The sequence below is a fragment of the Rhizobium sp. BR 314 genome (assembly GCF_047445805.1).
GTDB lineage: Bacteria > Pseudomonadota > Alphaproteobacteria > Rhizobiales > Rhizobiaceae > Rhizobium > Rhizobium lusitanum_B.
On record NZ_JARWLA010000005.1, the window covers coordinates 57,672 to 115,342 of the forward strand.

Below are 57,671 nucleotides of genomic sequence, written 5' to 3' on the forward strand. Positions count from 1 at the left end.
ATCACGCGAATTTCCAAGGTTTTGTCGCGTCCGAAATCGGCAGAAAATACCGGCGAGCGCAGCGATGTGAGAGCGGCGAACTGCATCATTACCATTGCCCGCGACGCGCCCTTGGCGATCGGGCAGCGCGTCGTTGTCCGCGTGCTCAAATAGATGCCATCCGACAATAGAGCCTGTTCGCAGACGGGTTTCTGAGCGCCTCCATTTTGGGAGAGGCGCTCCAGTGCTTCTCGGACAAGTAAGATACTGGCTCCGATCTAAATGGACCTCAGAGCGCTCGACTTGTCGGCCGCTCTCTCGCCAGCGCCGTCTCCATTTGCTGACGCCCGACGCCCCGAATCGCGGGCGACCATATTTGCTCGACGGCTGCGTGATCGCCGCCTGCCGGTGGCGTCGGTGGACGCCTGGGTGCCTTGGGTTTTTCGTCTCATTGCAATGAGGCTCCTCTCTCTCTCTCTCTCTCTCTCTCCGATATCCCATCATCCCCCATCCTTCGGCACAAAGTTAGCCGGCTGGGTTTCACAGCCGATTCCGTCTTGACAAGGCAACGCTTCCTAATAATGTAAATAGTATGAATAATAGCATTAATAAAAACAGATCGGTCGCATCGAGGCTTCCCTCGCCGACATCCATTGGCTTCCAGAACCTCAACAGCAGCATGCACGCGGCTGCTGTTGAGCAGATCGGAAGCTGGATCCTGCAGGGGCGCTTGCTCCCCGGCGAGGCGCTTCCCAATGCCGATGGATCCAAGGATACGCTCGGAATCAGCCGATCCGTGCTGCGCGAGGCAATCAAGGTTCTGGCGGGCAAGGGGCTTGTCGAATCCCGGCCGAAGACCGGCACACGCGTCCGCGCGCGCTCAGAATGGAATTTCCTCGATCCCGACGTGCTGTCCTGGCGCTATTCCGGTGCGGTGAACCATGAAGACGTCAAGGCACTGTTCGAGCTGCGTCGCGCCATCGAGCCGATGTCTGCGGCATTGGCCGCGCAGCGCGCAACGCCGGGCCAACTCGCGGAACTCAACAATGCCCTTGCCGAGATGGAAGCCTTTGGCGACGACGGCGAGCGCTTTGCCGAGCCCGATCTCATCTTCCATCAGACGATCCTGCGAATGACCGGTAACGAGCTGATCGGCTCGCTCGCCGCCCTCATACAGACCGCCCTGGTGATGAGTTTCCGCCTGTCGAACGACAATCCGACGGGACAGCGCCCCTCGCTGCCCTTGCATCGCGAAGTTGCCGAACGGATCGCGGCGGGGGACGGACAAGGCGCGCAGCAGGCGCTTCTGGTTCTCCTCGACCATGCCGAGGACGATGTAAGACGCGCCGTAGAAAACCGCAATCAACGCCGCAAATCACAGGAGCAGAAGACATGAGCCAGCCCAAGCGCAGGTTGCGCTCGTCCGCATGGTTTGGCGGGGACGGAAAAAACGCCTTCATGCATCGCAGCTGGATGAAGAACCAGGGGCTGCCGGATCATGTTTTCGACGGTCGCCCTGTCATCGGCATCTGCAATACATGGTCGGAGCTTACCCCCTGCAATGCGCATCTTCGCGGCATAGCGGAACATGTGAAGCGCGGCGTCTACGAGGCCGGCGGCTTTCCGCTGGAATTCCCCGTCATGTCGCTCGGCGAAAGCAATATGCGCCCGACGGCGATGCTATTTCGCAATCTGGCCAGCATGGATGTCGAGGAATCGATCCGCAGCAATCCCATTGACGGCGTCATCCTTCTCGCCGGCTGCGACAAGACCACACCGGCGCTGCTGATGGGGGCCGCGTCGGCCAATCTACCCGCGATCGTCGTATCCGGCGGGCCGATGCTGAACGGCAAATTCCGGGGTCAGGACATTGGTTCCGGCACGCATGTGTGGAAATTCGCTGAAGATGTTAAAGCCGGCCGCATGGCCGTCAGTGATTTCCTGTCCGCCGAACAGGGCCAGAGCCGTTCCGCCGGAAGCTGCATGACGATGGGCACGGCCTCTACCATGGCCAGCATGGTCGAAGCGCTCGGAATCGGCATGCCCGACAATGCCACCATCCCGGCCGTCGATGCGCGCCGAGGCGTTCTCGCTCACATGGCTGGCCGGCGCGTCGTCGAACTGGTCAATCAGGATATCAAGGTCTCTGACATCCTCACGAAGACCGCGTTCGAAAACGCGATCCGCGTCAATGGTGCGATCGGCGGCTCCACCAACGCGGTCCTTCATCTGATCGCCATTGCCCGCCGCGTTGGCGTCGAGCTTAACCTCGACGATTGGGACAGGCTCGGACGCGGTGTGCCGACGATCGTCGACCTGATGCCGTCGGGGCGCTTCCTGATGGAAGACTTCTATTATGCCGGCGGTCTTTCGACCGTGATGGCGGCGCTTAATGAGGCCGGCCTTCTGCATCGCGACGCAGTGACCGTGAGCGGCAGGACGATGGGTGACATCATCGCGAATGCACCGAACTACAACGAAGAGGTTATTCGGCCGGTCGACAATCCGCTCACCAAGGAAGGCGGCATTGCCGTGTTGCGGGGCAATCTTGCGCCGAGCGGCGCCGTGATCAAGCCGTCCGCCGCGACGCCGGAGCTAATGCAGCATCGCGGCAGGGCAGTCGTCTTCGAGAATATCGAGCATTACTACGAGCGCATCGACGATCCCGATCTCACTATCGATGCGACCTCGGTCATGGTGCTGAAGAATTGTGGTCCGCGCGGCTATCCGGGCATGGCCGAAGTCGGTAACATGCCGCTGCCGGCGAAACTCCTGAAGCAGGGCGTCTCCGACATGGTGCGCATCTCCGATGCTCGCATGAGCGGCACCGCCTATGGCACTGTCGTCCTCCACGTCGCGCCGGAAGCAGCCGCAGGCGGCGTTCTGGCTCTGGTTCGGGACGGCGACATGATCGAACTCGACGTGGCCGGGCGCAGGCTGGAGCTGATGGTTTCGGAGGACGAACTGGCGCAAAGACGCGCCGAATGGCAGCCACCGCAACCGCCGCAAGGCGGCTATCAAAGCCTCTATGTCGAGCGCGTCACGCAGGCCGATGCCGGTTGCGACTTCGATTTTCTCGTGGGACGCCGCGATGCCGGCATCCCCCGCCACTCCCACTAGACGGTTTACGTGATGACCAGCCAACCAGACAATTTCGCTGTATACCCCAGCCTCAAGGAACGAAGCGTCTTCATAACAGGCGGCGGCAGCGGTATCGGCGAAAGCCTTGTCCGGCACTTTTGCGCCCAGGGCAGCCGCGTCGCTTTCGTCGATATTGCCGAGGAGCCGTCTCGCCAGCTCGTGGCCGCCATCGCCGCAGAGGGCATCGAGCCGCCGCTTTTCATTCGCTGCGACCTGCGCGACATCGAGGCGCTGCGCACTGCGCTCGAGGGGACTGCCGCCCGAAACGGGCCGATCCAGGTTCTCTGCAACAATGCCGGCAGCGACGATCGCCATCAGACCGAAGATGTGACGGTCGCCTATTGGGATGACCGTATGGCGGTCAATCTCCGCCACCAGTTCTTCGCCGCACAGGCTGCTAGACCTTATATGAAGGCACTTGGCGGCGGCTCCATCATCAATTTCGGCTCGATCACCTGGATGGTCGGCGACCCCGACTGTCCAGCCTATGTCACGAGCAAGGCGGCGGTCTACGGCATGACGCGGGCGCTCGCTCGCGAACTCGGGCCGGAGCGTATCCGCGTTAACTGCATGGTCCCTGGCTGGGTGATGACAGAGCGGCAGATGCGTCTCTGGCTCACGCCCGCCGGCGAAAAGCAGATCGAGGAGCGACAATGCCTCCCGGATCGGCTTCAGCCATCCGACATCGCCCGCATGGCGCTTTTCCTCGCGGCCGACGACAGCGCCATGTGCACAAGCCAGCAGTTCATCGTCGACGGTGGCTGGGTATGACAAATCAACTTACGACAGGGGAAGGTGCAGCTATGCGTCTCGTTCAATTCAAAACGCCTGAGGGCGAGCGCAAGGTCGGCCGCGTCTCGACCGATGGCAATCACCTTCATCCGCTCAAGAACACGCGCTCCGTCCGCGAACTTGCCGAAGCGGCAATCGCACGCGGCGTTCCAATCGCAACGCTGGTCGAAGAGCGCGCGACGGCGGAATTGGTGGATTACGATCGCCTGCTGCGCGAACATCTGGTGCTGGCACCGCTCGATCATGAGGAGCCCAGCCGTTTCCTCGTAACCGGTACGGGGCTCACGCACACCGGAAGCGCCAATGCACGCGATAAGATGCATGTGCTTACCCATGGCGAAGGCGCGGCGGAGTCCGACTCGCTGAAGATTTTCCGCATGGGTCTTGAGGGCGGCAAGCCGGCCGGCGGTCCGCCGGGCGTGCAGCCGGAATGGTTCTTCAAAGGTGTCGGCACATGCGTCGTCGCGCCAGGTGCTCCCCTGCCGATGCCCGCCTTCGCCCTTGCCGGCGCCGAAGAGGCTGAGATCGTCGGTCTCTATGTCGTCGGACCGGACGGCAGCCCCTTCCGGATCGGCTATGCGCTCGGAAACGAGTATTCGGATCACGTCACCGAAGCCGAAAACTACCTTTATCTCGCTCACTCCAAGCTGCGTTCCTGCTCTATCGGACCGGAACTGCTGGTGGGCGACCTGCCCGACGAGGTCCGCGGTCGTTCCCGCATTCGTCGTGATGGAAAGGTGATCTGGGAAGAAGAGTTCCTGTCCGGCGAGACGCATATGTCTCACTCGATCGCCAATCTAGAACACTATCACTTCCGCTACCCCATGCATCGCAGGCCGGGAGATCTGCATGCCTATTTCTTCGGTGCGGCGGTGATGAGCTATGCCTTCGGCGTCCAGACAGGCCCGGGGGATGAATACGAAATCGAAGCGGATGTATTCGGCAAGCCGCTGCGCAATCGGGTGGAGCTTTCTCCGGACGAAGGACTCGTGACCGTCACACAGCTCTAGCTGACATCCGCACCGATCACATTGACAACACCAACAATAAAGGGAACGGAAATGGGATTGAAAAAACTTCTGACAGCCATGGCAACCGCCGGCTTCATAGTGTCGATGATGGCATCATCGACACTTGCTGAAAATCTTCGCGTGCTGGCCTGGGACGGCTACGCGGACAAGGACTGGGTTAAGGACTTCACCGCATCGACCGGCATCGGCGTCGATGTGGTCTTCATCGGCAGCGATGACGAAGCCTGGGCAAAGATCAAGGGTAGCGAAGGCAAGGATTTTGACGTGTTCGCGGTCAATACGGCCCAGCTGCAACGCTACATCGCCGCTGATCTCGTTACGCCCATCGATACCGCCAACCTGCCGAACCAGAAGAACGTGCTGCCTCGGTTCCGCGATCTGACCGCCATCCGCGGCGATACCAAGGATGGTAAGGTCTACGGCATTCCGTTCTGCTTCGATTCGATCGGGCTGATCTACGACACCGACAAGGTCAAGTCAGCGCCGACCTCCATGTCGGTTCTTTGGGATCCGGCATACCGCGGCAAAGTGCTCGCCTACGACAACGGCGAACACAACGTCTCCTTCACTGCGCTGACGCTCGGCTACAAGGACCCGTTCCACCTGAGCGATGACCAGATCGCCGCGGTGAAGGCCAAGCTGATCGACTTCAAGCACAATGTGTTGAGCTTCTACACGACGGCCGATGAAGCCCAGCAGATCTACAAGAACAACGATGTCGCCCTTATCTGGGCGAACTATGGCCAGCAACAGATGAAAGCGCTCAAGGATGCAGGCGCGCATGTAGCCTATGTCAACCCAAGCGAAGGCGCGCTTGCCTGGCTCGACAACTGGGTGATCTCCAAAGGCGTGCATGACAAGGCGGCCGCGGAGAAATGGATCAACTTCATGATCTCCAAAACCGTAAGTTCTCAGCTCTCCGAACGGACGGGCTTCGGCAATACGGTCACGGAAAGCGCGAGCGCCCATGGCGACGACAAGCTGATCTGGCTCGACAATGTCGAAGATCCGCTGAAGCGTTCGGATCTCTGGAACGAGATCAAGGCTACGCCCTGATCGCAAGCCGGATTGTCTTCATGCGGCGGCCCGATCGCTTTCGGGCCGCGTCCGAACCATATCGAGTGACACAATGACCCAATCGCTGGACCTGCTTAGCCTGCAGTCCGTCTCGAAGTCGTATGGAGCGGTGCCCGTCCTTCACGACATCGATCTTTCGATCCGAGATGGAGAATTTTTGACCGTGCTCGGCCCTTCCGGCTCCGGCAAGACGACGGTGCTGCGCCTCATCGGCGGGCTTGAAGCCGTAACCTCGGGAAAGATCGTTCTTGACGGCGACGACATCAGCCGCATGCCGATCAATCGCCGTCCGTTCAATACCGTCTTCCAGGACTACGCACTTTTTCCGCATATGTCGGTCGCGGCCAATGTCGGCTACGGCCTTTCCATTCGCCATAGGCCCCGCCAGGAAATCAGGCAACGCGTCGGCGAAGCTCTTGATCTCGTGCAGCTCGGCAAATTTGCCGATCGTTACCCCGCACAATTGTCGGGTGGTCAGCGCCAGCGTGTGGCGCTTGCCCGCGCCCTGATCTGCCAGCCGCGCCTTGTCCTGCTGGACGAGCCGCTGGCAGCGCTCGACCTCGAACTTCGCCGCCAGATGCAGGAATTCCTGAAATCGATCCAGCGCGAGGTCAAGACGACCTTCCTGTTCGTCACGCACGACCAGGAAGAGGCCATCGGCATGGCCGACCGTATCTGCGTCATGCAATCGGGCCGCATTCGCCAACTGGGAACGCCGCATGACCTCTACTACCGGCCGAGCTGCAAGTTCGTCGCCAAGTTCTTTGGCGAAAACAATCTGGTGTCCGGTAGGCTGGCCGAGAGCGACGGAACCATGCGCGCCATCGATACCGATCTTGGGCGCCTCCATTGCTCGATCGAGGGTCAGCCGGACTTGCGGACCGCACCGAACGGAACTGCCGCCTTTGCTGTTTTCCGGCCGGAAGCGCTGCGCGCCGCCGAAGCAGGGGATGATCTCAATCGCTTCTCCGGCTCCGTCGAAGAACTCGCCTTCGCTGGATCCTCGACAGTTGCCCATATCAATTCGAGCGGAGAGCGCCTGCGTCTTCGCCAGCCGAGCCGCATAACAGGAAGCACGCTGCGACCGGGTGAAGCAATGGACCTATCCTTTGCGCCTACCGATTCCTATCTGGTGCTATCATGAACCAACGTGGCGCCGGCTATTCCGTCCTCGTGACGCTGTTCGCATTTGCGATACCAGTCCTCTTCATTCTATTGCCGCTGATCCTTTTCCTTGGTTACAGCTTCCTGAGCGTCGATCACGGCACCATCAACTACACTGTTACCCTCACCAATTACATACGCTTCCTCACAGATCCAGTATTCCTACCGGTCTTCTGGAGTACCTGTATCCTCTGTCTGTCGGTGGCGGTCATCTGCGTAGCTCTCGGCTATCCGGCGGCTTATTTCCTCACCACGCTTCAGGGAAGATGGCGCTACATCATGCTGATGCTGATGCTGGTGCCGCTGCTGATGAGCTATGTGATCAAGATATATGCCATCCGCAGCATCCTCGGCCAAAACGGCGTTCTAAATTCGATGCTGGTCGGTTTGGGCATCCTCGATCAACCTTCCACACTTTTCGTCTTCAACATGAATGCGATTCTGCTGACGTTGACGCTTCTGCTCATTCCCTTCGCCATCCTGCCGATCTTCCTCACACTCGAGCGCATTCCGCAGGTGCTGCTGCGTGCCTCCGATGATCTCGGCGCCAGCCGGTCCCAAACATTCCTGCGCATCACGCTGCCGCTGAGCCTTCCGGGAGTCACCTCTGCGGCGAGCTTCGTCTTCGTTTTGGCGATCGGCGACTTTCTGACGCCACAGATGGTCGGCGGAGTCAGCGGCTTCACATTCGGCCGCATCCTCTACAGCCAGTTCGGCACGGCTTACAACTGGCCCTTCGGCGCCGCACTTTCCGTGGTGCTGGCGGTGGTCGTGATCGCGGCGATCCTTTTTGGGGAACAAGCCGGCCGGCAGCGGGGGCTATCACGATGATTGGCCGCAGCCACCTTCCGACGATCTTGCTGGCAACCGTCACGGCCCTAGTCGCGCTACTGCTCTACAGCCCGCTTTTCGTTCCCATCCTGTCCTCGTTTTTCGACCTCAACCATGGCCAGGTCGACTGGTCTCAACCGACGCTATCGGCCTACAAGGCGCTGGCTGAAAATGGCGATGTGCTGGCCGCTTTGAGGGCGACGCTGATCGTGGGCATCTGCACCGTGGTTCTATCCGTCGTGTCAGGCACGCTTCTGGCACTCTACTATCATGGCCGGCATGCCGGCCGGGGAGCACTCCAATTCATCATTTTCCTCCCCTTCCTGATGCCACCCGTCATCAGCGGTCTTGCACTGTTGATTTTCTTCCGGGAGATCAACTTCGATCGTTCTCTGGTGACAGTGATCATCGGGCATACAGTCTTCGTGCTCGCGATCGTCTATCGAACAATCCTGACCCGACTGCAGTCGATGAGCAGCACGCTCGTCGAGGCCTCCTATGACCTGGGAGCAAATGGCTGGCAGACCTTCTGGCGGGTGATCCTTCCGAACCTGTCGAGCGCCATGGCCGGCGGCGCCGTACTTGCATTTGCCCTGTCCTTTGACGAGACGATGATCACGATCCTCGTCACAGGAACAGAAAGCACGCTGCCGGTGCGCCTCTGGGCAATGATGCGATTGGGCTTTTCTCCCGATATCAACGCTCTGGTCGCGCTCATTTTGCTGTTCGCAGTGCTCCTATGCACCCTGACGGCAAGGCTTCTGATCCCGCGGCAGATGGCACGCTATCACGCCTAAACCAGCGGCTTCGATTATCCGCTATCAGACTGAAGCCTGCCTTGGAAAATGCCGCGACATCAGTATCGCGGCATTCATCGATGTACAGCACGGCCTATTTCATGGTCGTATCGAGCAGATCCAACGCAAGGTCGGTATCGAGACCATCGGGATCCTTCAGATCGAATTCGTCGTACCAGCTCTGATCCGCCTCGGGATGCGGACCTACGAGGCCGACGCGCCCCTTGCCGAAACTGTAGACCGCAGCCGCAATATCGTGATTGGGGTAGACTGCAAGAACCGTCGCGCCCTTCTTAGGTAGAATGTTGCCATCCTGATAGTAGACCCAACGCTTCTTGTCCCGCCAAATGACGGGCGTAACCGTATCCTTATCATCCTTCACCAAAGAGCCCGGACGCCCAACATAAGAGCCGGGCGAGCCTTCTATCAGCTCAAACCCCGGAGATCCCGCAAGATAGGCACCCATGCAGATGCCGAGGTAGCGGCCACCCTTTTGCACGAAACTCCGAACAGCCGCTACGGAGTCCTGGCCGATATCCTTGGCGGCGGCCTCAACATCGTCGCCCCCGCCGGGCTGAATATAAAGTGTTGCCCGGGAAAGAGTGTCCGCGTTGATCGGCTTATCCTTCGGGCCGACATACTCTATACGAAAATCGTAGCGAGATCCCTTCAGAACCTCGGCCACCGTTTCCGAGCAACCGTCACAACCGGCCGGTCCCCGATAAATCAGAGCAAGCGGACGTTGCTTGGTCGCATCCGGCTCGGCCTGCTGCGACCAGCTAGGCTGCGAGCCAAGCAGCAGAGATGTCGCAGAGATAAAGATCGTTGCCAAAAGGCGTAAATGGCGCATTTCAATATTACCTCGTTGTTGCAATTTGGACGCCGACGCGCTGGTTCGACACGCGTCGCTCTGTTCGTCTGCGGAGCAGGAACAGCAGTATGATCGCCTGGCTGCGGGGTATCCGACGCTGAAATGTGAGAGCCACCTTACCCGTCTACGCGATCGGTTCGATGCCCAGCGATTCATGCCGAGGTGATACGGATTGCTGTTCCGAACTGGCGCCGCGACAGCGCGCAGCGGAGCTGTTCAACAGGCAGCTGACGGAAAGAGCCCGCCCGAGCCGTCGATTGGCTAGAGCCAGCTTCTACAAGCAAAAAGATCTATAGGGAGATGGTTGACTGCCGGTGCGCTGAACACGCGCCTGAACTCGACTATGCCGGGCATGGCCGACATCGCTTTGCCAATATGAAGGTCGCTCATATGTCGCCCTCCTTTTGGGCTTGGATATACCAGCAGCAGGCCGCCGGAGATCAAGGAAACATCAGCTATCCGCTCGCAGTCCAATTGCTAGAATGGAATAATGGTCAATATGTGTTCGGGTTATTGAGGTTGTTAGGTCTATTTGGCCTGTACGGCGAGTTTGGTCTGTTGGGGCGGTTCCAACCATCCCATACGTCTGTGTCATAATAGGGTCGATGCCACCGTGGCTTATAGCCGTCATCGTCATGCCAGTGTCTGCTATGGCCGCCGGTGTCGTCACACGAACTGATCGATATCGTTGTGAACGCGACTGCGGCGACGACTTTCCAATTTACCGTTATCATCAAGCCCCATTACTTGTGTTGTATGCTGAGAGCCTGACGACGGCACGTTACGTGGGCATTACCGTTAGAATAACTTGGAATGAATCCATCAGAGAGCGGCGGTGACTGTGTCATCGCGGCAGTTCTGCGTTTTTTCTGGTGCAGTTGCTCATCCGGCAGCGTCGATCAGCGCCCATTTGAATGGGCGCAATGTGCTGCGATTGCAATAAGTCGAGGCCCTACGTGCCGGCGCGTGATAGGGCGCATGAAGGGCAGCATATGGATGACGGGCAAGCTCGTCATAAGCGCCCGTCATCCCAATTCCTGTCTTTTGCCGGCTGGCGGATTATTTCTGCGCCGCGCTCAACTGTTGATCGACCACGGCCAGCCAATAGTTGACGCCATGGATGATGGCGTCGTCATTGAAGTCATAAGCTGGGTTGTGCAGATCGGCGCTGTCGCCATTGCCGAGCCAGATGAAGGCGCCGGGCCGCTTTTCCAACATATAGGAGAAATCTTCCGAACCCATGGTCGGCGGGTAGTTGTCATTGACGCGCTCGTCGCCCGCAACGCACCGGGCGGCAGCAACCGCGACCTTGGTCTTTTCCGCATCGTTCACGGTGACCGGATAGCCGGGACGCCAGTCGATTTCGGCTTCAGCGGAAAACGCCTTGGCAGTCATGGTGACCACCTCGCGGAAACGAGCTTCCACCGCCTTGCGCGTTTTCGATTGCATGGTGCGGATCGTACCGCCGATCTGGACTGCGGCCGGGATTACGTTCAGCGCCTTGTCGTTGCCGCCGTTGACATAGGTGATCGAGACCACGACCGGGTCGAAGGGATCGATGAAGCGCGAGGCGATCGACTGCAGCGCCGTGATCATGTGGGCCATGACAACGACGGGATCATGGCTCAGATGCGGCGATGCCGCGTGCCCACCCTTGCCGTTGATCGTGATGACGAACCGGTCGCCGCCTGCCATGATCGGACCGCTGCGGATCGCAAAGGAGCCCACGGCAAGACCGGGCTCGTTATGCATGCCGTAGACTTCTTCAATGCCGAACCGCTCCAGCACGCCTTCCTCGATCATGACGCGGCCACCGCCGCCACCCTCTTCGGCCGGCTGGAAGATCAGCGCGACCTTGCCGGTAAAATCGCGGTTGGCGGCAAGGTGCTTGGCAGTGGCAAGCAGCATGGCGGTGTGGCCGTCATGCCCGCAGGCATGCATCATGTTCGGCACCTTCGAAGCATGTGGCAGATTGGTCTGCTCAGACATCGGCAATGCGTCCATATCGCAACGAAGCGCGATCGTCTTGCCGCTGCCGAGTTTGCCGTTGATCACGGCAACGACGCCCGACTTGGCAAGGCCGGTGACCACTTCATCACAGCCGAAGGCCTTGAGCTTCTCGATGACCAGGGCCGATGTCTTCGGGAGATCGAAGAGAAGCTCGGGATGCTGGTGAATAGTCCGGCGCCAGCCTTTTGCCTCTTCGGCAAGGTCGGCAAGGGTGGGATCGAAGGTCATGAGAATTACTCTTGCGGCATCCGATGGAGCGGCGAGCGATCCGGATCGGACAGGTTTCAGGAAGCGTAGGCTATAGTCGCTTTGCGGCCGTTCGGAAATATCGACAACGGCACCGGTCCGCACCAAGCTGCTGCGATAGATAACGAAAGCATCATCGCAGATGTCGTGGATAAGGCCAAGATCGCGGTCGTTGGAGCACACCAGAAAATCCGCGCAGAGAACAATGCTTCAAATGATTGAACCCACTCGCGAGAGCCGCGAGTGGGTCCATGGTCGATAGGAGCGCTCAAATATCGGATTACGGGCTGCGCTTAGAATTCTTCCCACTCGTTCTTCGCATCAAGGGCGGCATTGCCGTTGAAGGCGGTGGCAAGTTTCCGGTTGAGCGCCCGCGCAGGGGACGTGCGAGCGGCATCGCTCGGTCTCGCCGCCCGTGCGGAGCCGGTCGCACCTGCGCCTTCAAGCCGGAACTGGGTGACGAGTTCACGCAGTCGCACGGCTTCGCTCGCAAGCGTATTGGACGCCGCGTTGGACTGCTCGACCATGGCGGCGTTCTGCTGGGTCGTCTGATCCATCGCATTGACGGCGGTGTTGACTTCGGCAAGGCCGACCGATTGCTCCTTGGCGGAGGTGGCGATCGATTCCATATGCTTGTTGATCTCGACAATAAAGCCGCTGATGGTCTTCAACGCCGAACCGGCATCCCGCACCAGCTTGACGCCGCTTTCGACTTCCGTGGACGAATTCTGGATCAGTCCCTTGATTTCCTTGGCAGCCTGAGCCGAGCGCTGCGCGAGTTCGCGAACTTCCTGCGCCACGACGGCAAAGCCCTTGCCAGCCTCCCCGGCGCGAGCGGCCTCAACGCCGGCGTTGAGCGCCAGCAGATTCGTCTGGAACGCGATCTCATCGATGACACCGATGATGTTGGAAATCTGCTGCGAGCTTTCCTCGATCTTGCGCATGGCCTCTTCAGCATGGGAGACGACTTCGGCGGATTCGGCAGCGGCGCGATTGGCACGACCGGCGACATCCTTGGCTTCTTCAGTGCGCTTGCTCGAGTTGGCGACGTTTACGGTGATCTCGTCGAGCGCTGCTGCCGTTTCTTCCAACGAGGCTGCCTGCTGCTCGGTACGTTTGGACAGATTGTCCGTGCCCGACGCAATTTCGCGTGTACCGGTGTCCATGGTCGAAATCGAGTTCGAGATTTCGGAAAGCGTGGAGCCGAGCTGGGCTACGGAACGGTTGAAGTCATGACGCAGTGCTTCGAAGTCCTGGGCGAAGGCCTCGTTGAGTTGGACGGCAAGATCGCCGCCGGCAAGGCGCTTCAGGCCGGCAGCAAGGCCGGAGGTTGCGATGCGCAGCCGCTCCGCGGCATCCGCCTCTGCCTTCTCCTGCATGGCGATACGCTCGACTTCCGCACGCTTGCGACCTTCCTCAGCCTCGCGCTCCAGCCGGCGGTTAGCGATGGCACCCTGGCGGAAGACTTCGAGCGCTTTGCCCATGTCGCCGATCTCGTCATTATTCCTGGCAAGGCCGATGTCGAGATCAAGCTGGCCTTCGGCCACCTGCTTCATGGAATCGCCGAGCTTGTTCATGCCCCCGATGATGCGCTTGAATGTCACGAAGCCGATGATCATCAGCATCAAGGCCAGCGCCGACATCGCAACAAGAGTCAGCGTCCAATAGAAGGAGGCGCTGGCATTCGCCCGATCGACAGCTCCCTGGGTTCGGTCTTCGAGCTTCACGAAGAAGGCATCGACCGGCTTCATGATCTCGGCTTTGAACTTATGGTAATCGGGGGAATTAAGCATGGCGGCAGCTTTTGCCTTGGCCTGCGGCCCCAAGGTAGCTGCATTGTCCACCAGGCTCATCGCCTCGGTTTCCATCTTCACCAGCGCGTCCGAGCGTTTGCCCGCTTCGGCGAGAAGCGCGAACTCGTCATCGGTAAAGCCGGTCTGTCTCATCAAGTCCTGAAGCGAAACGGCTGGCCCGTCCGGACGGGGCTTGGGATCGCCGCCAGCGACGAAATCCCAGTAGATGCGGTTATAGTCCTGCGGACGCGGGCGCGTCCCGTTGCGAATTTCGATGACGGCATTGTACTGGCTTTTGAAGGACGGATCGCCGGTCTCGGCATAGGTTCGCGCCATCCGGGTCAGCTCGTCCGAGGAGCGGCGGAAGTTCTCAGCCAGCAGATAGGATTTGTATTTCTGATCATAGGCGCTGGCGACTTCGCCGACGGCACCGGCATAACCCCACAGGCTGCCGACAAGCCCTGCAATCGCGACACCCGCGGCTGCCGCGAGGACGATGAACTGCGTCTTTATTTTCATGGTCGAAATGTCCTGGGTGTGCATCTCTCTGTTGCCGCGCCGAAGTCATTTCTGACGTCAAGAAGTCATGCCACACGTCTATGTCTATTTGGCCCGACGGCATCGTCGGAATGTTTTCGAGAGTTGCTTAGTTTGGTTAGCGAATTGATAATTTTAAAGTTTTTCTCTGAATCAAAACGTCTTTTACTCGCGTAAATTGAAGATCAGCTTCATCAGCCAAAGAGAGTATCCTGTTACGCGATTTACGTTGCATCATTGTTCGGCAATGTATTTTGTGCGATACAATTTTTGCTTGTCAGACGGCATAAGACCCGAGCATCTGGTGTACATCGTGCACAGGCATTCCAAGCCTGTCGCCGGCCGCGATCATCATCCCTCGGCCGTTCCTGCCGCCACCTTCCCGAAGATCCTCATCGCATCGATGTCCCTTTCGAGGTCACCGCCATCTTCCGGACAGGAAGAAAGTCAAAACCGCGAGACCGGCGCACGCGATAAGGACAAGATCCAGACTCTGGACGAGACCTGCCAGTACGAGCCCTCCTCCCAGCAAATTGTAATAGAACAGGCTCAAGATTGCGCCGGCAGTGCCAAGGCGATCGGTATAGGCTCTCAGCGCCTGGGACAGGATGTTCGGTATCGCGATCGCGTAAGCGGCGGCAATCACGGCCATGCCGAGCAGAAGGGCTGGGCTGCGCACAAAAAGCCCACCGAAGCCGGCGCCGAGAACCAGCAGAACAATACCCAGACGGGTGAGTTTTTGCGAGCTCCATCCTTGCCGCAGCAGTTGGGAGTTCGCGATGGCTGCGGCTAGCGACGCGACTGCCAGCACGATACCGCTATGACCGAAATCGATCCACACGTTCTCCAACCGCGCAAAGAGAAATGGGCCTAGCTGATAATAGCCGAAGATCGCCAAATTGAAGCAGCAGATCAGCATGGCGCTCCGCCAGATAGCCTTGTCGAACAACATTTGCCAGAGCGTCAGTCGGAATGACACGACCGGGATGGAAGCCGCCAACGTTTCCGGCCAGCGAATAAGGCTGATGACGAGAAGCGCTACAGCCAATAGACCGAGCGCTGCAAAGATGCCTTCATGACCGGCTATGGCTGCGATCTCTTCGCCGGTGAACATGCCGACTGCGGGGCTTATCGCCAACGCCATGCCGAGAAGCGAGAATACGCGCCCCAGGCTTGGGCCGCTGTAACTGTCGCGCAAGGCCGTCTGCGTGACGATCGACCCGACTGCCGCACCGAATGCCGACAGAAGTCTCGCTGCGAGCAAATCGCTGAAATCCGGCGCGATCAGAGCCCAACCCGCACCGATCGCATAAAGGAGCAAGCCGGCAAGCAAGGACGGCCGGCGCCCCCAAACATCGCAAAGCCTTCCCCAGACGACGACACCAAGCGCAAAGCCCAGGAACCAGAGTGACAGGGTCTGGGCAACCTCCTCCGGAGCAACCCGATAGCGGCTCGCGATCAGCGGAAGGGCCGGACTGTAGATCGTTTCGACGACCTGGGGAAAGCTGAGCAACACAATGACAAGCGCAAGCGGTGGACGAGAAGACATGGGGGTTCCGACGATGAAAGACAGTTTTCCGCCTTCTAGCCATAAGCCGCAATGCTGGTTACAAACAAAAAGACAAAAAACATTGGAAATCGGACAATGGCTTGGATCGCTCCGGACGCAATCTTTGATCCCGATGTGATGGCAGAGCCGATCATCGGTATCGCATCGCGGCTTGTGCAGCACGATTCCCTCTTTCACCGGCACGCTCGGGGACAGTTGCTGTTTGCCTATGCGGGATCGATCAGGATCACCATGCCGAAGCTGATCTCGATGCTACCGCCGATCCGGCTGATGTGGATCCCGCCCGGGATCGAGCATCGCGTGCAAATTCAAGGGGAGGTCGAATATCGCTCGATCTATCTCGATCCCGCGCGCGTGGCGCCAATCGCGCAAGAGCCCGTCATTCTGTCCATGACACCGCTTCTGCGCGAGGTGTTCGAGCGGATCAGCCACGAGCCCTTCGATACCGACTGGTCGCAAGGTGCGGCGCATAATCTGTTTGCGGTCTGCTTGGATGAACTGCGCAGCGCCCGGCGTGAGCCTATGCTTTTGCCGATGCCGACCGATCCTCGGCTGACCCGGCTCGATCTCGAAGAACTGCCCCCCGAACTCGAGGAGCTCTCCCGGCGGCTCGCGGTCAGCGCCCGTACGCTCACGCGCATTTTCCGCCGCGAGACTGGCATGGGCTATCAGGCCTGGCGGCAGAACTGGCGCCTGCTGCGTGCGGTAGACCTTCTGGCATCAGGCCAAAGCGTCACATCCGTCGCCTTCGAGCTCGACTTTGCAAGCGACAGCGCATTCATCGCATTCTTTCGTCAGATGACCGGACAGACGCCCCGGCGCTACATCCTGCAGCAATAGGAGGCTCTGCGCCTTCAGAGAGCAGTTCCTTCAGGCCAAGCCTTCCGCGACCGCATAGGTCGCAAGAACATCCTGGATGCTGTTTTCCGTTGGAAGCAGCGCACGGGCCGTAATGGAATCGAGATGATGTGCCATGAGTGCAGCCGCCTCGTCGGTCTTGCCGGCGATCAGCTTATCCAGCAGTTCCCGATGCTCCGACACGGCGCACTCCGAAGAGTGGGGGCGGCCGTAAAGGGCCAGGATCAGCGAGCTTCTGGCGACCAGTTCATTCACGTAACGGATGAGGCTGGCATTGTTGGTCATCTGAGCGAGAAGTGTATGGAATTCGCCGGCCAGGCGGATCGAAGCGGCATGCTCGGTCCTGGCCGCCTCTTCGCCAGCAATATGCGCTGACAGAGTATCGATCTGCTCTCGCGTCAGGTTTCCCGAAAGCGTTTCGACGACAAGACGTTCCAATGCCATCCGCGTGAGAAAGAGGTTTCGTCCTTCCTCTAGGCTCGGGCGTGCAACCGCAGCCCCCTTGTTCGGGCGCAATTCCACCAGCCCTTCCTGGCTCAAACGAACCAGCGCTTCCCGAACCAGCGTCCGGCTGACGCCCAAACGCTCGCCAATCGAATCCTCCGGCAGTTTTGAGCCGGGCGGCAGTGCCTGGTCGATAATCGCTCGCTTCAATGCGCGATGAACAGCCTGAGAGCGACCACCGCCTGCATCGCTCATCTTCTTCGCCATTCCAGACTCCCAATGTTCAATCGATTTGACACATCGAATTGCATACGAAGTTCGTATGTGTCCAGCCATTTATTGCCCTGAAGAGCTGAACCCTGCGCCAAGACCTCGGATAGGCGAGATCACATTTTGCGTTATAGCAGCAAAAGGTGCTTTACGGAACTCAAAATGCATGCATTAATTATGCAAGATTGCATACAATAATAGAATTCAAAAATTGGGAACAATCACATGCTCGCCTTCGTCATCAAACGAATGCTCGGCCTTGTGCCAGTGATCCTGGTCGTCTCGATCGTCGTCTTTCTGCTGTTGCGACTGAGCCCGGGCGACCCAGCGGTCGTTATCGCCGGCGACAATGCGGATGCAGCAACGATCGAACGGATCCGCGCGACCCTCGGGCTCAATCAGCCCCTGACGAGCCAGTTCATCATATGGGCCGGTTCGCTCCTGCACGGCGATCTGGGCGTGTCGGTTTTCTCGAACATTCCTGTTACCCAGCTCATTCTGCAGCGCCTGGAACCAACGGCCTCGCTTGCTCTGACGACACTCATTTTCTCGATCGTGGTCGCGATCCCCCTCGGCACAATCGCCGGCGCCACCGCCGGAAGCTGGCTGGATCGGACACTGATGCTCGTCTCCGTTCTCGGCTTCTCCATCCCCGTCTTCGTGCTGGGATACTGCCTGATCTACGTCTTCTCGCTGCAGCTTCATCTTTTGCCAGTTCAGGGCTTTTCCAGCATCCGTAATGGCATCCTTCCTTTTCTGTCGAGCATCGCGTTGCCGACAATGACCTTGGGGCTTGCCTATCTGGTGCTGATCGCGCGCATCACCCGGGCAAGCGTTCTCGAAATGATGGGCGAGGACTTTATCCGGACAGCACGCGCCAAGGGCGTCAAGGAGCGCATCGTCGTCACAAGACACGCCTTGCGCAATTCCGCGATCCCGATCCTGACCGTTATCGGCATCGGCGTCGCGCTGCTGATCAGCGGCGTCGTAGTGATCGAGACGGTGTTCAACATTCCCGGCGTCGGGCGCCTCGTGGTGGATGCGATCCTGAAACGGGATTACCCGGTGATCCAAGGCGTCATCCTCATGTTTTCCGGGGTCTATGTCCTGATCAATCTGATCATCGACATCGCCTATGCGTTCCTCGATCCAAGGGTGCGGTACTGATGAACTCTACAGCTTCTCTCCCCACGGCGCCGGCAATGACAAAGCGCTCGCTACCGCCATTCCTGCTTCATCCGTCAGTTCTCGTCGGCGGGCTGCTCATCGCGACGATCGTTCTGGTGGCGATCTTCGCTCCCTATCTCGGCACGGTCGATCCGGGTCGCATCAACCCCGGCATGCGCCTGAAGCCGCCATCGGAGCTCGCCTGGTTCGGCACCGATCTGTTCGGCCGCGACGTCTATAGCCGCGCCATCTACGGCGCGCGCAGCTCCATGCTCATCGGGATCTGCGTCGCCACGGCAGCACTGGTCATCGGCGTCACGATCGGTCTGGTGGGCGGTTACTTCCGTTGGGTCGATGCCGTGGTCATGCGCGTCATGGACGGCCTGATGGCGATCCCGACATTCCTGCTCGCGATTGCACTTGTCTCGCTCACCCGTGCCAGCATCGCAACTGTTGTCGTCGCCCTCACCGTTCCCGAAATTCCCCGTGTCGTGCGGCTTGTGCGCAGCGTCGTGCTGACCGTGCGTGAGGAACCCTATGTCGAAGCGGCCATCTCCGTCGGAACATCGACACCGGCCATACTCTTCCGCCATCTGCTTCCCAGCACCTATGCGCCCCTCATGGTGCTTGGCACCTATATCTGCGCATCCGCCATCCTGATCGAAGCCGGCCTCAGCTTCCTTGGAACGGGCCTGCCGCCCGAAATCCCCAGCTGGGGCAACATGATTTCGGAAGGCCGGACCTTTTTCCAGGTCGCACCGCGCCTGGTCTTCTTGCCGAGCCTTTTCCTGGCTCTCACCGTGCTTGGGATCAATCTACTCGGCGACGGGTTGCGCGATGCGCTCGACCCTCGAATTGCAAAGAGGATGTGAGGAATGCTGATGAAAACGGCAACACCTGTCATTGAGGTCCAGGACCTCGCTATTCCTCTTCCGGGTGGCGGCGATCGCGGCTTTGCGGTCGATCACATCTCTCTTTCCGTCGCGCCGGGTGAAATCGTCTGCGTCGTGGGCGAGTCCGGCTCTGGCAAATCGGTCACCGCGCAATCCATCATGGGCTTGCTGCCGAAGGTATTTCCTAAGCCCGCCGGCCGGATTCTGTTCGAGGGCAAGAACATTACCGAGGCAACTCCCGCCGAGATGCGGGACCTGCGCGGCCGCGGCATCGGCATGATCTTCCAGGAGCCGATGACCGCATTGAACCCAGTGCAGGCGGTCGGCAAGCAAATCGACGAGGTATTGCGGACGCATCTGTGCCTGTCGCGCAGGGAGCGCTTCGACAAGGTTATCGCCGCCATGGCGGAAGTTCGCCTGCCCGATCCGGAAAAACTCTATCACGCCTTTCCGCACCAGCTCTCCGGCGGCCAGCGCCAGCGTGTTCTCATCGCGGCCGCGCTGATCCTCCAGCCGAAACTGCTGATCGCCGACGAACCGACGACGGCGCTCGATGTAACGACCCAGGCGCAGATCCTGTTGCAAATTCGCGAGCTGCAACGCGAGCGCGGCATGGGCGTGCTGTTCATCACCCATGATATCGGCGTCGTGCGCGAGATTGCCGACCGCGTCGTCGTGATGAAAGCCGGTAAGCTGCTCGAGCAAGGCGCCGCTGATCAGGTGCTCAATGCACCGGTCTCGGACTATACGCGCATGCTGATCGCCTCGGTTCCAACTCTGGAGCCGAAGCGAAGCGGCCATGTTGTCAACGGTGCGGTCGCGCTTGAGGTGACGACGGTGACAAAGACTTATCACAGCGGCGGTCTGTTCCGCGACCGCCGCACCGTTCAAGCCCTGCGGGAAGCCTCGCTTTCCGTAAGGCGCGGCGAGACACTCGGCATCATCGGCGAATCCGGCTCCGGCAAGTCGACGCTTGCGCGCTGCGTCATGCAGCTGATCGAACCGTCATCCGGCAGCATTGAGTTACCTGATGCCGGGGATGGCCGCACGCTGCGGCAGCGCATGCAAATGGTCTTCCAGGATCCCTACAGATCGCTCAATCCACGCCGCACCGTCGGGCAATCGATCATCGAAGGGCCGATGAATTTCGGCCAAAGCAAGAGCGAGGCTTTGGAACGGGCACGCGAGCTGATGCAACTCGTCGGACTTGAGCCCCATGCCGTCGATCGTTTCCCGCATCAGTTTTCCGGCGGCCAGCGGCAGCGCATCTCGATCGCGCGGGCGTTGGCGATGGAGCCTGACATTCTGGTCGCGGACGAGGCCGTGTCTGCTCTTGACGTCTCGGTCCAGGCTCAGGTTCTGCGTCTGATCGACGACATCCAGAAGCGCTTCGATCTGGCCATTCTTTTCATCACGCATGATCTGCGCGTCGCAGCGCAGATCTGCGACCGGCTGATCGTCATGCATCGCGGGGAAATCGTTGAGCAGGGAGCTGTATCGACCGTCTTCGCAGCGCCGTCCCACCGATACACGCGCGAACTGCTCGCATCGATACCTGGCCGGGCGGAACAAAAGGTTCCGGCCTGAGGAAATCTCTCGAATAATAAGGGGAATGACCATGTTTAATCCGATGAAAGCCACTCGCCAGGCCCTGTTCGCCTCGGCCGTCCTGCTAACGTGCTTCGGGACCGCCTGGGCGGAAAGCACCCTCAAGATCGTGCCGAGCGCCGATCTCCAGGTGCTCGATCCGATGGGCTCGACCGCCGACATCGTGAAGATGCACGGCTTCATGATCTACGACACGCTCTATGCGCTCGATGAGCATTTCAAGCCGCAGCCGGAAATGGTGCAGGACATGCAGCTTTCGGCCGACAAGACGACCTATCGCTTCACGCTGCGCGACGGGCTGAAATGGCATGACGGCCAGCCGGTCAAGGCGGAGGATTGCGTGGCCTCATTGAAGCGTTGGCAGGCTCGCGATGCCGCTGGACAGCTGATGGCGCGCGAGCTGAAGGAAATGCGTGTCATCGACGACAAGACCTTCGAGCTCGAATTCAAGGAGCCCTACGGCATAGTGCTGGAAAGTCTCAGCAAGGTCGCCTCGAACGTACCCTTCATGATGCCGAAGCGGATCGCCGAGACCGATCCCTACAAGGAAATCACCGATTATACAGGTTCTGGCCCCTACAAATTCGCCAAGGACAAGTGGATCCCAGGCAGCAAGGTAGTCTACGAGAAGTTCGCTAACTATATTCCGCGGAAGGAACCGGCAAGCGGCCTGGCCGGCGGAAAAGTAGCGCAGTTCGACGCTGTCGAATGGGATATCATCAAGGACCAGCAGACGGCGCTATCGGCGCTGATGAGCGGCGAGATCGATTTCTGGCAAAATCCGTCGCTCGACCTTCTTCCGGTCATCGAATCGGCGGGCAATCTGCAAACCAAGGTCATCAACCAGACCGGTACCCAAGGCACGCTTTTCTTCAATCACACCCAGCCGCCCTTCGACAATCCGAAGGCGCGTCAGGCCATGTTCTACCTGACCAACCAGCAGGCCTATCTGCAGGCGGTCAACGGCAACCCCGACTACTTCAAGACCTGCGCCTCCTTTTTCATCTGCGGCAGCCCGATGGAAACCGAAGCCGGACTGGACGCGCTGAAAGCGCCCGATCCGGTGAAAGCCAAGGCACTTTTCCAGGAGGCCGGCTGGGATTTCTCCCGGCCGATCGTCATTCTCGATCCGACCGATGAAAGCATCGTGCATCCGGAAACCGTCGTCACCGTTCAAGCGATGCGGGATATCGGTCTGACCGTCGATGTGCAGGCAATGGACTGGGCGACCGTCCTGAAGCGCCGCAATTCCAAGGAACCGGCCGGCAAGGGCGGCTGGAACCTGCTTCATTCCTATGTCGGCGGACAGGTGGTCGCCAATCCGGTCTGGAGCATCACCTTCTCGGCTGCATGCGAGAAAGGCATCTTCGGCTGGCCATGCGACAAGACGCTTGAGGATCTGCGCCTGAAGTGGGCGCTTGCCGATGGCCTTGACGCACAGAAGGCGGTCGCGGCCGAGTATTCGAAGCGCGCTTTCGAAACCGGCCATCATATCCCTCTCGGCCAATGGAACACCTTTGTCGCGTTCTCGAACAAGCTGTCGGGCGTGCTGACGACGCAGGACGTGCCGGTGTTCTGGAACATCAAGAAGAGCGATTGACAAGATCTCAAGGAAAGGCGCCTCGACGCGCCTTTCACCCGACTTCCCCAGAATAGTGAGCAGACAATATGTCGACCGATTACGACCGTTTACCCTTCGAACCTCACGAATATCTCGCACGCAGGGATGCTTTAAGAAAACTCATGGCCGAACGCGGCATCGATGCCTGCGTGTTCAATTCGGCCGAGAACATGTACTACCTGACCGGCTTCGGATCGCTCGCTTACGGCGCGACCTCCCTGATCGTTCGAGCAGACGGCAAGGCGACCTGGGTGATGCGGCTGACCGAACTCAGCAATATCCGTGCGCTGAAGGGCAAGATCTGGGCGGATGAAGGCGTCGGCGTCCGAGACGGACAGAACTATACGGCCATTCTCGAGCGCACACTTACCGATTTTGTCCCCGCAAAGGCCACGATCGCGGTCGAATACGCAACCGTTCAGCCGGCCTTGCGGGGCTTCGTTCGGCCGAAGGACGACGCTATTCTCAACGCGTCCGGCCTGGTCGAGCAATTGCGCCGTATCAAGAGTGCGGCGGAAATCGCTCTTCTGCGCAAGGCGGGTCGAATAGCGGCACAGTCATGCCGCGATGGCTTCGAGGCATTGCATGAGGGCATGACCGATACCGCGCTTGCCGCTGTCGTTACCAACAGCATGCTTGCCAACGGCAGCCACCGGCCGGTCAAGATGGCAAATGTCTGCGCCGGGCCTCGCTCCGCCCGGGCCCACGTTACCTGGTGCGGTGCGCCGATTTCCCGCGGAGAGTTGGTCAATATAGAACCTGCCGCATCGATCCACGACTACCACACGCCGATCTTCCGGTTCTATTCAATCGGAGAGCCGGTGGACCGAGTGCGGCGCATGTTCGAGGTATGCAAGGAAGCGCTCGACGACGGTTTTGCCCGCGTTCGCCCCGGCATGACTTCGCATGAGGCCGCACGCATATTCGAAGGCGTGATCGAGGGCCGCGGCTTTGCAGAATGGATGGTCACGCGGCCGGCCTACAGCATCGGTGCTTCCTTCCCGCCCGGCTGGGGCGAAGACGACGTCATGGCAATCCGCCGCCATCACGATGTCATTCTCGAAGAGGGCATGTGCTTCCACGTAACCCCCTGCCTTTACGAGGATGGGATCGGCTGCGTCGGCGCTAGCATGCCGGCAGTTTTGACCGCGAGCGGATTTGAATCCTTAAGCGGCGACGAAGCCATTTTTGGCGTGAAGTGAAGGAGGCACCATGGATATGAGCGCAAACAGCGACGCCTCGGACAGCAGGACCGCCTTCGATTTCACCAGGCTTGGCGCTCGCGAGCGCTACAAGCTGATGATCGGTACGATCATTCCTCGCCCGATCGCGCTGGTAACGACAGTCGACGAAAATGGCCGCTTCAACGCAGCCCCGTTCAGCTTCTTCAATTGTCTTTCGGCCGATCCGCCCATTGTCGCGATCGGCGTCGAGAACAATCCCGACGTTTCTTTCAAGGATACCGGCCACAACATCCGGATGACAGAAGTCTTTACCGTCAACATTGTCTCGCATGCCATTGCCGAAGCGATGCATGTCTGCGGCACGAAGTATCCGCGCGGGGTCGACGAAATGAAGGAGGCGGGCCTGACTGCCATGCCCGGCGAAAAGGTTGCCTCGCCCTGGATAAAAGAGGCCCCGGCCTCCTTCGAGTGCCGCCGACATCTGACGCTGGAGCTTGGCAAATCGCGTCAGATCATTATGGGCGAGATCATCTTTGCTCACTATCACCCAGGCGCCGTCGATGAAGGCCTGCATGTCGATCCGAACATCATCGATTCAATCGCTCGGCTCGGCGGCGACACCTGCTCCACGATCCGTGACAGGTTCGAAATGCTGACCCCGAAGCTGGCGTGACGGAGGCGAAAACAAGAGAGAACATCATGGACGATGAAACCCACTTCCTCTGCGAGGCCATCGAGCTTGCGCGTACCAATTCCCAAAATGGCGGCCGCCCTTTCGGTGCCGTGGTCGTCAAGGATGGCGACGTGATCGCAACCGGCGTGAATGAGATCCTCACCACGAACGATCCGACCGCCCACGCCGAGATGACGGCGCTCCGCCTTGCCAGCCAGAAGCTGAAGTCACCCAACCTGGAGGGCTGCACGGTCTATGCCAGCGGCCACCCCTGCCCCATGTGCATGGCGGCGATGCGTCTTGCCGGCGTGAAAGCAATCTCCTACGCCTATTCCAACGATGACGGTGCGCCATTCGGGCTGTCGACCGCGGCAATCTATGAGGATCTGGCGAAGCCCTTTGCCGAGCAGTCGATGACGATCCGCTATGTTCGCACGCGCCTCGAAAACCAACCCGATCTCTATGCCGATTGGAAGCGGCGTCAGGACAAGCGGTCCTGAATCATGAAGAATGCCGCTTCCCGTTCCTCGCTTCCGCTGTTGTTCGTCGTTGCCATCGTCGGGCTCAATCTGAGGCCATTCATTACCGCCGTCGGGCCGCTTGCGGGAGACATTCACACGCAAACCGGTCTCGGCCTTCAGGGCATGTCGCTTCTGACCATGGTGCCGATGGTCTTGATGGGGATCGTCGCATTTGTCGGACCGTCCCTTCAGAGCGCGCTCGGCGCGCGGAGATTGATCCTGGCCGCTTTGGCGATATTGGGCATCGGGTCGCTGCTGCGTTTCTTTTCCGCCACCGGCTGGCAACTTGTTGGGACTGCGGCGGTCATCGGGTTCGGGGTAGCCATTGTTCAGGCGGTATTTCCCGGCGTCATCAAACGGATATTCCCAGCGCGTGTCGCAGCGGTGATGGGCCTTTATTCTTCGATGCTGATGGGCGGCGGCGCGCTCGGCGCGAAGGCCGCGCCCGTCGTCGCGGGCACAGCGGGGGCATGGCAAGCGGGGCTGGCGTGGCTTTCCATACCGGCCGTCATCGCCCTCGTGCTTGCCTCGATCCACTTGCCGGCAGACGATCGACGGACATCGGGCGGCAATGTAACAACCCATTTGTTGAGACGGCCACGTGCCTGGTTGCTGATGGCCTGTTTCGGCCTCGTCAATGGCGGTTATTCTTCCGCGGTCGCCTGGTTATCACCCTATTATCAGGGACAGGGATGGAGCGGGGCGGCAACGGGGAACCTTCTCGCCGTCATGGCTATCTGTCAGGCGACATTCGCCCTTGTCCTGCCGCTGTTGATCGGTCGCGAGGGCGATCGCCGAGCCTGGCTATGGTTGACGCTGCTCTTTCAGGCAACCGGCTTTGCCGGTCTCGCCTTCTGGCCGCAGCTCGCTCCCTTTGCCTGGGCCGGGCTGGTAGGCGCCGGATTGGGCGGTTGCTTTGCCCTGTCGCTGGTGGTGGCGCTCGATCATCTGTCCGATGCCGGTCACGCCGGTGCGCTATCGGCACTAATGCAGGGCGGAGGCTTCCTGATCGCTGCCGTTCCGCCATGGATCGTCGCTGTCCTGCACGACCTGACGGGTGGTTTTCAGGCCGGCTGGCTGCTTCACCTGACATGCGTGGTCATTGTCGTAGCCCTGGTGCAGCGTCTCGCTTCCCACAACTACCACAAGGCGATGCCACCGATGCATCACGCACCGCTGGCAGATCAGGATGCCTCCGCGCGCTCCAGCGCTTGATGTCACGCAGCCTCGCGGTTGTGGATATATCCCGTGACGGCAGCTGACACATGAGGCGGCACAATTCTCGATCAACTGCACCAGACTGAAGGCGACGTCAGAAATCCTCGGGCGTCGTCAATTATATTGTCAGAGCCGGGATGAACTCCGAAGTTCGTTGCTCGCGCCCGCGCTGCTTCGCAGCAAGATCTCCGCGCGAATAAAGCGTTTCGGTCAGCTCATCCGCGGGAAATGCTCCACCCGCCGACGCGATCAAGGCTGGGCTAACGGCACTATCCTGCCCTCCGGGCCAATACAACCGGTGATATTCCGGAACCATTATCCCCAAATTGACCTTTCGTATGTCAAACGAGTTCACGGAAGTGTGCTGGTGCTCATTTTGAACAAAAAGCCGTCTCATGCTTTTCTGGAACGATCCAGTTGCCAAAGAACCATAATTGTTCCACGAACATCACACATCAAACACTTAACGTTGAGAATCGGATCAGAGCTTAATGCGTATACAACTTGGTTTCCTCGGCATCTTCCTGGCACTTGCCCCCTCGGCATATGCTCTGGAAGCAGCCGCACCGCCAGTTCTGGCGCCCCTGCAGCAGCAGGCGCAGGCAGCGCATTTGAGCGCGCAGTTTCTCGAGCGTTTCCACTATAGGCCGCTCCCGCTCGACGATGCCCTGTCGGTCAAGGTCATGGACCGGTTCATCAAATCGCTGGATCCGGATCGCGTGCTCTTCATGCAGTCGGATATCGACAAGTTCATGGCTGACAACACCAAGATCGACGACGCCATCAACAAGGAAGACTTGCGTATCCCGTTTTCGATTTTCAACGTGTATGAGCAGCGCGTTGTCGATCGCATGACCTATGCCCGGAGCCTGCTCAAGCAGAACTTCGATTTCAATGTGAAGGAAAGCTACTCCCTCCAGCGCGACAAGGCACCTTGGCCGCAAACCGACGCGGAAAGCAACGATCTGTGGCGCAAGCGCGTCAAGAGCGATTGGCTGCGGCTGAAGCTGGCGGGCAAGACCGACGACGCCATCCGCACGACGCTCGACAAGCGCTACCAGAATTCGCTGGAACGCGCCTACAAATACAAGAACGACGACGTGTTCGAGACCTTCATGGACGCCTACACGAAGTCGATCGACCCTCACACCGACTATTTCGGTACGCGCGCTTCAGCCGAATTCGATATTTCCATGAAGCTGTCACTCGTCGGTATCGGCGCGGTTCTGCAGGAAAGAGACGACTACACGACCATCCGCGAACTCGTGCCCGGCGGCCCGGCGCAGTCTTCCGGCAAGCTTGCCGTCGGCGACCGCATCACCGGCGTCGGCCAGGACGCTGAAGGCCCCATCAAGGAAGTTGTGGGAACCCGCCTCGATGAAGTCGTGCAGATGATACGAGGCACCAAAGGCTCCGTCGTGCGTCTCGACATTCTGCCGGCCGATGCCGGACCAGATGGCAAACACAAGATCATCAGCCTGGTGCGCGACAAGATCAGCCTCGACAAACAGGCCGCCAAGAAAACCCTCCTTTCCGTGAAGGACGGCGAGGCCACGCGCAAGATCGGCGTGATTACGCTGCCGGCCTTCTATGAAGACTTCGAGGGGCGGCGCAAGGGCGACAAGGATTATCGAAGCGCGAGCCGCGATGTCGCAAAGCTGCTGAGCGAGCTGAAGCAGGATAAGGTCGACGGCGTTCTCGTTGACCTGCGCAACAATGGCGGCGGTTCGCTCTCCGAAGCGATCGACATGACGGGTCTCTTTGTCGGCAAGGGCCCTGTCGTTCAGCAGCGCGATGCGGGCGGCAAGGTGGAAGTCGAAAGCGATGACCTTTCCACGCCTGCCTGGACTGGCCCGGTCGGCGTACTGATCAATCGCGGCTCCGCATCTGCCTCAGAGATTTTTGCCGCGGCGATCCAGGATTATGGCCGCGGCGTGATCATCGGTGAGCCGAGCTTTGGCAAAGGCAGCGTCCAGACCGTGGTTAATCTCGATCAGATCGCCCATAACAGCAAACCGAAGTTCGGTGAGCTGAAGTTGACGGTTGCCCAGTTTTTCCGCGTAAATGGCGGCACGACGCAGCTGCGTGGCGTGACCCCCGATATCAACCTGCCGGGCCTTTCGGATCCGAAGACTTTCGGGGAAGCAAGCTTCGACAATGCCTTACCATGGACTGAAGTCAAGCCGGCTAAGTATGCGCCCTCAGCCAACCTCCCGGCGTTGCTACCGGAACTGCAGAAGCTCCACGATGCTCGCGTGAAAGGTGATCGCGATTTCCAGCGCTTCGTTGAGGACGTTGCAGTACTCAAACAACAGCGCGAAAAACAGTCTCTTTCTCTCAATGAGACCGAGCGCCGCGATGAAATGAATACTCAGGCAAAACGCCTGAAGTCGCGCGAGCAGATAAACGACGGCGTTGATAACAGCGAGGACGACGGTCTGCAGGCGAACGAGCGCAGCCTGAGTGCCGATATCGCCCTGGAAAAGGCCCGCAAGAACGCCAAGGACGTCCTTTTGAACGAGGCTGCCGCCATTGTTGCCGACGAGGCAAATCTGCAGTCGAGCGTGCCGAAGACCGCCGCACAGCGATCAGGCGCTAGCGACGGAAAATGACCTTTCCTCGGAGCTTCTACTTGCGCGGCCCCGGTCCACCAGCCGGGGCCGTATTGTTTGGGCGTGACGTTGTTGAACCGTATGGTTGACAGAAGCGACGCTGCCAAAGTTCGACAGCACGGTTTCCTGCGGAGCGTCTCTGCTTTCGCTGCTGCTGGACGGACGATCTGCGGGCACCTCGACCGACCAGGCGATTTTCCCTATAGTTTCTGCATCCTGATCGCCTCAGACCTTGAGGGATGGGCTTGGTAGGAACGGGAAGTCATGGATCATCTCAACAGTTCGACCGCTACTCTCCTTTCCAGCAGGGATCGCGGCTGGAAGGGCTTGGGTGCCGAGTTTCTTCATATCCGTGCCGGCCGCACGCATGTCCCTGGAACGGAAAGCCATCGCCTGGGTATCCATTTCGGTCGCGCGGTAAACGCTCATTGCCAATGCGATGGCCGGGATCTTCGCCGTCAGCAAAAGCACGGCGATATCGATATCGTTCCAGCCGGAATGGATGGCTGGTGGGAAGATGATCGCGATTGCACCATTCTGCGACTGACCGTCCGGCCGGAACTCCTGCAGGCGGCCGCCCGGGAGCTTGGGCAAGACCCCGAAACCGTTTCTCTTGCTCCGCGGTTCCAGCTTCGCGATGCCCGGCTCGAGTCGATCGCCTGGGCCATCAAGGCGGAGATCGAGGCAACCGTACCATCCGACAGCACCTATGCCGAAACCTTGGGCATGGCCCTGGCAATCCGTCTGGTCGATGAGAATGGGCAGGGGCTGTCGGCCACCAACAATGATCGTGCGGCGCTGAGCAGCCGGCAACAGCGTCGTCTAACCGACTTCATTGAGGATCATATCGATCAATCCCTGTCTCTGGCCGATCTTGCAATCGTCGCCGGCCTTAGCATCTCGCACCTAAAGCCGCTGTTTCATACCACCTTCGGCATGCCGGTTCACAAATATGTCCTGACACGCCGTGTCGAGCGCGCCAAAGCGCTCCTCCTGACGGCGGATATGCCGCTCGCCCAGATCGCGCTGGCCGCCGGTTTTGCTCATCAAAGCCATATGACGCATTGGATGCGGCGGCTTCTCGGGCTCACGCCCGGCATGATCATGCGAATGCACTCCTGACATCGATTATCGTCCGAACCTGCGATCAATCGTCCAAACCTGTGCGAACCGCTGCACGCCGACGGCTAACGTTGCGGGCAGACGAACAGGAGAAGAGACGATGCATGTCATTCTAGGCGCCAGCGGGAAGGTTGGTCGCACCACCATCGCCGCCCTACGTAAACAGGGGATACCGGTACGCGCTGTGCTTCGCGACCCGACGAAGGCGCAGGCATTTTCAGACCTCGGTTGCGAGATTGCCATCGCCGACCTGAACGATCGCCGCACCCTCATTGAGGCAATGAACGGAGCCCGCGCGGTCCAGGTTATCTGCCCGGTCAACGTCCGCGCTGAGCGGGCGCAAGCGAACATGCTGCAAACGATTGAAACGATCGCCGAAGCTTTGACGGCTGCCAATCCGCGGCAAGTCCTAGCCATCTCCGACTATGGTGCCCAGCATAGTTCCGGAACCGGCGTTACCTTGATTTTTCATGCTTTGGAGGCGCGTCTGCGCAAGCTCGACTCGAAACTGATCTTCCTGCGGTCGGCCGAGCATATGCAAAACTGGGCACGATTGACCAAGGTGGCAGCCGAAACCGGCCAGTTGCCAAGCTTCTATCACAATCAGGCCAAGCTGCTTCCCATCATCTCCGCTTTCGATGTCGGTTCCATCGCGGCCGAACTGCTTTTGGAGAGCAATGATGCAAAGCTGCGCATCGTCCACGCCGAGGGTCCGCAGCGCTACACGCCGAACGACATTGCCGCAGCCATAGGCCTGCTCGCGGGTCGAAACGTCACCGCCCTCCCCTTGCCCGAAACGGAATGGCAGAACGTACTGCTGCGCGCAGGTCTTTCCGAAGAATATGCGCAGCTGCTGGTAGAGCTCTACACCGCTCACAATGCCGGCAGGATAGATGTAGAAAGCGATGTGGGGGAGCTCCGCCGCGGCGGCACTGGGCTGGTAGATGCATTGAGACCGCTTCTTCTCGCATGAACAAGTGCCAAGTTATCTGAAAGATTGCTTCCATTGCAGGCATTATGGTCGGGCAAGCCGTCTACCTCGCGGCCCCGGGGACGAGGCGGCTTATCATACAAGCTATCATTGCAATGACGGGCAAAGCCTCTATTATCGAGCACAATTGAACTGCAGTGAGGCACTCGACTGGAGATCGAGAACGCTGCAGATCTGGAGGCTGCCAGTCATGTCGTCCATAACCTCAGGCAACGACAAGCAGTACGCGGATAGCCAAAAGCTCGCCGCCCGAGCTCGTCTCAACAGCGAATATACTATTGCCGAAATCGGCTGGTTCCCATGGGTGGCGCAACAGCTCCCGCTGAAATCGGGCGATCACATTCTTGATATCGGCTGCGGCCCCGGCTGGTTCTGGGTAGCGGCTGCAGCGTCGTTGCCAGACAATCTGAGCCTGATGCTTTGTGATCTTTCCCCAGGCATGGTTCAGGAAGCCATTGAACGATGCAGTCCCCTGCCCTTTGGCAGCATCGCGGGTCGGCAGGCGGATGCCGCGGCTTTGCCCTACGCCGATGGCTCCTTGGACGCGTCGTAGCAATGCATATGTTCTATCACCTGCCGGAGCCGGCTAAGTGCGCGGCGGAAATGTATCGCGTCTTGAAGCCGGGCGGGTTTCTCGCGGTGACGACCAATGGCGCTGACAACATGCTCAAGATGTATGAGCTGACCACCGTATTCGGCAGCCCTCCCCACGATCCCGCCGGCACCGCCTTCGGCTATGATGCTGCGAAACGGCTGATGCAAGTCCAATTCGGAAATGTCGCCATGACCGAATACCCAGCGCGCATGCGAGTGACAGAGCCCGAAGACGTATTCTTCGCCCTCACTTCCTACCCTCCGGGCGAAGGCGCTAGCGAAGCAAAACTCTCCGAGTTCCGCACGGCGATCGCGGACGCGTTTCGAGCTGGCAACGGCGTACTGGAAGTCGAAAAGCAAACCGCCCTTTTCGTCAGCCGAAAGGTTGCGTGAACAGTTCGCCTTTCCGAGGAGAAACCGGAAACCCAATATTGCAGAACGAAACCGAACAGCATTTCAGGACACGCGATCTTGATGGGGATGCGGAGAAGATTCGGACAAGAGCGTATCAGGTCATTTCCAAAAAGGACGCCAAGCGCGGCTTGCGGGAGCAATTGTGGTTGGCGCTCGTCTCCACCCTCGTGCTTCTGGCTTGGTTGTTCGGTGCAATTTAGTTGCGACTAAAACCCTTGGCAAAGGTCGGCGTTGCGCAAAGATCGGCCTTATGGTCATCGGCGGGTTCAGAACTGGAGTGTCTCCGGATCCGCAAGGGGGCAAGCGGGGCAAAATCGCTGGCAGCACGTTTGTTGTTGAAGACGACTGTGTGATTGTAGGGATGTACTACATTCGAGCTGATCGGACGGGCGGACGGAAACGTGTTTGCAACTGCGGCTACATGACAGACGCGGCAACAAATGGTCGAGGCATGGTTCGTCGGATGCACGAGCATTCGCTTGTCCACGTAGTGCTTATTGATTAATTGCAGGGCATCGTCAAACGCTCTATTTTCCATTGCAGGGTGCCTCGACGAGACGGGACTGGGCTTGCCAGACCGGGCCGCTTCGGTTTCCGCATCAATCCCAGATTGCCGTTCGACGATACGATCCAAGAGGAGACGTACGATGAGCGAAACGACGCCGGACAACATCATGCAGCTCGGCATGGGATTCTGGGCTTCCAAAACCATGCTCAGCGCGGTCGAGCTCGGCGTCTTCACCGTGCTCGCAGCCGGCCCGGCCAGCCTGACAGACCTGCAGGCCAGGCTGCAACTGCATCCCCGCTCTGCCCGCGACTTCTTCGACACCCTAGTGGCCCTGAAGCTGCTTCAACGCGAGGACGGCCGCTATGGCAATGCCCCTGATACAGATCTCTTCCTCGACAAAGGCAAGCCCTCCTATATCGGCGGCATGCTCGAAATGGCCAATGCCAGGCTCTACGGCTTCTGGGGTTCGCTGACCGAAGCCCTGCGCACCGGGGAGCCGCAGAATGAAGCCAAGCACAGCGAAGACTTCTTCGCCGCGATCTATGCAGAGCCGGCGCGCCTGCGCGGGTTCCTCGAGGCGATGAGCGGGATCAGCGCCGGTGCTGCGCAGGCGATCGCCGCGCGGTTCGACTGGTCGAAATACACGACCTTCGTCGATGTGGGCGCGGCACAGGGCATGGTGCCAGTGGTTATCGCGCAAGCGCATCCGCATCTTCAGGCCATCGGCTTCGACCTGCCCGCCGTGCAGCCGATATTCGACGAGTTCGTCGCCCGGCAGGGTCTCTCTGACCGTGTCCGCTTCCAAAGCGGCAACTTCTTTGACGGCCCGATGCCGAATGCTGATGTGATCTTGATGGGGCACATCCTGCACGACTGGGATCTTGCGGAGAAAAGGATGCTACTGGAAAAGGCCTTTGCCGCGCTGCCGAACGGTGGGGCAGTGATCGTCTATGATGCCGTCATCGATGACGAGCGCCGCTTGAACGCTTTCGGCCTGCTGATGAGCCTGAACATGCTGATCGAGACCCGCGGCGGGTTCGACTACACTGGCGGCGACTGCCAGGCCTGGATGCGCGACGCCGGTTTCGTGGCCACACGCGTCGAACCGTTGCTGGGGCCGGACTCGATGGTGATAGGCTTCAAGCCCGGCTGAGCCGAAACCGCGACAGCGGCCGGTGTTCCGCAAGATCGACCGAGGATGCAATGTCGATCGCCAGGCGCTGACGTGGGCGATGGCGCCGCTTCGCTCTTGAATTGAACAAGGCTCTCGATGAAGAGATACCAAGCGGGCCGCCAGCGCACAGCAACTGGACGCACGCTTGGCCGCATTCAGCGACGTTGCCCAACGAACCGGCAGTGCCACACAATCTGCCCCACTTACCCCAATTGGTACGCGGAGCAAAAGGGGTGGCACGGGCAAAGTTCTCTTTGGTGAAAGATCCTGTGGGTCGTCGCTGATACGGGGTTGTTTTGATGCTTGTCGGGAGCGACGATTGCCTTGCATGGAGGCATCGGGATGCGCGGGATCACCCTTGACGGCTTGAGTGAAGCGGAACTGATTGAGCTGCACGATCAGATCGTTGATCGACTGCATTTTCTGCATCAGCAAAAGACCACCCACGCGCTGCTTAAGCTGGCGATTGGTGAGCGCGTCATGTTCGAAGACAACAGCGGCCAGACGCAGACGGGCATCGTTATCCGTCGGAACCGCAAGACGGTGACGGTGCACGCCGACACCGGCCGCCAGTGGAATGTTTCCCCGCAGCTGCTGCGGAAGGAAAGCCGGGTTGAAGAAGCACGGTCCGGCAAGCTGGTGCCGTTTTCGAGAAAAGGCTGATCTCAGTTTGTCGTCAGGACAAGGTCAGCCAGGGGCGGCACTGTCGATCCGGCGGATGTAAGACCAAGGCGATCGCCAAGATAGGTATAGAATGAGATGCCGAGCTTCTGACAGGTCTTCAGTAAGCCAAGCATGACGTCGCGAGCGATACGACCGTCACGCGACAAACTTCGTTTGCGCTGGGCTCATCGTGCCACCGGAGATTTTTCGCTTGGTGACGAAAGTCCGCAGATCGTTTTCCGAGGCATTGGTATGCAGCGGAATCTCGGGATGTTCGAGGACTTTGAGAAGCTCCCGCCGCCGCCGATGCAAACGCGCCAACAGCGTATCGAGGGCGTTATAGCCGGTGCGCAGGGTGAAGATGCGATCAAACCTGCGCCGGAATGCATGAGCTGCCTGCGGTGATGGTTGTTGCTTCCAGACCTTGAGCGCCTTGTAGAAGCGCCAGACGAGGTCGCGGATCAATTCGACGCATCGCACCTCTCGTCGCTTTGCCGGCATCAGCTTTTGTAACAGGCGCTCGCAATGGATCCAGCACAAGGCGTGATTGCCGACACGGAACTGACCGGCATCGTCGGAGACAATGACCGTGTTGCCGAGGAGGCCGTGATGACGGATCGCGCCCCAGCTGCCGGCTTCGGTAAGCAGCCGCATCAGTTGTCGATCAAAGATATCGATGCCTCTGCCGGTCAAATATTCCAGGAAGGCAACCTGGTCGGCAAAGATAATGGAGGATCTGCTCTGGAGCTTCCCCATGAGTGCCTGCTCGGCGCCCTGTGTCTGCAGCCAATTCATCGCCTCGTCATTGAGGATATAGTCCTGATGACCTGCTTTCAGGATCGACAGGAAGTTGAGCCGCGATTTGGAAAAGCTGGTGCGGAAGGTGGAAAAGCGCTCACCACCGATCTGGGTGGTGTAGGCGTTGCGCCTGATGTGCGGGCGCCGGTGTCGTCGACGGTGATGAAGGGCGCCGAAACCAGTCCGGCATGCAGAACCGCGCTGTCTTCGGTGATAAACGGATCGAGATGCGTGGTCAGCAGTCGCAGGACCTGCCGCTTCGAGATCTCGACGCCGACGCTGTTGAGAATTTCCGTCAGCCTGGGCGTCGTGACTTGTCCCTGCGCGTGGAGCGCCAGACATATCCTACGCAAGTTGCGACCAAAGCCGGTGGCAGCCCCGTCTGGCAATGGGGCCGTGATCAGTTTGCCCTGGGGCGTCAGCCAGCGTTCCCGGCGATAGTTCACGAGCTGCGCCGACAGAACCAGATCGCGCACCAGGAAGTTCTTGTATCCTTTGAAGCGTGAGCCTTCGGGTACGTCGGCCTTCAACGTCACGGTGCGGGTGATCCGGTTCTTGTCGCGCTTAGGGCCGCGAGGCAGCTTGCCGCTTGTTCGATCACTCCTGGGGTCGTCTTTGGCAGGATCAGTTGCCTTGTCCATGCCGGATGGTCGAAATGGTGGACGTGGCGGCAGTTTCTTCAGCCGCGCGATCTCGTCACGCAGTTGCTGGTTCTCGGCCTTCAGGCGGACATTTTCCAATCGGAGTTCGGCATTGTCCTGCCGCAGGGCTTCGTTCTCGGATCGTAGGGTCGCGACCTCCGCTTTGATCGCGTGCAGCTCCTCGACAAGTCCCCCGACGAGCCGGCGCATCGCCACCAGCGATAGCGTCTCAACATGCTCAACGGATGGCAGTGGCTTCTTCCCCATAGCAGGAAGGAATCATGATTTGCCCGCCGGCGGAATCGGCAGCGCCAGCCTTCGGATTCAAGGCCGATGTTTATACACACCTAACTGAGTATCCGTCGTTATCGGCTCGAAAATTCCGCGGGCGCCACCCCTTTTGCTCCGCGTACCCCCAATTGCCGTCGACATCGCCTGATCGCGCGATGTCTATCCCTCTGAAATCATGCCTGCAATAAGTCATAATGAAGCTATTTTACGCCTTACTTCCGCAAGGCGGGCAGTGTCTCTTGAGTCACGGGGAGCCGGGCAGTTGTCCGCGGACAACCAGCGACTTTTAAGATTCGGACGAGGCGGAGATGCATAAGTTTTCGCGCGTCCGCATGTCAATGCAGATACCTTTTGCATGTACCGATGACGTCACTTCGCCTGCAACTGCTTCATCGCCTCAAGATCGTCGTTGCTGACGAATTCGCAGGCGAGAAGGGTTTTACCGGGAAAGGCGGAGGACTCGCGGGCAACCACAGAGACCACCCCCATGTCAGCGGCAGGCTGCTCGGCCTTCGCTAGCGCACGGCCATAGGACTTTGTCGCCGTCCCGAGCAGATTGCCGAGGCCGTCCGACTTCAATTGATAGGCTTTGGCAAGGTCATCGGCGCGCAAGCCTTCCACCAGGACACCGAAGCTGGTGCCGGCAAACATAAGCTCGCTTGTCTTGAAACCCTGACGGCCAAAGTCGGCAGGTAATTTATAGACGGCAGCCGTCAGCAGCGATGTGTCCGCCTTCGCAAGCTTCTCGGCTTCATTATACATCTTCATTGCCAACTTCGTGGAATAGGCTGGCTTGCAAAGCGCTGCGTCGAAGAAGGCAGCCTTGTCGAAAGCAAGTGCATTCGAGCTAAGCGAGAGTGAGAGGACGACGCTCAGCGACAGGAATGTCTTAACGTTCAAGTTAGCGCTCCGGAAAGCAGGCAATCGATTCGAATGCAGGTTGGCACTTATAGTCACCGCGTATGTATCGCCAAGCCGCCAATGCGCCAACCCTGTTTTCTTAAGGCTTGAACAGATATTTGCGGATCTTTAAGAGCCGCGCCGAAACAGCACTTAATGCGAACCAGGTTGAGCTGAGCGGCACTTCCGATAACGAAACAAGACGGCTTGGATGCTCAGCCTTCAACCGATATGACAAAGCGCTCCTCTATTGTTTACTCGGATCGGCCAGTGCGGGAGGACGCGGCCGCGAGACATAACATCGCTACGCAATCCTCCCTACCCTAGCAGCGGCGTCGGCCGAGGCCGTTCGTGGCGAGGCTGGACAACCCGATATCACCGCCAAGACGGAGTGTAGGATCACGAGGTTTCCGGTCGAAATATAGAGCGCAACAACCGAGCATTTCGCAGTGCCGCTCAATGGGGCGCAGATCGGTCGACGTCGTCGGAGAGGGAGAGGGAGAGGGAGAGGCGCCGCGCACTCGATACCTTTCGCGGCCAGACGTAAGCTATGCGCCAACTATAAAAATCTGGTTAACCAAAACTTGCTGTTGGTGCCGCGGTTGCATATATCGACAGCGACTTGTCGAACCCATCAGCAGCCGAAGGCGGATTCTTTGCCGTTCCGTCAAAATCGCTTCACAATCAGTTCGTAATGGATTTCAAGGCAGAGGAACGATTTCATGGAAGAACCCAGGACGACCAATCGCGGGCCGATCGTGGCAACGGCGCTCGACGTCAAGAAGGCAGAGGCGATCAATTCACTTCTGGTTCACGCCATCGATATTTTGCCGTCGAAACCGGGCGATATCATTCGTCCCTTCGCGCTCGGTCTCTGGAACGAAATTCGGCCGCTTCTGAAGCCTGACATGTCCGTGATGTCGCTTCGCCGCGCCACGAGTTCCTTTCTCCACTCCAAGCAATATTACTTTGCCTGTGCCCAGCCGGATTCCATGCGTCATGACATCGCGGGCAATCCGATTGAACAATTGTCGGACGAGGACAGGCTTGCGGCCCAAAAGCGCCTTACGGCATTGCGGCAGGTGCAAGCCAAGCCTACTGCACCCGCTGCTGAACCGAAATCGCCACCGCCGCCTACCCTCAACAAGGCTGAGTTGATCCGGGCTTCGCTTCTCGGCGGCCGCAAACTCTCCGACCGCGTGGCCCGTTAAAATCCGAGACAGCTTGATCGTCTGCAAGGGCAGCGTTCGCCCTGCTACGGGCCGCGCGTAAGCTCCGATACCAAGAAAACGCGGAATGCGGAGCCTTACCAGATGACGGCCTCGCTCGAAGCACTGTGATTGGCCCCATCCCGTGAGGTGGCCCATTATGCGGTAGTCCGCGGACTACCCTCTCCATGAGCGATCGATCAGCGGTCACGATCCCCTCCCCGATCCACGGCCATCACGCCGCACAACGTGGCCATCCCTCTCAGCGAGCCTCGGGCATTTCGCGAGCAAAACCCGCTAAATTCTGCCAAATGTTTAAGCATTTGTAAAACGGCAACGAATCGGAGCATATTATAACTGCGTAGTTCCGCGGTATTCCGTCACAATTGCGCAGTTAATTGGGAAAACGACTATGCAACCGAGTCTCGCACTCAAGGACGATCAAGAGCATCTTCCGACGCTTCTGGCAACAGATGCGCAAGAGCTGTCATATCAGCTGCAGCAGCACCAGGCAAAACTCTTCCCGCCTCAGTCTCAAAAGACGATGCGGATGTTTTCGCCGGCCGAAGCTGCCGCCTTCATCGGCATAGGCGAGGGCTACCTCCGCCAGATCGCAGCTGAAGGTCACGGCCCGGATCCGCTTTCGAACGGACGCCGACTTTATTCCGCCGAAGATATGGACCGCATCCGCCGGGTTCTCGACGAGCGAAACGGTACACCCAAATACGTGCCTGGGCGCAGGGGATCTGAGAAGCTGCAGATCATCTCGGTGATGAACTTTAAAGGCGGCTCCGGCAAGACCACGACATCTGCCCATCTGGCCCAATACTTGGCGCTCAGGGGATACCGGGTGCTGGCCGTCGATCTCGACCCGCAGGCTTCCTTGTCCGCTCTGTTCGGACATCAGCCGGAACTTGATGTCGGGGAGGGCGAAACGCTCTACGGCGCCATTCGCTACGATACGCCCCGGCCGATCTCCGACATCGTTCGTTCGACCTATACCCCGAACCTGCATCTCATTCCTGGAAATCTCGAGCTCATGGAGTTCGAGCATGAGACGCCAAGGGTGATGGCGGCTGGTAGAGCCGAAACCATGTTTTTCGCCCGCATCGGCGAAGCATTGACCGAGATCGAGGGCTTCTATGATATCGTCGTTATCGATTGCCCACCGCAGCTCGGTTTTCTGACGATGTCGGCGCTGTGTGCGGCAACATCCATTCTGATTACCGTCCATCCGCAAATGCTAGACGTCATGTCGATGTCGCAGTTTTTGACCATGACGAGCGAGCTCATGACCGTGGTCGAGAATGCCGGAGGTCGTACCAGTTACGACTGGATGCGCTACCTCGTCACGCGCTTCGAGCCAAATGACGGGCCGCAGAGCCAGATGACAGGCTTCATGCGAGCCATCTTCGGCAATCGCATGCTTCAAAATGCGATGGTCAAGTCCACGGCTGTTGCCGATGCCGGCGTTACCAAGCAGACCCTCTACGAGGTAGAACGTGCCCAATTCACCAGGGGCACCTACGACCGCGCTCTAGATTCGCTCAACCTCGTCAATAGCGAGATCGAGACGCATATCCGCACAACGTGGGGAAGGAAATAGAATAGATGGCGCGCAAAAATCTGCTTGAAATCTCCGCTCCGAATACGGTGCGCACAGATGCTTCTGCGTCGAAGGATAACCGCCCTATAGCCGGCTTTCTGCCGCAGGCGAGGGCCGGCGGTCCCGTGGGCGGGATCACTCGAACACTTGGCAACATCACCGAGAAGATGGAGCGGGCAAACGATCTTGAACGACAACTGGCCGAGGGCCAGACCATCGTTGAGCTCGACACTGACCTGATTGACGGATCCTTCGTTACCGATCGTCTCGAGATCGATCCCGTCGAGCTTGGCCAACTTGTCGAGCAGATCCGCGAGCATGGTCAGCAGGTTCCCATTCTGGTGCGACCGCATCCGGAAACCAAGGGGCGTTACCAGGTTGCCTACGGCCATCGCCGTCTCGCTGCCACGAAAGAGCTTGGCATCAAGGTTCGTGCCGTCATTCGGCAGCTGACCGATGATCAGCTTGTCATAAGCCAAGGGCAGGAAAACAGTGCGCGTACGAACCTTTCGTACATCGAGCGAGCGCTTTTCGCGTTGCGGCTGGAGCAGCGTGATTTCGGCCGGGATATCATCATGGCATCGCTGGGTGTCGATAAGGCTGCACTGTCGAAAATGCTTATCGTGATGAGACAGGTGCCATTGGCGCTGATCAGCGCAATTGGCCCGGCTCCGGATATCGGTCGCAGGCGTTGGCTTGAATTGGGAGAGCGCCTCGAAGGCGTCGCCCATGAGCCGATCATCGTCGAGTTGTCCGCGGACAACAGCCGTAAGCTGTCGAGCGATGAGCGCTTCCAGCAGGCCATGGTTCTGGCGATCGGCAAGCCCGCTTCAGTGAAGCCTGAGACCGTTCCGTCGACCATATCTGGCGTGCCTGTAACATTTAAGAGAACGCCGGCTCGTGCCACCTTTGTCTTCGACAGTAAGGCGGCTCCTGGATTCGATCAGTTTGTGCAGGAGAGACTGCAATCTCTCTTCAACGAATTCCAACAAGGAAAGGAAACGTAAGCAGCAAAAGAAAAAGGCCCCCAAGCGACGTCGTCGTGGAAGCCCTTCTCGATCTTAAGCACATCCAGAATCGCATTTCCACGAATCACAGTCAAGAGTCTTTGGCATCGTTTTGGTGAGCAGATTTCTTTTGCCTCAACGTAGGTGAAAGAAAATGGAAGCTGAATATGTGACGACGCCCTTCGGGCGGCGGCCGATGACGCTTGCCATGTTGGTAGCTCAAAGAAGGGCCCGGCATGATGAGACAGTCAAATCGGTCGACAAGTGGAAGATTTATCGTGCGCTCTGCGAAGCCAAGCCTCATCTCGGTATCACTGATCGAGCGCTTGCCGTTCTCAACGCGCTTTTGAGCTTCTATCCGAAGATAGAGCTTTCGGATGATGCTAACCTCATCGTGTTCCCATCGAACGCGCAATTATCTCTTCGCGCGCACGGCATGGCGGAGCAAACCATCCGGCGCCACCTTGCGGCTCTTGTCGAGGCTGGACTCATTGTCCGTCGCGACAGTCCCAACGGCAAGCGTTATGCGCGCAGAACCCGGGCAGGGGATCTTCACCAGGCGTACGGCTTCTCGCTTGCACCTCTTCTTTCGCGCGCCGACGAGATCGAACATCTCGCTGCTGAGGTGGTGGCCGAACGCCTGCACGTTCAGGCGCTTCGCGAACGCATCAGCCTGCTCCGGCGGGATGTCGCCAAGCTTATCGAAACTGCGATAATCGAAGCCGTCACCGGCGACTGGAACGCTGTTCTTTGCGGTTTCCGTCATCTCATCGACAGCCTTCCACGTTCACCCAGCATGGCTGAACTCGAGCTTCTGCTCCAAAAGCTGGATCTGCTGCATCTCGAAATCGTCAACCGACTGGAAAAGCACGCAAAAACAAAAAATCTGAGCGCCAATCACTATCAAAATGAGCGGCACATACAGAATTCAGACTCCGAATCCATAATTGAATCTGAAGCCCAACCGGTAGAACGACACGCAACGTTGTCCACGGCCGACAGACCGAGCAAAACCCAAGTAATCCATCCATCCGAAAACAAAATCATTCAGCGGAATGGAGAGCAGGAGCCAGGCAACCAAGTCCGTGGAAAAGATGTAAGAGAAGGGTACTCGTCGCTAAAAGCCTTCCCCCTGGATCTTGTCATCCGCGCATGCCCGGAAATCACCGCCTACAGTCCCAGCGGCCAGATCAGCAATTGGCGTGACCTTACGGCTGCTTCGATCATTGTCCGAACCATGCTTGAGATTGGCCCTGGAGCGCACCAGAAAGCGTGTGAGGTGATGGGTGTCGAGAACACGGCAACGGTGATCGCCTGTATCCTGCAACGAACCTCACAGATCAAATCTGCGGGCGCCTATCTTCGCGATCTGACGCGGCGAACGGAGAAAGGAGAGTTCGCGATTGGACCCATGTTGATGTCTCTTCTGCGGGCTAACGCAGAGGCCGACACAAGAAAGTCAGCCTAGTCCACTCGTATTCCAGGTTTTTGCGGTTTCGTAACAGAGTAAGCCTCAGCCTTAACCTGGCGGACCGATCGGGTTTGGTACACAGCGATGTATGGCCGCTCATACGACAAAATAGTCGTTTGGCGAACGACCGTACGCACCTTGCATAGACCTGGTGGAACAGAAGTATCAAATAACTTCCGCTTCGGAATGTTACTGTAAGAAAATCAATCAGATGGAGGATGGCTAAAATTCGCCAGAAAGGCGCAAAACAGAGGTGAAAAAAACCTTATCCCTCTGTAAATCCTGCATTCTTATCGCAGATTTACGTGAGAAAGTCCATGCGAGGACGCGCATTTGATCATGGGGGGTTGCGTATCGCTGTCGCTTGTCCTCGGATCATCTGAAGATGACGCCGCCACTTTGCAGCGGCATCCAATAAACAGATCCGATGCGGTTGCCACAGTTCCTATTCGCAAATCGGTATGGGACGGGCAGGTGGCGCCGGGTGATCCTTCTTATATTGCACGATGACCGGCTCCAGCGTTTCCTTCGACCAGAACTTCGGCGCCCGGATTTGCTTCATGCAGGTATCGTTCCAGTACAAACCAGCCTGCGAGGGCGATCGGCCAGCGGCAGCAGCTTTTGCGACGGCACTGATGTCCTTGGACTCCGGATAAATGTAGAGCGTCGTCGGATTGTCCTTGACCATGGAGATGATCTGATTGGCGTCGGAGGCCGACCAGCTGGTGCAACCATCGCTGCGCCCCCCGGCATATTCCACCAGTTTGCCCAGGGGAACATACCCCTCGCGATTGGCATAGGGGCTTTGTGGGTCCTTCTTCATGCACACACCGGCAACTTTCGCTGCCGCATGGCCGCCGATCGCACGTTGGCGCGCGTTCGCGGTCTCGCCCTCACCATCGAACTGCAGGAAGGTCCGAAGATAGGCCGTATCCTTCGCTTGTGAGCCCCGATAATAGCCCTTGAAGGTCGTTTTCGTTTCCTCGGTCAGATAGGAGCCGCCTGTCGTCAGGTTTGAATCCATCGCATTGCCGAAATTCTTGGCGCACATCCGACCGTTGCCGAAGTCGGCGACGCCCTTGAGATCGCGGCCGCTGCCGTGGCCAGACGAGACAACGCGGAATGTCTGTGTGGCCTCGCAGACGATGTAGAACCTGCCTCCGTCAGCCGGATCATTCGGGCGCGTCGCATCCATCGCAAAATAACAGGGGTTTCTGACTGTGCCCTCGCTCACCTTCCGCATGTAGAGGGAACGGGCTCTTTGCAGAACCGGGCGAGCAATCTGACCGTCAGCCTGGCCGACATGTGTCGTAAGCCATGTCGGAATATCCGGCAGCTGCTCTGTGGCAAGGGCAGGGGGCGCGTTTGCGACGATGATGGCGACAGAGCAAAGGCTGAGCATCTTGATGCTTCGAGGGGCATATTTCAACCGCACGGAATTCGATCTCCTGTTAGACGCTTGGGACCGGTGCCGCAAAGAACGGCGGTCGATGGTATGCTTGCCCCACAAGCTCGGCTGTCGTGTGCCCGTATCCAGAAATCATAGTTGTGCTCTGTTTTGCTGAACGAGATCCTAACGGCAATGGAAAATGTCGACGGCCACGATCGACATCGTGTGTTTGTCATCAGGTCGCGTCCAGTTTCCCTGTCAACAATTCCGAGCGCATAGCGGCGCAAATGTGGCTAACTCTTGATCAGAAAGGCGATTGATGTTCGCATGGCCGCGCTACAGCTTTAAACGGCAATACCGGCCCTCCGGATAGCCATGAGAGTTCCAAACCTATCGGCCGCGGAGACTAGCCCTGCAGCGAGCGCAGTCGGCCATTGCCTCCGGAACCCGTTCGACGAGTTCTTGAGAAGCGGGGCGTCCGGCAGGGTGAATGAAAATCGGCCTTGGCTTGCATGATCGTCAGATAAGTCGACACCAGCGGACGTTTGCCAGACCATGAGGAATTGTGGCCGAAGACCGTTTTCAGTTGGTGGTGATCGAGCCGATACTCGCTTGGAAAAGGACCGATGCAACTGGTTTCAACGATCGAGGTGGAGCCCAGAAAAACGGCCGCTGTTGTTCGCAGATGGGCGCATACCGCCGAGATCACAAGAAATATGGCTGACCGTACGACGCAAACGAGGAGCCGTCTACGCGTGAAGAGCGGCCGCTCTTCGATTGTCTTGATAGCGGGACCGTACCGATTGGGTTTGGGAACCGGGATAGCCAGCATTGCTACGAAACCGATCTGTGCAAGTAAGATGGCGAGAAGCACAGCCCCGGAGTCTGCGCGATGTTGACATATTCCGTCCGAGTGATTGGTTATTGTCCTTTGCGCCCGTGGCGGCAACAACTGCGAGGCATGTTGACCGGAGAGCAAGCCATTGGCTAACGCCCGCTATAGTGCAAAACAAAAAAGGGCCCTACGGGGGCCCTCTCTTCTTGATCGGTGGAAAGATCAGCGTGCAAGGTTCACGAGGACGTCGAGCAGGTCGGCGCCCGACTGGAAGACCTTGGAGTTGGCCGTGTAGCTCTTCTGCGCCTGGATCATATCGGTAAGCTGGCCGGCGAGGTCGACGTTGGAGGCTTCCAGCGAGTTGGACTGGATGTAGCCAAGGCCGTTGCTGTTGGCAAAGCTCGTAACCGTGACGCCGGATTCGGCGCTTGGCTGATAGACATTGCCGCTGAGAGGTTCGAGCTTGTCCGGGCTTGAAACGGTTGCCAGCGGGATCTGGTAGATCGCCTTCGGATCGCCGGTCTTGTAGTTGGCGTAGACGACGCCGTTCTTGTCGATGGTAACGCCGGTGACCGGGCTTGCCGCCTGGCCGTTGGTCGAGCCCTTCGAGCTGAAGTCGCTGGCCTTCTGCGTCATCTTGGTCAGATCCATCGCGATCGATCCGGCGGTCTTCGGATCGGTGATCGTGAAGTTGCCACCGCTCGTCATATTGCCGTTCGTATCGAACGTCAGCGTGCTGGTGGCAACGGGGCCAGATGAGTAGGGGAATGACGAACCGGTCCCCGTCGCTGCGTCAGCATTGCGGTAGACGGCAACTTCCCACTTGTCCGGCGCTACCGGGCTCGTGGTGGCGGCCTGTGTCTTTGTATAATAGATATCATACATGACGGTATTGCCGAGTTTGTCATAGCCGACAACCGAGCTCTTCTGGGTATTGGCCGTCACCGGCGCGGTGTTTGCGCTCGGGAGTCCCGAGGTTACAACCGTCGCATTCGAGTTGAGGTTGCCGGTAAAGCTGCCCGATGTCGAGGGCGAGTTGGCAAGGCCACTTTGATTGACGTTGATCGGAATAAGGCCGTCGAAACCGTTGACCACGACTGCCGGCGCGCCTGACGCGTAGGAATAGCCCATCAGCGTGTAGCCGGAGGAATTCACGAGATTGCCGTTTGCATCGGGGGTGAAGTCACCCGCACGCGTCAAAACGGTTTTGCCGTCGGCACCCTGCACCACAAAGAAACCGGCACCCTGGATAGACAGATTGCTGTTCGACGAGGTCGAAATGGTATCGCCCTGCTTCGACACGGAATAGCTGATATTCGTTTCGACGCTGCCTGAATTGTAGTTGCCGCCGCCCGAGGGCAGAATCAATGACGAAAAACTGGCGCTCGCCGACTTATAGGCCGTTGTGTTGACGTTGGCGATGTTGTCGGACACGGTGCTGAGGCGGTTCGCCTGCGCATTCATGCCTGAAATCGCCGTTTTCATGCTACCAAAGATGCTCATTGGTTCCTCGCACGTTGCTGATGCCGCCACGATAACCGGAGTGACTTGTGTGAAGCTGGTTTTTTCCTGGTACGGCGCAAGCTTGAGGCAATCTCGCACAGCCATGGCGTGCGTTGTGACGAGACGGCTCCTGCCGTCAGGATCTGAAGACGATCCTATTGCCGGAGCGCAGGCACCGGAAAATCCAGCACGCTTCGCGTGTAGCTCTCGATCAATGCACTGAAGGGCGTGCCGTCCGGCAACTTCAGCACCGCGTGATGTTCAAGAAGGAGCGGCGGCAAGGCGAGGGATGCTGTCGTGGATGCCGGAAAGTCCGTTGCCATCTCCCAACCCTCCGGAAGCGGATGCCAGAGCAGTTTGGCCGACAGATTCGTGCGGGTAAAGTTGAGAGATTGTACTGCCCGGCCAAAGGCGACGTCGCTTGAGTTCAGCGCCTCGTTCATGTCGGCGGTCAATCTGGACGGTACATACCAATTGTCTGCTTCCGAGAGGACCCGGTCGCCGCAGGCGAGTCGAACGCGGCGATAAGCGACCGGCTCGTCGGGTTTGACCGCCAGAGTTTCACGAATTTGGCCGTCGGCCGGTTTGTCCTGTCCGCGCACACGCTGCGCCACTATTTTCGCTCCAGCTGGTGCCAGCTTGTGGGTCGCGCACCAACGGTCTAGCGTTAGCGTAGCGCTGGCATTGCTGAGAAGGTCGGCATTCAGTGTCTGGAGAACGGCAAGGGCTTCGAGACGTGCGGCGGGAGTGTCGGGCCATTGTGAGATAGCAGGCAGATCCTGTGCCATCGAAGGCAGCGCACCCAGCGCCACTCCCGCCGCGCTGGCCAGAGTTATAGCTCGAATGAGTGTCGAAGCGCGGAAGGTCATGAGCGATAAGTCCTTTGTGCGGGAAACTCTATGGAAGCAGGATGCGAGGCTCCGGTCTTGCGGAGCCTCTGTCGGTCATGTCGATGATCAAAATGGAGAAAACCTGGCGGACGGCAAGCCCGGATCGATCTTCTCGCGTACTTAAGCGGCAACTCGGCTTGATGTAATGTGTTGCCGCCGGCGAGCAGGATGGGTTTTCGAGCATTCCTTGCCAGGAAACTGCTCTCCTATGCCATTACCAATTTTCCGTCCGGCCGATATGGATGCTATGGACGCTTGCTTTCTCCTGGGCGATGAATTCGGTGAGCGCCGAAGGAATATCAACGCTCGAGCTGTGTCGTCCGAGAATGCGAAAGCCTCGCGGAAGGCAGTCGGCGACGCGGTCGATGATCTTCTCATAGTCGACAACAAGCATTTCTCTGCCGACCATGAGATCGAACAGCACGGGATCGAGAATGACGTGCTCGTTCTCACAAAACCAGTAGGAGGAGATCGTGAGATCGGGAAGGTAGCCGATCTGTGTGGGCAGGTTCCGCCGTTCGAACTCGATCCGTCCGGGAAGCCTCGCGGCTGACATGAGTTGCTCACCGAGCGAAAGCTGGATTTCCGACGCGTCCAATCCGTGAAGCTCAAGATTGGGATTGTCTGCGAGATAGGCAAAGGCGAGGCTGAATGCACCCGAGCCGCAGCCGAGATCGCATACTCTGCGATAGCCGTGGATTCTGCCTCCGAGATTGGTCAGTGCCCGCAGACATTTCAGCGTATTTCGCATTCCGAAAGCGCGCGTGAAGGCATCAGCCGAACTGACGTAGTCGAACACCTCGATCTGACGCCGGCTTTCGACTGCATTACGTAACGCGATGGAAGCCATACTTGGGCGATACACGTGGTGGCACCGGAGCAAGACGTCGGCAAATCCGTCAAAATATCGTATTCGTTCTTCTGCATATGCCATGAGATCCCATCCTCACCCGTCCGTGCAAAGGAAGGCTTCCTTCAAGCACGATTGAAGAGGGATTGGTAGGCATACGCCTCCATGGTGGCTGGTGCAGGGTCCAAAAAAGTCACGTGCCGCCGGCGTTGATGTCCAGTGCAGGCCCGACATTGAACTACTTGCAACTAAGATCGCACGCCATCGCCGTGCCAACCGTGTGAGGTCGGCACCGGAAAGCCTTCGAAGGTCTTGAGCGTATCGAGGACGATCGATGTCTTCACATGCTGTACGGACTCGTGAGGGAGCAACACATCGTTGACGAACCTCGACAGACCGGCGAGCCCGCGGGTTGCGACCTTCAGATGATAATCCATCTCGCCCGTCAGCGCGTAGGCTTCCAGCACCTCCGGCAGCCCGTTGATCAACTGGGAAAAACGGCGGGCATTGTCTCTATTGTGGGTGGCGAGCGTCACCGAAATGACCACAAGCATGTCCAGGCCCAGCTTCTGACGGTCGAGGTTGGCCTGATAGCTGCGGATATAGCCTTCGGCCTCCAACCGCGTACGTCGCCGGGAACATTGCGACGGGGAGAGGGCGATGCGATCGCCTAGTTCATTGTTGGTCAGTCTGCCATCCTTCTGGAGTTCCTCCAGCAGCCGCAGATCCAGTTTGTCGAGTTGTTCATCCATTGCGTAAAACTTCCAAAACTCTCACAGATCGTGTATAATATTTGCGCCTCGCACCAAGAATGCAAGCACATTGCGCGCGTTTGGAGCCATACTTTGCACCATCAAGGTTTGGCCTTCCGAGGAGGAGAAAATGGGTCCTTTCCCGCATGACGCACCGCCGTCCGAAATCACCGCCGACAACCCGGCAGGCACCGATGGTTTCGAATTCGTCGAATTCGCTCATCCCGAACCCGAGAAGCTGCGCGAACTCTTCACACGTATGGGCTATGCTCCGGTCGCCAAGCACAAGGCCAAGGACATCACTGTCTGGCGCCAGGGCGATATCAACTACATCCTGAATGCTGAGCCCGGCAGCCATGCTGCTCGCTTCATCGCGGAGCACGGTCCCGCTGCTCCGTCGATGGCGTGGCGCGTCGTCGACGCCAAGCACGCCTTCGAACATGCCGTCTCGAAGGGCGCTGTTCCTTATGAGGGAAATGACAAGGCGCTCGATGTTCCGGCCATCGTCGGCATTGGTGGTTCGCTACTCTATTTCGTCGAAACCTATGGCAAGAAGGGATCGGCCTACGAGGCCGAATTCGATTGGACCGGCGAGCGCGACCCGCGTCCGGCGGGTGTCGGCTTCTATTTCCTCGACCATCTCACGCATAATGTCTTCCGCGGCAATATGGACAAGTGGTGGGACTTCTACCGCGACCTGTTCAATTTCAAGCAGATCCATTTCTTTGACATCGACGGTCGCATTACCGGTCTGGTCAGCCGCGCGATCACCTCGCCCTGCGGCAAGATCCGTATTCCGCTGAATGAATCGAAGGACGATACCAGCCAGATCGAGGAATTCCTGAAGAAATACAAGGGCGAAGGCATCCAGCACATCGCCGTTGGGACTGACGATATCTATCAGGCGACCGATACGCTTGCCGACAATGGTCTGCGTTTCATGCCCGGCCCGCCGGAGACCTATTACGATATGTCCTTTACGCGCGTGAATGGGCACGAAGAACCCATCGAACGCATGAAGAAGCATGGTATTCTGATTGACGGCGAAGGCGTGGTGAATGGCGGCATGACGAAGATCCTGTTGCAGATCTTCTCCAAGACCGTCATCGGCCCCATCTTCTTCGAGTTCATTCAGCGCAAGGGCGACGAAGGCTTCGGCGAAGGCAATTTCAGAGCTCTCTTTGAGTCGATCGAAGCCGACCAGATCAAGCGCGGCGTCATCGGCACTGCGGCCGAGTGATCTTTATGCGACCCGGTGCGTGCACCGGGTTGCCAGCATTTCCGGGAGGAGTTGAGCGATGGACCAAACGATACAGAAGGCTTCCGACCGCCAGGCAACGGCGACGGAAAAGCTGCAATACATGCCTGGCTTCGGCAATGACTTCGAGACGGAGGCGCTGCCCGGTGCACTGCCGCAGGGTCAGAACAGCCCGCAGAAGTGCAATTATGGTCTTTATGCCGAACAGCTCTCCGGCTCGCCCTTCACGGCACCGCGCGGAACGAACGAACGCTCCTGGCTCTACCGCATCCGTCCGAGCGTGCGCCATACACGGCGCTTTTCGAACGCCTCCTATCCGCTTTGGAAAACCGCGCCCTGCCTCGACGACCACTCGCTTCCGCTCGGCCAACTTCGCTGGGATCCGCTGCCGGCACCCGCAGAGCGGCTGACCTTCCTTGGAGGGATCTGTACGATCACGACTGCCGGCGATGTGTTGACGCAGACCGGCATGGCTGCCCACGCCTATGTCTTCAATGAGGACATGGTCGACGATTATTTCTTCAATGCAGACGGCGAGCTGCTTGTCGTTCCCCAAGTTGGCGCCATCAGGGTGTTCACCGAGATGGGCATCATCGACGTCGAACCCTCTGAAATCTGCATCGTCCCGCGCGGCATGATGTTCAAGGTCTCGCGCCTCGGCGATGAAAAGGTCTGGCGCGGCTATATATGCGAGAACTACGGAGCCAAGTTCACATTGCCGGATCGTGGGCCGATCGGCGCGAATTGCCTGGCCAATCCGCGTGATTTCAAGACGCCCGTTGCTGCCTTCGAAGACAAGGAGACGGCGTGCCGCGTGCACGTCAAATGGTGCGGAAAATTCTATATCACCGAGATCGGCCACTCGCCACTCGACGTGGTGGCGTGGCATGGCAACTACACACCTTATAAATACGACCTGCGGACCTTCTCTCCGGTTGGTGCCATCCTGTTCGATCATCCGGATCCGTCGATCTTCACCGTGCTGACGGCTCCGACCGAAAGTGTCGGCACGGCGAATGTCGATTTCGTCATCTTCCCGCCGCGCTGGCTGGTGGCCGAACATACATTCCGTCCGCCCTGGTATCATCGCAACATCATGAGCGAGTTCATGGGCCTTATCCATGGCCAGTATGATGCGAAGGAAAAGGGCTTCGTGCCGGGCGGCATGAGCCTGCATAATATGATGCTTCCGCATGGACCGGACGCTTTCGGCTTCGAAAAAGCATCCAATTCGGAGCTGAAGCCCGTGAAGCTGGATCACACCATGGCCTTCATGTTCGAGACCCGGTTTCCGCAGCAGCTGACAAAATACGCGGCCGAGCTCGAAACGCTGCAGGACGATTATCTGGAGTGCTGGGACAAGCTGGAGCGGAGATTTGACGGCACCCCGGGCATCAAGTGAGGACAGAGCATGTCGCGCAAAAGTGTGAAGCGGTCTTGCGGCAACGACATGCGAAAAATTTGGGGCCTAAAGCGCGTTTGGCTCTTTAGGCCTGCGCATTCTCTGACAGTGGAACCGGAACATGAAGCTTGCGACTTTGAAAGACTCCACCAGAGACGGCCGGCTCGTCGTCGTCTCGCGCGATCTCACCCTCTGCTCCGAGGTCGGTCATATCGCCCGCACCCTGCAGGCAGCGCTCGATGACTGGGAGCATGTGGCGCCGAGGCTCGCGCGTGTTGCCGAAGGGATCGAAACGGGTGCCCAGCCGACGATCCGGTTTCATGAACACGATGCCGCATCGCCGTTGCCGCGCGCCTATCAATGGGCCGACGGCTCGGCCTACGTCAACCATGTGGAACTCGTGCGCAAAGCACGTAACGCCGAGATGCCCGAGAGTTTCTGGGTCGATCCGCTAATGTATCAAGGCGGCTCGGATGGTTTCCTCGCGCCGCGCGATCCGATCGCCGCTGTTGACGAAGCCTATGGGATCGACATGGAAGGTGAGGTGGCGGTCATCGTCGGCGATGTCGCCATGGGCTCCAGTCCCGAGGTTGCCCGACAGGCAATCCGCCTGGTGATGCTCGTCAACGACGTGTCGCTGCGCGGCCTGATCCCGCAGGAACTGGCAAAGGGTTTCGGCTTCTTCCAGTCGAAGCCGGCCTCAACTTTCTCCCCGGTCGCGGTTACGCCCAACGAGTTGGGAGACGCATGGGATGGCGGCAAGCTGCACCTGCCGCTGCGCGTCGTGCTGAACGGCAAGCTCTTCGGCAGGGCGAATGCCGGCGTCGACATGACATTTGATTTCGGGCAACTGGTTGCGCATGCGGCCAAGACCCGCAACCTTGTTGCCGGTACGATCATCGGCTCGGGGACTGTGTCCAACAAGCTTGATGGCGGGCCGGGCAGGCCGGTCGAAAATGGTGGCGACGGCTATTCCTGCATAGCCGAGATCCGCATGATCGAGACGATCGAGACCGGAGCTGCGCAGACGCCCTTCATGCGCTTCGGCGATCAAGTTCGCATCGAAATGCTTGATCGTGCCGGCCATTCGATCTTCGGTGCGATCGAACAGGCCGTGCAGAAATACGAAGGACCTTAGCCGCGATGAACGACGTCGTTCTTTACGACTACTGGAGGTCATCGGCGAGCTATCGTGTTCGCATCGCGCTCAACATGCTCGGGATCGGCTACAGGACAGTGCCGATCAACCTGCTGGAAGGCAAGCAAAAGAGTGCCGAATATCTGGAGCTTAACCCGCAGGGCTTTGTTCCGACGCTGGTGATCGATGGGCAGGTGATGACGCAGTCGCTCTCCATCATCGAATATCTGGCAGAGCTTCGGCCGGAGCGCAGGCTATTGCCGGCCGGTATTGCAGACCGCCAGCATGTGCGGGCGCTTGCCTACGCAATCGCCATGGACATTCATCCCATTTGCAATATGCACGTCGCAGCCTATGTCGCGACCATGACAGAAAGGGCAGAGGCTCGCGAAGAATGGATGAGGCATTTCATCGCCGATGGGCTTCGCAAGCTCGAGCATATGTTGCGCAAGTTTGACGACGCCTTCAGTTATGGTGATACGCCGACCATGGCGGATATCTGCCTCGTCCCTCAAGTCTATAATGCTCGCCGCTGGGGAGTTGATCTGACCGACCTCGGGCGCATTGTCGAGATCGACGGCAGATGCGCCAAACTGTCTGGCTTTCAGGCCGCGCATCCGGACCGCGCGAAGCCTGAGTGAAGGATCTCAGGCGTATCTGCTGTCGTCACATGGTCGGCAGCAATTGTCGATTCATTCCGCCATTTTAGGTGCTGACCATACAATCAGCATTCCTTAGCGAGTTCCCATCTGGAATTGCTGGTTGCAGAAAGTCGCTCTTTTTTATGCGATTGTCATACGGCTTTTATAAGGGAGAGGAGGAAGTAACCAAGACGCGGGGGTATTCAATGCGTAGACTTCTTCTTTCCATGCTGGCGGCGACCGTGCTGTCGGGGGCGGCCAATGCCACGACGATCTATCCGTTGGACCGGGCAACGGTACTGGTCGGCTCGCCCTTTGATTTCAAGGTTGAATTCAGCAAGGTCGTCAAGCCGGAAGACGTGAAAGTCACGATCAACGGCGAGAGCTACGACGCCGTATTTGGCAAGACGGCCAATTTCGTCGCCGAGGAAAAGGGCGCGGAGGACAAGGTCCTCGGATCGGCACTGATCCTGCGCGGCATCAAGATCGCCAAGCCCGGCCAGTACAAGGTTGAGGTTGCAGCTGGCGACGAGAAGAAGTCGGTCAACTGGGAAGTCTACGGTACGTCGGCCGCGCCCAAGGCCAAAAACATCATCTTCCTGCTAGGCGACGGTTTGTCTGTTGCGCATCGCACCGGCGCCCGCATCATGTCCAAAGGCATGACCGAAGGCAAGGCCAACGGCCGTCTCGCCATGGACGACGTTCCGCCGGTCGCCTTCATCGGCACTTCCTCGACCTCCGCCATCGCGACCGACAGCGCCAACACCATGTCGGCCTACATGACCGGTCACAAGTCCGCCGTAAACGCGCTCGGCGTCTACGCCGACCGTACGCCGGCGAGCCTTGATGATCCGAAGGTCGAAACTATCGGTGAAGCACTGCGCCGCACCGGCAAGAAGTCGCTCGGCATCGTAACCACTGCCGAAGTCGAAGACGCGACGCCGGCAGCGCTCGTCTCCCACACCCGCAAGCGCGGCGACAAGGCTGAGATCGTTGGCATGATGTACGACGTCAAGCCGGACGTCCTGCTCGGCGGCGGCTCGGCCTACTTCCTGGCCAAGAGCGTACCCGGTTCCAAGCGCAAGGACGACAAGGACTATATCGCGCTCTTCAAGGATGCCGGCTACGCCGTTGCCACCGACAAGAACGAACTGGCTACTGCCGCCGGCTCCAACCAGGACAAGCTGCTCGGGCTCTTCCACACCGGCAACCTCGATGTGACGCTCGATCGCGAGTTCCTCAAGAAGGGCACCGTCGACAAGTTCCCGAACCAGCCGGGCCTCGTCGACATGACCAAGGTTGCGCTCGACAAGCTCGCTAAGAACCCGGAAGGCTTCTTCCTGATGGTCGAAGGCGCATCCATCGACAAGATGAGCCATCCGCTCGACTGGGATCGCGCCTTATTTGACACGATCGAGTTCGACAAGGCCGTAGCTGTTGCGCGCGAATTCCAGGCCAAGAACCCGGATACGCTCGTCGTCGTCACCGGCGATCATACGCACGGCGTCTCCATCATCGGCACCGTCGACGATAACAAGCCGGGTACGGAAATGCGCGAGAAGGTCGGCACTTATGCTGCCGCTGGCTTCCCGAACTACGAAGACAAGGATGGCGATGGCTATCCGGATCGCGTCGACGTTTCCCGCCGCCTGTTCCTCGCCGCCAACAACGGCCCGGATCACTACGAGACCTTCCGTCCGAAGCTCGACGGCCCGTTCGTCCCGGCAATCCAGAACGAGAAGAAGGAATATGTTGCGAACGAGGCTTACAAGGACGTGCCCGGTGCCGTCTTCGTTCAGGGCAACCTTCCGAAGGATGAAGATAGCGGCGTTCATGCTGTAGACGATATCGTTCTCCAGGCTGCCGGCCCCGGTGCCGACGGTTTCCGCGGCTACATGGAACAGAGCGACGTCTATCGCGTGCTGGCCGACACCTTCGCGTTCGGCGCCGAGAAGAAGATGTAAGCCTGCCGATATCGGCGAATTGGGACAGGCGGCACAAAGGCCGCCTGTCCCTCGACAGTTTATGGGGGTTCTCTTGTCTCAGAAAAAGACCGCGGGCATCAGCCGCCGGGCATTGCTGACCGCCGCTGCCGTGCTGCCGATGATGGGACCTGCCATCAGCCTGAAGGCCGCCGAAAAGCTGGGCTTTGGGGAGCTCTACAAGAGTTTCGGACCGCTTGGTCTCGAATTCTCCGACAAGGTGAAGCAGTTGAGGGGAAAGGATGTCGCGATCAGCGGCTTCATGGCGCCGCCGTTGAAGGCCGAGGCTGCCTTCTTCGTGCTGACGGAAATTCCGATGTCGCTTTGCCCATTCTGCTCGTCCGATGCCGATTGGCCAGACAATATCATGGTGGTCTATCTCTCGGCCAAGCAGACCTTCGTGCAATACAACGCGCCGATCGTGGCGCGGGGCGTGTTGGAGTTCGGCTCGTGGACGGATCCGGAAACCGGCTTCATCAGCCAATTGCGCCTTAGGGAAGCATCTTTCAGGACTGTCTGACGCTTATGCTTGCACTCGATATTTCCGCGCTTGAAATGCAGTTTCTAGGTTTGGCCGAGCCCGTGCTGGCCATCGAAAGGTTTCACCTGCCGGCGGGTGGCCGGCTTGCGATCACCGGCGCTTCGGGCTCCGGCAAGAGTACCTTCGTCAATGCCATAACCGGCCTCGAGACCATCACGCGGGGGAATATTCGCTGGAACGACCATGAGATGGCGCGTCTTTCCTCTGGAAAGCGCGATGCGTTCCGCGCCCGCAACATCGGCCTCGTCATGCAGGATTTTCATCTGTTCCCAGGCCTTTCCGCTTTCGAGAATGTGGTGCTTCCAGTTCGCCTCTCCCGCCGTCTGACATCGGCCGAGCGCGACCGCGCCTCCTACCTGCTGGCTGCGACAGGCATTGTCCGTTCGTCGCAGAGGATTGAAACCATGTCGCGGGGAGAGATGCAGCGCATTGCCGTTGCGCGCGCCCTTTTGCAGCGTCCGGGCGTCGTGATTGCGGACGAGCCGACGGCGAGTCTCGATCGTCAGGCGGGGAGCGAGGTTGCGGAGCTTCTGCTGAAGCTTGCCGCTGAAGAGGGAGCGACACTCATCGTCGTTACGCATGACGACGCGCTTGCAGAGCGTCTCGGGCGCCGGATCAAACTGAAAAGCGGTCGCATCGAGGAAGAAAGCCGAGAGGTTGCCGCGCAATGATGACTTTCATTCTCGCCGATCTGCGCCGCTTCTGGAGCGGGGCACTTGCCGTCGTGGTGCTGATCGCCTTGTCGATTGCGCTGAGCGTTACCGTGACACTTCAGGAACGCGCTGTCCGTCTTGGAAGTGCGCGGGCCGCCGAGAAGTTCGACCTGCTTGTCGGAGCGGCCGGAAGCGAGACCCAGCTGGCGCTCTCTGCCGTGTTTCTGCAGCCTGCACCGTTGCCGCTGATGGAAGGCGCCGTTCTCGCGCGCCTCGCCGGTGATCCGCGTGTCGAACTGGCGGCGCCCGTTGGCTTCGGCGATTCCGCCTATGGCTTCCCGATCGTCGGCACCACGACGAAGCTGATTTCAGCGTTGTCACCGTCTCTGACACAGGGCGTGCTTTTCGCGCGTCTCGGCGAGGCGGTCGTCGGTTCGGATGTTAGCTTGTCGGTCGGGGCTGCAATCAAGCCAATGCACGGCACGGCCGAAACCGGCGGCGAAACCCATACGGCGATTGCCTACAAGGTTACCGGCCGCATGGGGCCGACGGGCACAGCCTGGGATCGGGCGATCCTCGTGCCGATCCGCGCCGTCTGGCAATTGCACGGCATGCATGGGCAGGAGCATCATGACCACGAGCACGATGAGGCAGAGCCACATCGAGCCGGAGCGCAAGATCAAGGTCACGACCGTGACCATGGCCACGCGCATGGCCAAGTGGATGCCGATGCGCCGCTAGACGAGCAGTTCGATGCGCAGGCGCCCGGTTTGCCGGCCGTTCTCGTCAAACCGAAAACGATTGCCGATGCTTACCGGCTTCGGCAGGAATATCGAACGGGAGCCACGCTCGGTGTCTTTCCCGGCGAAGTACTGACAAGGCTCTATGCGACATTGGGCGATGCCCGCAGCCTCTTGCTGGCAATCGCGCTTGGTACGCAGGGGATCGTGATCGCCGCCATCGTGCTCGTTACGGTCATGCATGTCGGTTCACGGCGGCGACAGATCGGCGCATTGCGCGCGCTTGGCGCGCCTGTCCGTTCGATCGTGGGAATCGTTTGGGGCGAACTGTTCATTCTGTTTGCGGTAGGTATCGCATTAGGAATCGCGCTTGGCTACGTCGCAGCACTGGCTATCTCGGCGCGGCTGGCTGTCGCGACTGCTGTCCGCTTGCCGGTCGGCTTCGCGCTTGACGATGCGTGGCTCATCGGCGGCTTTCTGGCCGTTGCCGCTCTCATCTCCATCGTGCCTGCTTTCAGCGCCTTGCGCTCAAGCCCTGCCGCTGCGTTGCGCGCCTGACGATCAAGCGCTTCGCGGTGCCGCGGCTCCACGAAGAGTAGCGAAAATAAACTGGATTGCAAAACTCTTCTTTATTGACTAAAGCCATCTCGCGCATCTGATGGAGGATCCCGTGATGGCGAACAGTGCCCGTAAAATCGCATCAATTTTCGGTCTGCTCGCCGTAATGGCAGCCAGTTCCGCTGCGGCAGAGAATGCAAAAACCGTTTCGGTGACGGACGATCGCGGTATCAAGGTCGAGG

51 protein-coding genes and 1 pseudogene (2 of these 52 cut by a window edge) are annotated in these 57,671 nt (G+C 58.9%); 38 read left to right on the forward strand and 14 right to left on the reverse strand.

What is annotated here, in order from left to right:
• The 9 genes from QD461_RS09020 to QD461_RS09060 all read left to right on the forward strand — a co-directional run.
• Positions 1 to 153: the final stretch of an HlyD family secretion protein gene (locus tag QD461_RS09020; protein ID WP_184703484.1), read on the forward strand. 774 nt of this gene lie to the left of the window's left edge; the window shows 153 of its 927 coding nt (coding positions 775–927); the start codon falls outside the window, past its left edge; the stop codon is at positions 151 to 153.
• 418 nt (positions 154 to 571) lie between these two features.
• Positions 572 to 1,375 (forward strand): FadR/GntR family transcriptional regulator, encoded by an 804-nt coding sequence (locus QD461_RS09025; protein ID WP_414087428.1) that lies wholly within the window; start codon positions 572 to 574, stop codon positions 1,373 to 1,375.
• Positions 1,372 to 3,099, forward strand: a complete 1,728-nt coding sequence (locus tag QD461_RS09030; protein ID WP_414087429.1) for an IlvD/Edd family dehydratase — start codon at positions 1,372 to 1,374, stop codon at positions 3,097 to 3,099. The genes QD461_RS09025 and QD461_RS09030 overlap by 4 nt, the downstream gene beginning before the upstream one ends.
• 12 nt (positions 3,100 to 3,111) lie before the next feature.
• Positions 3,112 to 3,891, forward strand: coding sequence for an SDR family NAD(P)-dependent oxidoreductase (locus QD461_RS09035; protein ID WP_414087430.1), 780 nt, complete (start codon positions 3,112 to 3,114; stop codon positions 3,889 to 3,891).
• 32 nt (positions 3,892 to 3,923) lie between these two features.
• The gene (gene araD1, locus QD461_RS09040; RefSeq protein ID WP_414087647.1) at positions 3,924 to 4,922 is read left to right on the forward strand and encodes an AraD1 family protein; all 999 of its coding nucleotides are present in this window, start codon (positions 3,924 to 3,926) and stop codon (positions 4,920 to 4,922) included.
• 51 nt (positions 4,923 to 4,973) lie between these two features.
• Positions 4,974 to 5,999 carry an ABC transporter substrate-binding protein gene (locus tag QD461_RS09045; protein ID WP_414087431.1) on the forward strand — a complete coding sequence of 342 codons (1,026 nt, stop codon included), beginning with the start codon at positions 4,974 to 4,976 and terminating at the stop codon, positions 5,997 to 5,999.
• 73 nt (positions 6,000 to 6,072) lie between these two features.
• Positions 6,073 to 7,164 carry an ABC transporter ATP-binding protein gene (locus tag QD461_RS09050; protein WP_414087432.1) on the forward strand — a complete coding sequence of 364 codons (1,092 nt, stop codon included), beginning with the start codon at positions 6,073 to 6,075 and terminating at the stop codon, positions 7,162 to 7,164.
• The gene (locus QD461_RS09055) at positions 7,161 to 8,015 is read left to right on the forward strand and encodes an ABC transporter permease (protein WP_414087433.1); all 855 of its coding nucleotides are present in this window, start codon (positions 7,161 to 7,163) and stop codon (positions 8,013 to 8,015) included. The genes QD461_RS09050 and QD461_RS09055 overlap by 4 nt, the downstream gene beginning before the upstream one ends.
• Positions 8,012 to 8,812, forward strand: a complete 801-nt coding sequence (locus tag QD461_RS09060) for an ABC transporter permease (RefSeq protein ID WP_414087434.1) — start codon at positions 8,012 to 8,014, stop codon at positions 8,810 to 8,812. Before QD461_RS09055 ends, QD461_RS09060 begins: the two co-directional genes overlap by 4 nt.
• 94 nt (positions 8,813 to 8,906) lie before the next feature.
• Here QD461_RS09060 and QD461_RS09065 read toward each other — a convergent pair whose 3' ends face one another.
• The 4 genes from QD461_RS09065 to QD461_RS09080 all read right to left on the reverse strand — a co-directional run bounded on the left by QD461_RS09065 (position 8,907) and on the right by QD461_RS09080 (position 15,818).
• Positions 8,907 to 9,662: a BPL-N domain-containing protein gene (locus QD461_RS09065; protein ID WP_414087435.1), complete on the reverse strand. Its 756-nt coding sequence runs from the start codon at positions 9,660 to 9,662 to the stop codon at positions 8,907 to 8,909.
• 1,080 nt (positions 9,663 to 10,742) lie between these two features.
• Positions 10,743 to 11,921, reverse strand: a complete 1,179-nt coding sequence (locus QD461_RS09070; protein WP_414087648.1) for a M20 aminoacylase family protein — start codon at positions 11,919 to 11,921, stop codon at positions 10,743 to 10,745.
• Positions 11,922 to 12,232: 311 nt separating this feature from the next.
• Positions 12,233 to 14,251, reverse strand: coding sequence for a methyl-accepting chemotaxis protein (locus QD461_RS09075; RefSeq protein WP_414087436.1), 2,019 nt, complete (start codon positions 14,249 to 14,251; stop codon positions 12,233 to 12,235).
• 436 nt (positions 14,252 to 14,687) lie between these two features.
• On the reverse strand, positions 14,688 to 15,818 hold the full coding sequence (locus QD461_RS09080) for an MFS transporter (protein WP_414087437.1): 1,131 nt from the start codon (positions 15,816 to 15,818) through the stop codon (positions 14,688 to 14,690).
• A gap of 96 nt (positions 15,819 to 15,914) precedes the next feature.
• On the opposite strand from QD461_RS09080, the gene QD461_RS09085 reads away from it, so the two are divergent.
• Entirely contained in the window at positions 15,915 to 16,679 is a 765-nt protein-coding gene (locus QD461_RS09085) for an AraC family transcriptional regulator (RefSeq protein ID WP_414087438.1), read from the forward strand.
• A gap of 30 nt (positions 16,680 to 16,709) precedes the next feature.
• Here QD461_RS09085 and QD461_RS09090 read toward each other — a convergent pair whose 3' ends face one another.
• A complete protein-coding gene (locus QD461_RS09090; RefSeq protein WP_184703495.1) occupies positions 16,710 to 17,408 on the reverse strand; it encodes a GntR family transcriptional regulator in 699 nt (232 codons plus the stop codon).
• 228 nt (positions 17,409 to 17,636) lie between these two features.
• Here QD461_RS09090 and QD461_RS09095 point away from each other — a divergent pair, with 228 nt between their 5' ends.
• The 13 genes and pseudogenes from QD461_RS09095 (at position 17,637) to QD461_RS09155 (ending at position 32,229) form a co-directional block, all read left to right on the forward strand.
• Positions 17,637 to 18,578, forward strand: a complete 942-nt coding sequence (locus QD461_RS09095) for an ABC transporter permease (protein ID WP_414087439.1) — start codon at positions 17,637 to 17,639, stop codon at positions 18,576 to 18,578.
• Positions 18,578 to 19,450 (forward strand): ABC transporter permease, encoded by an 873-nt coding sequence (locus tag QD461_RS09100; RefSeq protein ID WP_414087440.1) that lies wholly within the window; start codon positions 18,578 to 18,580, stop codon positions 19,448 to 19,450. The genes QD461_RS09095 and QD461_RS09100 overlap by 1 nt, the downstream gene beginning before the upstream one ends.
• A 3-nt stretch (positions 19,451 to 19,453) precedes the next feature.
• On the forward strand, positions 19,454 to 21,058 hold the full coding sequence (locus QD461_RS09105; RefSeq protein ID WP_414087441.1) for a dipeptide ABC transporter ATP-binding protein: 1,605 nt from the start codon (positions 19,454 to 19,456) through the stop codon (positions 21,056 to 21,058).
• Between the two features lie 31 nt (positions 21,059 to 21,089).
• Positions 21,090 to 22,679, forward strand: a complete 1,590-nt coding sequence (locus tag QD461_RS09110) for an ABC transporter substrate-binding protein (RefSeq protein ID WP_414087442.1) — start codon at positions 21,090 to 21,092, stop codon at positions 22,677 to 22,679.
• Between the two features lie 68 nt (positions 22,680 to 22,747).
• Complete coding sequence (locus QD461_RS09115) at positions 22,748 to 23,902, forward strand: M24 family metallopeptidase (RefSeq protein WP_414087443.1); 1,155 nt, start codon at positions 22,748 to 22,750, stop codon at positions 23,900 to 23,902.
• A 10-nt stretch (positions 23,903 to 23,912) separates the two neighbouring features.
• A complete protein-coding gene (locus tag QD461_RS09120; RefSeq protein ID WP_414087444.1) occupies positions 23,913 to 24,557 on the forward strand; it encodes a flavin reductase family protein in 645 nt (214 codons plus the stop codon).
• A gap of 26 nt (positions 24,558 to 24,583) precedes the next feature.
• Positions 24,584 to 25,057 carry a nucleoside deaminase gene (locus tag QD461_RS09125; RefSeq protein WP_414087445.1) on the forward strand — a complete coding sequence of 158 codons (474 nt, stop codon included), beginning with the start codon at positions 24,584 to 24,586 and terminating at the stop codon, positions 25,055 to 25,057.
• A 3-nt stretch (positions 25,058 to 25,060) separates the two neighbouring features.
• Positions 25,061 to 26,293, forward strand: coding sequence for a cyanate transporter (locus QD461_RS09130; protein WP_414087446.1), 1,233 nt, complete (start codon positions 25,061 to 25,063; stop codon positions 26,291 to 26,293).
• A 494-nt stretch (positions 26,294 to 26,787) separates the two neighbouring features.
• Positions 26,788 to 28,908, forward strand: coding sequence for a carboxy terminal-processing peptidase (locus tag QD461_RS09135; RefSeq protein ID WP_414087447.1), 2,121 nt, complete (start codon positions 26,788 to 26,790; stop codon positions 28,906 to 28,908).
• 264 nt (positions 28,909 to 29,172) lie between these two features.
• Positions 29,173 to 30,030 carry a helix-turn-helix domain-containing protein gene (locus QD461_RS09140; protein WP_414087448.1) on the forward strand — a complete coding sequence of 286 codons (858 nt, stop codon included), beginning with the start codon at positions 29,173 to 29,175 and terminating at the stop codon, positions 30,028 to 30,030.
• Positions 30,031 to 30,130: 100 nt separating this feature from the next.
• Entirely contained in the window at positions 30,131 to 31,003 is an 873-nt protein-coding gene (locus QD461_RS09145) for an NAD(P)H-binding protein (protein ID WP_414087449.1), read from the forward strand.
• A 208-nt stretch (positions 31,004 to 31,211) separates the two neighbouring features.
• A pseudogene (locus QD461_RS09150) lies at positions 31,212 to 32,008 on the forward strand (class I SAM-dependent methyltransferase).
• Between the two features lie 38 nt (positions 32,009 to 32,046).
• Positions 32,047 to 32,229, forward strand: a complete 183-nt coding sequence (locus QD461_RS09155; RefSeq protein ID WP_414087450.1) for a hypothetical protein — start codon at positions 32,047 to 32,049, stop codon at positions 32,227 to 32,229.
• Here QD461_RS09155 and QD461_RS09160 read toward each other — a convergent pair.
• Positions 32,226 to 32,567 carry a hypothetical protein gene (locus QD461_RS09160; RefSeq protein WP_414087451.1) on the reverse strand — a complete coding sequence of 114 codons (342 nt, stop codon included), beginning with the start codon at positions 32,565 to 32,567 and terminating at the stop codon, positions 32,226 to 32,228. The two genes, QD461_RS09155 and QD461_RS09160, sit on opposite strands and share 4 nt — an antisense overlap.
• A gap of 109 nt (positions 32,568 to 32,676) precedes the next feature.
• On the opposite strand from QD461_RS09160, the gene QD461_RS09165 reads away from it, so the two are divergent.
• On the forward strand, positions 32,677 to 33,690 hold the full coding sequence (locus QD461_RS09165) for a methyltransferase (RefSeq protein WP_414087452.1): 1,014 nt from the start codon (positions 32,677 to 32,679) through the stop codon (positions 33,688 to 33,690).
• Positions 33,691 to 34,053: 363 nt separating this feature from the next.
• On the forward strand, positions 34,054 to 34,374 hold the full coding sequence (locus tag QD461_RS09170; protein ID WP_414087453.1) for a hypothetical protein: 321 nt from the start codon (positions 34,054 to 34,056) through the stop codon (positions 34,372 to 34,374).
• A 156-nt stretch (positions 34,375 to 34,530) separates the two neighbouring features.
• Here the strand turns inward: QD461_RS09170 and QD461_RS09175 are convergent, their stop codons facing one another.
• The 3 genes from QD461_RS09175 to QD461_RS09185 form a co-directional block, all read right to left on the reverse strand.
• Positions 34,531 to 35,169, reverse strand: coding sequence for an IS66 family transposase (locus tag QD461_RS09175; RefSeq protein WP_414087454.1), 639 nt, complete (start codon positions 35,167 to 35,169; stop codon positions 34,531 to 34,533).
• 38 nt (positions 35,170 to 35,207) lie between these two features.
• Positions 35,208 to 36,080: a cell division protein ZapB gene (locus tag QD461_RS09180; RefSeq protein WP_414087455.1), complete on the reverse strand. Its 873-nt coding sequence runs from the start codon at positions 36,078 to 36,080 to the stop codon at positions 35,208 to 35,210.
• A gap of 393 nt (positions 36,081 to 36,473) precedes the next feature.
• Positions 36,474 to 37,004, reverse strand: coding sequence for a hypothetical protein (locus QD461_RS09185; protein WP_414087456.1), 531 nt, complete (start codon positions 37,002 to 37,004; stop codon positions 36,474 to 36,476).
• Between the two features lie 722 nt (positions 37,005 to 37,726).
• On the opposite strand from QD461_RS09185, the gene QD461_RS09190 reads away from it, so the two are divergent.
• The 4 genes from QD461_RS09190 (at position 37,727) to repC (ending at position 42,293) form a co-directional block, all read left to right on the forward strand.
• Positions 37,727 to 38,215 carry a ProQ/FINO family protein gene (locus QD461_RS09190; protein ID WP_414087457.1) on the forward strand — a complete coding sequence of 163 codons (489 nt, stop codon included), beginning with the start codon at positions 37,727 to 37,729 and terminating at the stop codon, positions 38,213 to 38,215.
• A gap of 409 nt (positions 38,216 to 38,624) precedes the next feature.
• Complete coding sequence (gene repA, locus QD461_RS09195; RefSeq protein ID WP_414087458.1) at positions 38,625 to 39,818, forward strand: plasmid partitioning protein RepA; 1,194 nt, start codon at positions 38,625 to 38,627, stop codon at positions 39,816 to 39,818.
• Positions 39,819 to 39,823: 5 nt separating this feature from the next.
• The gene (gene repB, locus QD461_RS09200) at positions 39,824 to 40,825 is read left to right on the forward strand and encodes a plasmid partitioning protein RepB (RefSeq protein ID WP_414087459.1); all 1,002 of its coding nucleotides are present in this window, start codon (positions 39,824 to 39,826) and stop codon (positions 40,823 to 40,825) included.
• Positions 40,826 to 40,979: 154 nt separating this feature from the next.
• The gene (repC, locus tag QD461_RS09205; protein WP_414087460.1) at positions 40,980 to 42,293 is read left to right on the forward strand and encodes a plasmid replication protein RepC; all 1,314 of its coding nucleotides are present in this window, start codon (positions 40,980 to 40,982) and stop codon (positions 42,291 to 42,293) included.
• A gap of 448 nt (positions 42,294 to 42,741) precedes the next feature.
• Here repC and QD461_RS09210 read toward each other — a convergent pair whose 3' ends face one another.
• The 5 genes from QD461_RS09210 to QD461_RS09230 all read right to left on the reverse strand — a co-directional run bounded on the left by QD461_RS09210 (position 42,742) and on the right by QD461_RS09230 (position 48,516).
• Complete coding sequence (locus QD461_RS09210) at positions 42,742 to 43,731, reverse strand: hypothetical protein (RefSeq protein ID WP_414087461.1); 990 nt, start codon at positions 43,729 to 43,731, stop codon at positions 42,742 to 42,744.
• Positions 43,732 to 44,743: 1,012 nt separating this feature from the next.
• Complete coding sequence (locus QD461_RS09215) at positions 44,744 to 46,024, reverse strand: flagellar hook protein FlgE (protein WP_414087462.1); 1,281 nt, start codon at positions 46,022 to 46,024, stop codon at positions 44,744 to 44,746.
• 155 nt (positions 46,025 to 46,179) lie between these two features.
• On the reverse strand, positions 46,180 to 46,893 hold the full coding sequence (locus tag QD461_RS09220; RefSeq protein ID WP_414087463.1) for a hypothetical protein: 714 nt from the start codon (positions 46,891 to 46,893) through the stop codon (positions 46,180 to 46,182).
• Positions 46,894 to 47,128: 235 nt separating this feature from the next.
• On the reverse strand, positions 47,129 to 47,779 hold the full coding sequence (locus tag QD461_RS09225) for an SAM-dependent methyltransferase (RefSeq protein WP_414087464.1): 651 nt from the start codon (positions 47,777 to 47,779) through the stop codon (positions 47,129 to 47,131).
• A gap of 233 nt (positions 47,780 to 48,012) precedes the next feature.
• Entirely contained in the window at positions 48,013 to 48,516 is a 504-nt protein-coding gene (locus QD461_RS09230) for an Lrp/AsnC family transcriptional regulator (protein ID WP_414087465.1), read from the reverse strand.
• A gap of 130 nt (positions 48,517 to 48,646) precedes the next feature.
• Between QD461_RS09230 and hppD the strand changes: the two genes are divergently transcribed.
• The 9 genes from hppD to QD461_RS09275 all read left to right on the forward strand — a co-directional run.
• A complete protein-coding gene (hppD, locus tag QD461_RS09235) occupies positions 48,647 to 49,756 on the forward strand; it encodes a 4-hydroxyphenylpyruvate dioxygenase (protein ID WP_414087466.1) in 1,110 nt (369 codons plus the stop codon).
• 58 nt (positions 49,757 to 49,814) lie between these two features.
• The gene (hmgA, locus tag QD461_RS09240) at positions 49,815 to 51,176 is read left to right on the forward strand and encodes a homogentisate 1,2-dioxygenase (RefSeq protein ID WP_414087467.1); all 1,362 of its coding nucleotides are present in this window, start codon (positions 49,815 to 49,817) and stop codon (positions 51,174 to 51,176) included.
• Positions 51,177 to 51,297: 121 nt separating this feature from the next.
• A complete protein-coding gene (locus tag QD461_RS09245) occupies positions 51,298 to 52,314 on the forward strand; it encodes a fumarylacetoacetate hydrolase family protein (protein WP_414087468.1) in 1,017 nt (338 codons plus the stop codon).
• Between the two features lie 5 nt (positions 52,315 to 52,319).
• Positions 52,320 to 52,955, forward strand: coding sequence for a maleylacetoacetate isomerase (maiA, locus tag QD461_RS09250; protein WP_414087469.1), 636 nt, complete (start codon positions 52,320 to 52,322; stop codon positions 52,953 to 52,955).
• 206 nt (positions 52,956 to 53,161) lie between these two features.
• Complete coding sequence (locus tag QD461_RS09255) at positions 53,162 to 54,919, forward strand: alkaline phosphatase (protein ID WP_414087470.1); 1,758 nt, start codon at positions 53,162 to 53,164, stop codon at positions 54,917 to 54,919.
• 61 nt (positions 54,920 to 54,980) lie between these two features.
• Complete coding sequence (locus QD461_RS09260) at positions 54,981 to 55,457, forward strand: hypothetical protein (RefSeq protein WP_414087471.1); 477 nt, start codon at positions 54,981 to 54,983, stop codon at positions 55,455 to 55,457.
• A gap of 5 nt (positions 55,458 to 55,462) precedes the next feature.
• Complete coding sequence (locus QD461_RS09265) at positions 55,463 to 56,149, forward strand: ABC transporter ATP-binding protein (protein ID WP_414087472.1); 687 nt, start codon at positions 55,463 to 55,465, stop codon at positions 56,147 to 56,149.
• A complete protein-coding gene (locus tag QD461_RS09270; protein WP_414087473.1) occupies positions 56,146 to 57,429 on the forward strand; it encodes an FtsX-like permease family protein in 1,284 nt (427 codons plus the stop codon). The genes QD461_RS09265 and QD461_RS09270 overlap by 4 nt, the downstream gene beginning before the upstream one ends.
• Positions 57,430 to 57,544: 115 nt before the next feature.
• A protein-coding gene (locus QD461_RS09275; protein WP_414087649.1) for an ABC transporter substrate-binding protein crosses the window boundary here: on the forward strand, positions 57,545 to 57,671 show its start. Its footprint extends 842 nt past the window's final position; only the first 127 of its 969 coding nucleotides appear in the window; it begins with the start codon at positions 57,545 to 57,547; its stop codon lies beyond the right edge, outside the window.

Excerpts from the sequence above, each read along its gene's own strand:
- QD461_RS09025 (WP_414087428.1), top strand. The coding sequence starts at position 572 with ATGAATAATAGCATTAATAAAAACAGATCGGTCGCATCGAGGCTTCCC.
- QD461_RS09030 (WP_414087429.1), top strand. The coding sequence starts at position 1,372 with ATGAGCCAGCCCAAGCGCAGGTTGCGCTCGTCCGCATGGTTTGGCGGG.
- QD461_RS09035 (WP_414087430.1), top strand. The coding sequence starts at position 3,112 with ATGACCAGCCAACCAGACAATTTCGCTGTATACCCCAGCCTCAAGGAA.
- araD1 (WP_414087647.1), top strand. The coding sequence starts at position 3,924 with ATGCGTCTCGTTCAATTCAAAACGCCTGAGGGCGAGCGCAAGGTCGGC.
- QD461_RS09045 (WP_414087431.1), top strand. The coding sequence starts at position 4,974 with ATGGGATTGAAAAAACTTCTGACAGCCATGGCAACCGCCGGCTTCATA.
- QD461_RS09050 (WP_414087432.1), top strand. The coding sequence starts at position 6,073 with ATGACCCAATCGCTGGACCTGCTTAGCCTGCAGTCCGTCTCGAAGTCG.
- QD461_RS09055 (WP_414087433.1), top strand. The coding sequence starts at position 7,161 with ATGAACCAACGTGGCGCCGGCTATTCCGTCCTCGTGACGCTGTTCGCA.
- QD461_RS09060 (WP_414087434.1), top strand. The coding sequence starts at position 8,012 with ATGATTGGCCGCAGCCACCTTCCGACGATCTTGCTGGCAACCGTCACG.
- QD461_RS09065 (WP_414087435.1), bottom strand. The coding sequence starts at position 9,662 with ATGCGCCATTTACGCCTTTTGGCAACGATCTTTATCTCTGCGACATCT.
- QD461_RS09070 (WP_414087648.1), bottom strand. The coding sequence starts at position 11,921 with ATGACCTTCGATCCCACCCTTGCCGACCTTGCCGAAGAGGCAAAAGGC.
- QD461_RS09075 (WP_414087436.1), bottom strand. The coding sequence starts at position 14,251 with ATGAAAATAAAGACGCAGTTCATCGTCCTCGCGGCAGCCGCGGGTGTC.
- QD461_RS09080 (WP_414087437.1), bottom strand. The coding sequence starts at position 15,818 with ATGTCTTCTCGTCCACCGCTTGCGCTTGTCATTGTGTTGCTCAGCTTT.
- QD461_RS09085 (WP_414087438.1), top strand. The coding sequence starts at position 15,915 with ATGGCTTGGATCGCTCCGGACGCAATCTTTGATCCCGATGTGATGGCA.
- QD461_RS09090 (WP_184703495.1), bottom strand. The coding sequence starts at position 17,408 with ATGGCGAAGAAGATGAGCGATGCAGGCGGTGGTCGCTCTCAGGCTGTT.
- QD461_RS09095 (WP_414087439.1), top strand. The coding sequence starts at position 17,637 with ATGCTCGCCTTCGTCATCAAACGAATGCTCGGCCTTGTGCCAGTGATC.
- QD461_RS09100 (WP_414087440.1), top strand. The coding sequence starts at position 18,578 with ATGAACTCTACAGCTTCTCTCCCCACGGCGCCGGCAATGACAAAGCGC.
- QD461_RS09105 (WP_414087441.1), top strand. The coding sequence starts at position 19,454 with ATGCTGATGAAAACGGCAACACCTGTCATTGAGGTCCAGGACCTCGCT.
- QD461_RS09110 (WP_414087442.1), top strand. The coding sequence starts at position 21,090 with ATGTTTAATCCGATGAAAGCCACTCGCCAGGCCCTGTTCGCCTCGGCC.
- QD461_RS09115 (WP_414087443.1), top strand. The coding sequence starts at position 22,748 with ATGTCGACCGATTACGACCGTTTACCCTTCGAACCTCACGAATATCTC.
- QD461_RS09120 (WP_414087444.1), top strand. The coding sequence starts at position 23,913 with ATGGATATGAGCGCAAACAGCGACGCCTCGGACAGCAGGACCGCCTTC.
- QD461_RS09125 (WP_414087445.1), top strand. The coding sequence starts at position 24,584 with ATGGACGATGAAACCCACTTCCTCTGCGAGGCCATCGAGCTTGCGCGT.
- QD461_RS09130 (WP_414087446.1), top strand. The coding sequence starts at position 25,061 with ATGAAGAATGCCGCTTCCCGTTCCTCGCTTCCGCTGTTGTTCGTCGTT.
- QD461_RS09135 (WP_414087447.1), top strand. The coding sequence starts at position 26,788 with ATGCGTATACAACTTGGTTTCCTCGGCATCTTCCTGGCACTTGCCCCC.
- QD461_RS09140 (WP_414087448.1), top strand. The coding sequence starts at position 29,173 with ATGGATCATCTCAACAGTTCGACCGCTACTCTCCTTTCCAGCAGGGAT.
- QD461_RS09145 (WP_414087449.1), top strand. The coding sequence starts at position 30,131 with ATGCATGTCATTCTAGGCGCCAGCGGGAAGGTTGGTCGCACCACCATC.
- QD461_RS09160 (WP_414087451.1), bottom strand. The coding sequence starts at position 32,567 with ATGGAAAATAGAGCGTTTGACGATGCCCTGCAATTAATCAATAAGCAC.
- QD461_RS09165 (WP_414087452.1), top strand. The coding sequence starts at position 32,677 with ATGAGCGAAACGACGCCGGACAACATCATGCAGCTCGGCATGGGATTC.
- QD461_RS09170 (WP_414087453.1), top strand. The coding sequence starts at position 34,054 with ATGCGCGGGATCACCCTTGACGGCTTGAGTGAAGCGGAACTGATTGAG.
- QD461_RS09175 (WP_414087454.1), bottom strand. The coding sequence starts at position 35,169 with ATGAATTGGCTGCAGACACAGGGCGCCGAGCAGGCACTCATGGGGAAG.
- QD461_RS09180 (WP_414087455.1), bottom strand. The coding sequence starts at position 36,080 with ATGGGGAAGAAGCCACTGCCATCCGTTGAGCATGTTGAGACGCTATCG.
- QD461_RS09190 (WP_414087457.1), top strand. The coding sequence starts at position 37,727 with ATGGAAGAACCCAGGACGACCAATCGCGGGCCGATCGTGGCAACGGCG.
- repA (WP_414087458.1), top strand. The coding sequence starts at position 38,625 with ATGCAACCGAGTCTCGCACTCAAGGACGATCAAGAGCATCTTCCGACG.
- repB (WP_414087459.1), top strand. The coding sequence starts at position 39,824 with ATGGCGCGCAAAAATCTGCTTGAAATCTCCGCTCCGAATACGGTGCGC.
- repC (WP_414087460.1), top strand. The coding sequence starts at position 40,980 with ATGGAAGCTGAATATGTGACGACGCCCTTCGGGCGGCGGCCGATGACG.
- QD461_RS09215 (WP_414087462.1), bottom strand. The coding sequence starts at position 46,024 with ATGAGCATCTTTGGTAGCATGAAAACGGCGATTTCAGGCATGAATGCG.
- QD461_RS09220 (WP_414087463.1), bottom strand. The coding sequence starts at position 46,893 with ATGACCTTCCGCGCTTCGACACTCATTCGAGCTATAACTCTGGCCAGC.
- QD461_RS09230 (WP_414087465.1), bottom strand. The coding sequence starts at position 48,516 with ATGGATGAACAACTCGACAAACTGGATCTGCGGCTGCTGGAGGAACTC.
- hppD (WP_414087466.1), top strand. The coding sequence starts at position 48,647 with ATGGGTCCTTTCCCGCATGACGCACCGCCGTCCGAAATCACCGCCGAC.
- hmgA (WP_414087467.1), top strand. The coding sequence starts at position 49,815 with ATGGACCAAACGATACAGAAGGCTTCCGACCGCCAGGCAACGGCGACG.
- QD461_RS09245 (WP_414087468.1), top strand. The coding sequence starts at position 51,298 with ATGAAGCTTGCGACTTTGAAAGACTCCACCAGAGACGGCCGGCTCGTC.
- maiA (WP_414087469.1), top strand. The coding sequence starts at position 52,320 with ATGAACGACGTCGTTCTTTACGACTACTGGAGGTCATCGGCGAGCTAT.
- QD461_RS09255 (WP_414087470.1), top strand. The coding sequence starts at position 53,162 with ATGCGTAGACTTCTTCTTTCCATGCTGGCGGCGACCGTGCTGTCGGGG.
- QD461_RS09260 (WP_414087471.1), top strand. The coding sequence starts at position 54,981 with ATGGGGGTTCTCTTGTCTCAGAAAAAGACCGCGGGCATCAGCCGCCGG.
- QD461_RS09265 (WP_414087472.1), top strand. The coding sequence starts at position 55,463 with ATGCTTGCACTCGATATTTCCGCGCTTGAAATGCAGTTTCTAGGTTTG.
- QD461_RS09270 (WP_414087473.1), top strand. The coding sequence starts at position 56,146 with ATGATGACTTTCATTCTCGCCGATCTGCGCCGCTTCTGGAGCGGGGCA.